This window comes from Streptomyces sp. NPDC002588, from assembly GCF_040295925.1.
Taxonomy (GTDB): domain Bacteria; phylum Actinomycetota; class Actinomycetes; order Streptomycetales; family Streptomycetaceae; genus Streptomyces.
The window spans coordinates 1-57671 of the sequence record NZ_JBEOWF010000055.1 but is presented as its reverse complement, the minus strand read 5'-3'; the positions used below and the strand labels follow the sequence as shown (position 1 = coordinate 57671).

Below are 57671 nucleotides of genomic sequence, written 5' to 3'. Positions count from 1 at the left end.
GACGGCGTGGCCCCGAAGGCACCGTCCGGGCGGGGCGAACGGTCGTGGTGGCTCGGCCAGTTGGTGGAGGCGGCGCCGCTCACCGCCTGGCCGGCGCGGCTGGGGGGTCGTACACCGGAGCAGATCGTCGCGCTCCCGGTGGCCGACGACTGGCTGGGCGAGCTGCACGCGGCGTGGTGCCGGGCCGCCGCACGGCAGCGGAACCCCGCCTGGTCACGGGCGCTGCTCGGGCCGCCGTCGGCGCCCGGCGCGGGCGGCCCCGGCGCGGTCTCCCTCGCCGAGCGGGCCAGACTGCTGGGCACCCTGCCGGCGGGCGAGCGGGCCGAGTGGGTGGCGGGTTTCATCGCGGCGCACGGCCTGTCGGAGGCCTTCCAGCTGCTCGGCGTGTGCGGGGTGCCCTGGGCGCTGCCGCTCGGCCGGGCCGTCGTGGACGCGCTCAACATCGCGCGGGACGCCGGCAGTTACCCCTGGAGCTTCAGCGGGGTGATGGGGCTGGCCGAACGCTGCCTCGACCCGTCGGAGGCCTCCCGTCTGGACGCCCTGCTGGCCGTACCCGACGAACCGGAGGACGCCTCGCCGGGCGCCGGGGGCTACTGGGCGGAGGCGTTCCAGCGGCTGGGGACGACGCTGCGGTTGCGGGCGGTGATGACACAGGAGCTGGGGGAGATACCGGTGACCGGCTCTACGCCCCCGCCGGCTGCGTGACATTGGCCTTGACCCAGTCCACGATCGAGGCGGTGGTCGCCCCCGGGGTGAAGACCTCCGCGACCCCCTTGGCCTTCAGGGTCGCGATGTCCCCCTCGGGGATGATCCCGCCGCCGAAGACCAGGATGTCGGCCGCGTCCCGTTCCTCGAGGAGTTCGATCACCGCGGCGAAGAGCGTGTTGTGCGCGCCGGAGAGGATGGACAGTCCGATCGCGTCGGCGTCCTCCTGGATCGCCGTGTCGACGATCTGCTCGGGGGTCTGGTGGAGCCCGGTGTAGATGACCTCCACGCCGGCGTCGCGCAGCGCCCGGGCGATCACCTTGGCGCCGCGGTCGTGGCCGTCGAGTCCCGGCTTGGCCACCACCACGCGGATCGGGCCGGCTGCCACACCCATCACTGCCTCCCTGAAGCGGGCTCCCCGGAAGGGTTCCCTGAAGCGGGCGCCCGGAAGCGGGCCTGCTGCGGCGGGTTCCCGAAAGCGGCTACGTCCATCGTCGCCGGAGCGGGCACCCTGTGCCACATATCCGAAAAGTGAACGAACGTTATCGCCGACATCCTCCAACCGGCAGTTTCATGGCCCGGACCGAGGGGGAAATCACATGATGGGACAGAAACGGGAGCCGCAAAGAGGTCGCCGTACCGCCGCGCCGCAGGCCGCGCGCCGCGGCGGTACGGCGCATCGGCGTAGGCGCGGCGGGCGCCCGGGGCCAACGGCCCCTCCGCCGCCCGGGCCGATCTCCTTCGCCGCGACTTCCACGAGGGCACACGGGGGACGAAGACGTCCCCAGCGTGCCGACAGGAGGTCGGCGATGCGGGTCACCAGGGTGCTGCAGCCCTTTCTTCCGCTGTGTCAGCGTCTGCTGCCGGGCCTGCCGAGCCTGCCAGGTCTGCCGGCCAGGCTGGCCGGACTCTCCACCGCCCTCCTGAAGGCCACCGTCCTGGACCTCGCGATCCTCGCCGGTCACCTGCTGCTCTACCCCTCCGGCATCACGCAGGAGCGCCGCCTCCCGGCCCTCCCCCCGGCAGAAAAAGACGCCATCGGCGAAAATGGCACCGAGTGCCCAGCCCAGCTGCCCACCCAGGCCCTGCCCCCGGTCGTCCTGCTGCACGGCTTCATCGACAACCGCTCCGTCTTCGTCCTGCTGCGCCGCAGCCTCGCCCAGCACGGCAGGCACCGCGTGGAGTCGCTCAACTACTCCCCTCTGACCTGCGACATCCGTACGGCGGCCGAGCTGCTCGGGAAGCACATAGAGGAGATCTGCGCGCGCACCGGCAGCAGCCGGGTCGACGTGGTCGGGCACAGCCTCGGCGGCCTGATAGCCCGCTACTACGTACAGCGGCTGGGCGGTGACGTCCGGGTCCGCACGCTGGTCACGCTGGGCACCCCGCACTCCGGCACCCGCGTGGCGCCACTGGCCAACGCCCACCCGATCGTGCGCCAGATGCGCCCCGGCTCGGAGGTGCTCGAGGAACTGTCCCGCCCCGCGCCCGGCTGCCGTACGCGCTTCGTCAGCTTCTGGAGCGACCTCGACCACCTGATGGTCCCGCTGGAGACGGCCTGCATCGACCACCCCGACCTGCTTGCGCAGAACGTCCGGGTGACCGGCATCGGCCACCTCGCCCTGCCCGTCCATCCGGCGGTCGCGACCGGCATACGGCAGGCCCTGGACACCTTGGACGCCCCGGAAACGGCGACCGCGGCCGCCGCGCACCCGGGCGGACTCACGGTCGCCTGACCCGAATCCCGAAAATCGAACGCATTTCGAACGTAGGGCCAAACCCGCGCCCGCCGTCCCCCGAAACACGGCCGAATGCCCGTTTCCTTCGAGCGCGAAACCTGCGGAAGATTGTCGCGCCCGCATACCGCCGGGTACAGTCGCCGCACTGCTCTGGCAGCCCCTGTAGTCGAGGCGAGAGAGAAGTTGGTGAACGACCGTCACCCGTCGGGGACCATGACCCCGGCTCCGGCTTCCGACGCCGACTCCGCGCCCTACGCGTCGTACGGCACCCAGGAAGCCCACTACGACGGCTACACCTCGTACCCCGCCTACGACACCGTCGTCCACGGCAGCGGCGACTTCGCGGCCGACCCCCTCTTCGGCAGCCTCCCCGGCGACGGCACCGGCACGCACACGACCACCGGCGCGTACGACGACACGCAGTGGAGCACCGGCGCCCACGCGACCACGCTGGACACCGGCGGTCACCAGTTCCACGACACGGGCGGCCACCACACCCTGAACCACGACCCGTACGCGGCCCAGCACCACGCCGTCTACGACTCGGGTGCCTACGACACGACCGGCTGGCCGACCGACCAACAGCAGTACCTGTCGGCCGTCCCGTCCCAGCCCGGCGCGCCCGACACCAGCGGCCACTGGGACGCGAACGCCTGGCTGCAGCCCGACCAGTCCGGCGGGCCGGCCGACCGGACCCAGCACTGGGAATGGGGCACGCAGGCCTTCGACACCGGCGCCTACGACGCCACCCAGTGGAACTCCGACGGCGGCGAGACCGGCTCCGCGTCCGACGAGTACGGGCAGTCGGCCGAGATCCCCTTCGACCAGCAGGCCGCCGCAGCCTTCGAGACCGTCGGACCCGACGAACAGCCGGGCGACGGCGGCGAGCCGGCCGCCACCGGTGAGCTCGCGGCCGTGGACCTGCCCCTGCTGGACGGCCAGGAGGAGGTCCCCCCGGCCCCCACCCGCGCCGCCGCCCGGGCCGCGAACCGTTCCCGCCGCCGTACGCCCGCCAGGCGCTCCGCGCTGCTGACCGTGGCCGTGCCCTCCGCGTGCGTGATGGGCGTCGCCGGGATCGCCGCAGCTTCCGTCGGCACCCTGACCGGCGGCGACAGCGACAAGGACACGACGGCATCCGCCTCGGACGCGCAGGCGGTGAAACCGTCAGCCGCCAACAACAAGCTGGACTCCCAGCTCGACACCCTCAGCGCCGAGGCCGACGACTTCGCCGACCGGGCCAGCCGGACGCAGGAGCGCATCGACCTCAAGGCACAGCAGGAGGCCGAGCAGAAGAAGGCGGCGGCGGAGGCGGCCCGCAAGGAACGGCTGCGCCCCAAGTACGCCCTCCCGGTCGCCCAGCGCGGACTGAGCGCCTACTTCGGCCAGGCCGGCGTCAACTGGATGTCCCAGCACACCGGCATCGACTTCCCCGTGTCGTACGGCACGACGGTGATGGCGGCGACCGACGGCACCGTACGGACACAGTGGAACAGCGCCTACGGCAACATGCTGATATTGACGGCGAAGGACGGCACGGAGACCTGGTACTGCCACCTCTCCAGCTACCGCGTCGCCTCCGGCACGACGGTGAAGGCCGGCGAGCCGGTGGCGTACTCCGGGAACTCCGGCAACTCCACCGGCCCGCATCTGCACTTCGAGGTCCGGCCGGCCGGCGGCTCGCCGATAGACCCGCTGCCGTGGCTGCGCAGCCACGGGCTCGACCCGACGTGACCCGGCCCGCCTCGCCCTGAGCCCCCGCCCTCGAAGCGGGGGCTCACTTCATGCGGTCACAGCCTTCATGCGGTCACAGTTTCTCCACCGGCGCGTACCGCAGCAGCAGCCGCTTCGGCTTGGTGTCGCCGAAGTCGATCGTCGCTTCCGCGTTCGCCCCCGTGCCGTTCACTCCGACGACCGTGCCGAGCCCGAACTGGTCGTGGGTGACGCGGTCGCCGACGGCGAGTGAGACCACCGGCTTCTCCGCCGTCGCCCGGCGGGTCGCGAAACCCGAGGCACCGGCCGCCGAGGAGCGCGAACGGGAGGACGAGAGCGACGCCGCCACCCCGGAGACGGGACCGGAGGACACCGGCGCGGTCGCCCCGGTCCGCTTCCAGTCCACATGCGTCGCCGGGATCTCCTCCAGGAACCGGGAGGGCGGGTTGTACGACGGCTGCCCCCAGGCGCTGCGCAGCGACGACCGGGTGAGATACAGCCGCTCACGCGCGCGGGTGATGCCGACGTACGCGAGCCGGCGCTCCTCCTCCAGTTCCTTCGTCTGGCCGAGGGCGCGCATGTGCGGAAAGACGCCGTCCTCCATGCCGGTGAGGAAGACGACCGGGAACTCCAGGCCCTTGGCGGTGTGCAGGGTCATCAGGGTGATGACTCCGGAGCCTTCCTCGTCCTCGTCGGGGATCTGGTCTGAGTCGGCGACGAGCGCGACCCGCTCCAGGAAGGCGGCCAGTCCGGCCGGCGTCTCGTCCTCCCCGGTCTCCTGCTCGAACTCCAGGGCCACGGCGGCGAGTTCCTGGAGGTTCTCGATCCGGGTCTCGTCCTGCGGGTCGGTGGAGGCCTGCAACTCGGCGAGGTAGCCGGTGCGTTCGAGCACCGCCTCCAGGACCGTCGCCGGACCCGCACCCGACTCGACGATCGTGCGCAGCTCCTCCATCAGCACGTTGAACCGCTTCACGGCGTTGGTGGACCGCGCGGCCATGCCGTACGCCTCGTCGACCCGCTTGAGCGCCTGCGGGAAGCTGATCTTCTCCCGCTGGGAGAGGGCGTCGATCATCGCCTCGGCCCGCTCGCCGATGCCGCGCTTGGGCACGTTGAGGATCCGGCGCAGCGGGACGGAGTCCTCCGGGTTGGCGAGGACACGCAGGTAGGCCAGGACGTCCCGGACCTCCTTGCGCTCGTAGAAGCGGACTCCGCCGACGACCTTGTAGGGCAGGCCGACCCGGATGAAGACCTCTTCGAAGACACGGGACTGGGCGTTGGTGCGGTAGAAGACGGCGACGTCACCGGCCTTCGCGTCACCCGCGTCGGTCAGTCGGTCTATCTCGTCGGCGACGAACTGCGCCTCGTCATGCTCGGTGTCGGCGACGTAGCCGGTGATGCGGGCGCCCGCGCCCGCGTTGGTCCACAGGTTCTTGGGGCGGCGCGACTCGTTGCGCTCGATGACCGCGTTGGCGGCCGACAGGATCGTCTGCGTGGAGCGGTAGTTCTGCTCCAGGAGGATCGTCGTCGCGTCCGGGTAGTCCTCCTCGAACTGGAGGATGTTGCGGATCGTCGCACCCCGGAAGGCGTAGATCGACTGGTCGGCGTCACCCACGACACACAGCTCGGCCGGCGTCACGTCGTACTCGCTCGGCGGTACGTCGACGGGGTGCTCGGCGGTGCCGACCAGCTCCCTGACCAGGGCGTACTGGGCGTGGTTGGTGTCCTGGTACTCGTCGACCATGACATGGCGGAAGCGGCGGCGGTAGTGCTCGGCGACGTCAGGGAAGGCACGCAGCAGGTTGACCGTCGTCATGATCAGGTCGTCGAAGTCGAGGGCGTTCGCCTCGCGCAGCCGTGACTGGTACATGGCGTAGGCCTGGGCGAGGGTCTTCTCGAAGCCGTCGGTGGCCTGTGCGGCGAAGTCCTCCTCGTCGATCAGCTCGTTCTTCAGGTTGCTGATCTTGGCGCTGAAGGACTTGGGCGGGTAGCGCTTGGGGTCGAGGTCCAGGTCGCGGCAGACCAGGGCCATCAGGCGCTTGGAGTCCGCGGCGTCGTAGATCGAGAAGGAGGACGTGAAGCCGAGCTTCTTCGACTCGCGCCTGAGGATCCGCACGCACGCGCTGTGGAAGGTCATCACCCACATCGCGTTCGCCCGCGGGCCCACGAGCTGCTCGACGCGCTCCTTCATCTCGCCCGCGGCCTTGTTGGTGAAGGTGATCGCGAGGATCTGGCCGGGGTGGACATGGCGCTCGGCGAGCAGGTGGGCGATGCGGTGGGTGAGCACGCGGGTCTTGCCGGAGCCGGCGCCGGCGACGATGAGCAGGGGGGTGCCGGCGTGGACGACGGCCGCGCGCTGGTTGTCGTTGAGCCCCTCGAGGAGCGCCGCCGCGTCGACCACCGGGCGGGGGGCGCCGTCGCGGTAGTAGGCGTCCCGGTCGCCGGCGTCCGGGTGGTGGGCGGTCCCGCCGGGAGGCACGTCGAACTTCCCGCCGAACAGATCGTCCGGAACCGGCTCCGGTCCGTGATCGTCCTCGGGCGGCGGCGGGGGTTCCTCCTCATGGGCACGGGGGCCCTGGAGGTCCGCCAGGAAGCTGTCGTCAAAGAGGCTGCTCATCGCTCTCCGAGTCTAGGGTGCCCCACCGACAACGCGCCGCCCTCCCCGGAACATCCCCGCTCTCACCTTCCGGGGCGGAGATATCACAGCACGTGATCTCGCGTGCGGTCTTCGCTCAAGGTCACGAAAATGTATCGGGCATATCGCCCATCAACCTTCACAGAGGCCACACCAGTTGGCTACCGTGCCGGGCAGGCCAAACGGATCCCCACCGGCGAACCTCGCCGGGCCGCACGGCCTCCGCCGAGTCCGGTGCGCCCCCTGTGCGGCAGCCGGAGCCGGGGACCCACCGAACCTCTGGGGTGAATCGGCCCGACTCCCCTCCCGGGAAGGGCCGTAGGGCGCCCTTCCGAACCATCCGCCCGAACCCGACAGCTAACCCGGTAGGCGGATGATGGAAGGAGTCGCCTCCCTTGGCGTCGCAGCACCGCAAGCCGCGCTTCCCCGGCACCCGCGTGGCAGGCATCCGCACGCCCGCCCTCGCCACCGCCGCCCTCACGTCCGTGGCCCTGCTCTCCCAGTCGGCGAACGCCGCCCCGGCCGACGACGGCAAGCCGAGCCTGGAGGAGGTGGAGAAGAAGGTCGACGACCTCTACCGCCAGGCGGAGTCGGCGACCGAGAAGTACAACGCCGCCAAGGAGAAGACGACCAAGGAACGGGGGCGGGTCGACGGCCTCCTCGACGACGTCGCCCGGCGCACCCAGAAGCTCAACGCGGCGCGGGAGGAACTGGGTTCCTTCGCCGCCGCCCAGTACCGCACCGGCGCCTCCGCACCCGACACGGCGACCTTCCTGCTCGCGGACTCCCCGCAGGACTACTTCGACCAGACGCAGCTGATGAGCCGCCTGACCGACCGCCAGAAGGGCGCGGTCGACGACTACGTCACCGAGCAGTCGGCGACGATGAGGAAGCGGCAGGAGGCCGCCGAGAGCCTCGCCGCGCTCACCGACACGCAGAGCGACCTGAAGGCCGCAAAGACGGCCGTCCAGACGAAGCTGAGCGAGGCACGCGAGCTGCTGTCCCGGCTGACCGCCGAGGAGAAGGCGCGGCTGGCGGCGATCGAGAAGGAGAAGCAGGAGGCGGCCGCGCGCAAGGCGGCGGAGCTGGCCCGGCAGCAGGCCGCCGAACAGGCCGCCAAGGAGCAGGAGAGCGCCGCCTCCTCGGACACGTCCGCGTCGTCCTCCTCGTCCTCCGCCGACTCCTCGTCGTACACCACCAAGGCCGAGAAGGCGCTCGCCTTCGCCCGCGCGCAGATCGGCAAGCCGTACGTCTGGGGCGCGACCGGCCCCGACTCCTACGACTGCTCCGGTCTCACCCAGGCCGCCTGGAAGGCCGCGGGTGTCTCCCTCCCGCGCACCACCTACGACCAGGTGAACGCCGGCACCACCGTCTCCCTCGCCGACGCCCGCCCCGGTGACCTGGTCTTCTTCTACGACGACGTCAGCCACGTCGGCATCTACATAGGCAACGGCATGATGATCCACGCCCCGAAGCCGGGCGCGTACGTCCGCGAGGAGTCGATCTACTACGACGGCGAGTCGGGCATCTACAGCGTGGTCCGCCCGGCGTGACGCATGCGCGCGTGCACCACATGGACTGACGCACGCGCGCGTGCCCCCACTCAAGCCGCTCGGCACTAGTGCCGCGGCACTAGCATCGGCCCCATGTCCGCCTCCTCCCCCCTGCGCGCCTGGTGGGCGCGGTGTGCGCCGGCGGCCGGGGCCGCCGTGATGGCCACCGGCATCCTGTCGGTCGGACTGCACCTCGCGGGCTACGAGGCGCTGTCGCGCGTCACGCTGGCGCTGACCGTCGCCGCCTGGCTGGCGCTGGCCGCGGACTTCGCCGTACGGCTGGTGCGGGAGCGCGAACGGTGGCGGGCCGAGGCGGGCACGCCGGGGGCACTGACCGCCGTCGCCGCCACGGCCGTGCTCGGGACCCGTGTGTCGGAACTCGGCCGGCAGCCCCTGGCCGCTGTCTCACTGGCGCTGGCGGCGCTGCTGTGGCCGGTGCTGATGGGGCGCGTCTTGCGGCACTGGGAGCGGCGGATGCCCGGGGCGGTGTTCCTGTGCTGTGTGGCCACGCAGGCGCTCGCCGTGCTGGGGGCGACCCTGGCGGCGGCGGAGACGGCGGCCTGGCTCGCGCACACCGCCCTCGTGCTGTTCTGGCTGGGGCTGGTGCTCTACGCGCTGATGCTGTTCCGGTTCGACTGGCGGCAGATCGCCGAGGGCGCCGGGGATCAGTGGGTGGCGGGCGGGGCGCTCGCCATCTCGGCGCTCGCGGGCGCGAGACTCGTCGCGGCCGACGGCGGCACGCTGTACCTGTGGAACGCCGACGACCGGGGCGCGCTGCGCACGGTGACCGTGACGCTGCTGGTGCTCGCCCTGGGCTGGTACGCGGTCCTGCTCGCCGCCGAGGTCCGGTGGCCGCGGCCGCGCCACGACGTGCGGCGCTGGGCGACGGTGTTCCCGATGGGGATGACGGCGGCGGCCATGCTGTCCGTCGCCGACGCCCTCGGCGTCACCTGGCCGGAAGGGGCCGGGAAGGTGCTGCTGTGGATCGCCGTGGCGGCGTGGCTGGCCGCCTGCGTGGCCGCGTCGGCCACCGCCCGCGCGGCCCTCAGGTCCACAGGACCGCGATGAAGATGTTGGCCACGGTCAGCGCCCCGACCAGCCCGAACAGCGGCTTCTCCACCGTCTCGTCGTCGCGCTTCACATAGACCAGGCCGAGGATCACGATCAGCAGCGCCAGCTTCACGCCGATCTTGATGTTGTTGACGGGCTGGTCGTCCGCCTGGTTGAGGCCGACCAGGATCACGCCGGTGACCAGCATGGTCGCCGCGCCGTGCAGCATCGCAGGGACGAAGCGGGCCGTGCCCTGGCCCATCGCCTTCATCTGCGTGAGGAAGCCGCCCAGCAGCGCGGCGATGCCGATGATGTGCAGGCCGACGAAAAGGTGGATGAGTACGTCCATGAGCCCGGATGCTAATCATCGGGGCATCGGCACCCGACACCGGCCCTCCGGACACCGCCCCGCCACCGCTGACGGGGCATGCATGGGCGTCCCATAGCAGCCCGTCGCACCGAGGTGCCCGGGAAGCGCCGCATCGGTCAGCGCACCACGCGAATCCGACACCCCCGGCCCGGCTTCCTCGGCAGATACGGTCACCCGGCGGTCCGCTCGTGTCATTTCCGCACATCACGTTACCAACCTGACACCGACGGGCCTAGCGTCCTCCCCCAGGTGACCGGCTCCCCACCGCCGCCCGGGCCAGGGGCGGCAGTCGGCCACCACCGCCGAGAAGGTCCGGCGGCGCGCTCCGCTCCCCCTGTGCGGGCCGCCGCCGGACACGTCAGCCGCTCCCCTCGGTCGTCCGTCCGCTCCCCCGCGACGGCCGATGGGACCATCTGACAGCCGTGGCCCCGTCCGACGACCGTCGTACGACCACCGCGGCCGGGGCGGTCGTACGAAAGGACATGCACTCCCACGTGGCAGCGCACCGCAAGCCCCGTCAGCGCTCGCTCGGCGGCCGGACGGCCCGTACCGCGTTCACCCTCGCTCTCGCGGGCGCGGCGACGGCGACGGCCTTCGACGGGACCGGGCAGGCCGAGCCGAAGCTGACCACGGCGCAGGTCAAGGCCAAGGTGGACAAGCTGTACCAGGACGCGGAGGCGGCCACCGAGAAGTACAACGGCGCGCAGGAGAAGGCCACGGCCGCCGAACAGCGCCTCAGAACGCTGCGGGACGAGGCCGCCCGCAAGGAGGACAAGCTCAACTCGGCGCGCGAGGCGCTGGGTTCGATGGCCGCGGCGCAGTACCGCGACGGCGGCCTCGACCCGGCCGTACAACTCGCCCTGTCCGACGACCCCGACCGGTACCTCGACGGCGCCGCCTTCGCCGAACGCGCCGGCGACCGGCAGTCCGCCGCCGTCTCCCGCGTCCGCCACCAGCTGCGCGAGATCGAGCAACTGCGCGGCGCCGCACGCGTCGAACTCTCCTCCCTCAAGGCCCGCCAGACGGAACTGAAGACCCACAAGAAGACCATCACCGACAAGCTCGAGTCGGCCCGCCGGCTGCTGTCCCGGCTGACGGCCCCGGAACGCGCCCGCGTCGAGGCGGCCACGGGCGGCGGCGGTACGACCGAACGCGCCTCGCGCGCCTCAAGGGGCTCGACCGGCGCCCGCGACAGCCTCCAGGCGCCCGGTACGGCCCCCGCGGCTCCCGCCAACTCCCGTGCGGCCGCCGCCGTGTCCTTCGCCTACTCCAAGCTCGGCAGCCCCTACGTGTGGGGCGCCACCGGCCCCGACGCATTCGACTGCTCGGGCCTCGTCCTGGCCGCCTACCGCTCCGCCGGAATCTCCCTGCCCCGCACGACCTACGCCCAGATCGGCGCCGGCCGGCGGGTCTCCCGCTCCCAACTCCTCCCCGGCGACCTGGTGTTCTTCTACTCAGGCATCACCCATGTCGGCCTCTACATCGGCAACGGCCAGATGATCCACGCCCCGAACCCCTCGGCACCGGTACGCATCGCCCCGATCGACGAGATGCCCTTCGCGGGGGCGACGCGGGTGGTGTGAGAGCAGGTGGTCCGAGCCCAGGAGTCCCGGTGGCCCCTGGCCCGTCACACGAGCCGGCGTGCCGTCGCCCACCGCGTCAGCTCATGACGGTTGGACAGCTGGAGCTTGCGGAGCACCGCCGAGACATGGGACTCGACCGTCTTCACCGAGATGAACAGCTGCTTGGCGATCTCCTTGTAGGCATAGCCACGGGCGATGAGGCGCAGCACCTCGCGCTCGCGCTGGGTGAGACGGTCGAGGTCCTCGTCGACCGGCGGGGCGTCGGTGGAGGCGAAGGCGTCCAGGACGAACCCGGCGAGCCGGGGCGAGAAGACGGCGTCGCCCTCCTGCACCCGGAAGATCGAGTCGACCAGGTCCGTGCCCGTGATGGTCTTGGTGACATAGCCGCGGGCGCCGCCGCGGATCACCCCGATCACATCCTCCGCCGCGTCCGAGACGGACAGTGCGAGGAAACGCACCGGCTGCTCGGCGTCGGCCATCAACGGGGCGCAGCGGCGCAGCACTTCGACCCCGCCGCCACCGGGCAGGTGGACGTCCAGAAGGACCACCTCGGGCCGGGTCGCCGTGATGACGGTGACCGCCTGGTCGACGTCCGCGGCCTCACCGACGACCTCGACGCCGGTCTGCTCGGTCTGGCCGATCTCCGCCTGCACCCCCGTACGGAACATGCGGTGGTCGTCGACGAGGACCACGCGCACATGCCGCCCAGCCGTGCCTTTCCCGGAGCTCTTCTCAGGCTCGGCGGCTTCCGCCGCTCCCGCCCCCGCGTTCGTCTCGGTCGGGTCGCTCATGACGTTTTCTCCGCCCTCTCCATCTCCAGCTCGACCTCGGTGCCGCCGCCGGGGACAGCCCGCAGCCGCGCCGTGCCGCCGTTGCGCTCCATGCGGCCGATGATCGATTCTCTGACGCCCATGCGGTCGGCGGGTATCGAGTCGAGATCGAAGCCGGGGCCACGGTCCCGGACGGACACGAAGACCGTCCTGCCCTCGACTTCGGCGTAGACCTGCACGGCGCCGCCCTCGCCACCGTACTTGGCTGCGTTCACCATCGCCTCGCGCGCGGCCTGCATCTGTGCGCCCACCCGTTCGTCGAGCGGGCAGTCGCCCACGACCACGACCTCGATGGGGACGCCGTGGTTGTCCTCGACCTCGGCGGCGCTGCGCCGGACCGCGTCGGCGACCGTGGCCGGCTCGTCCTCCTCGTCCTTGCCGGTGCCCTCCGGCTTGTAGAGCCAGGTGCGCAGGTCACGCTCCTGGGCACGGGCGAGACGGCGTACCTCGCCCGCGTTCTCCGCGTTGCGCTGGATCAGGGTCAGGGTGTGCAGCACGGAGTCATGGACATGGGCGGCGACCTCGGCGCGCTCCTGGGCCCGGATGCGCATCAGACGCTCCTCGGAGAGGTCCTGGGTCATGCGGACCAGATAGGGCCCGGCGAGGAGTGTGATGCCCACGAGGACGGCGAGCGCCGCCTGCAGGACCGAGCCGAGGTGGGCGGCGGAGCCCTGCAGGACGAAGATGCCGGAGACCCCGGCGGTGACCAGGAGGACACCGGCTCCGGCGCGCAGGAGCGTGAGCGTGCGGCGCCTGCGGCCGACCTCGACCCAGCGGGCCCGCCGTGCGTTGTCCGCCTGGCGCCAGACCAGGGCGACACCCGCCCCGACGAGGACGGCGGGCACCAGATACGCCTTGGCTCCGCTGCCCAGATTCACGTTGCCCACGAAGACCATGGCGACGACGACCATGAGGAGCAGGGCGACGATCTGGCCCCTGTCCGGTCTGCGGGTGACGAGTCTGCGGCGGCCGTCGGGCGCGGTCTCCGTGGTGACGAGTGACGGTGGTTTCTGTCCGCCGACACCGCCGACGCCGAGCGGCACGAAGAACCAGAAGGCCGCGTACAACAGGGCGCCGAGGCCGTCTGCCATGAACAGGCCGACGAAGACGAGCCGCACCCATACGACGGGCAGCCCGAGATGCCCGGCGAGCCCCCGCGCCACGCCACCGAGCCAGCGTCCGTCGCTACTGCGGTAGAGCTTGCGCGGCGGCCGCGGTTCGACGAGTGGCGCTGCTGCGGCTTCCGGCATGCCAACGATGGTCACACGGCGGATGGGCCCGGGCATCAGGGTTCGCCCCGGAGACGCCCCTGATCTTCGGCCCCCGCGCAGGTCGAACGCCTCCCGGGCCCCGGCTCAGGGCCGATATCAGGGTCCGACCAGGGTCGTACCGACTGCCGCCGGGGCCGTCCGGCCGCCACCATGGACTCATGACAGATCACCAGCACGCCGCGGACGCCGTGCCCGACGGGGGCACCGCGCCCGACGCGGCCGCCCCGTCCTCCGGCGCCCGGGGCGCCGCAGGTGAAGAGCCTCGCGCGCACGGGCGTGCGGGCGCGCACCCGCACGGAGAACAGGGAGAGGAGCAGGACCGCGGCGAGGGACACGGAGGGCAGGGCGGAGGGCGGCAAGAAGGAGGCCGGGGCCTGGCGGGGGCGGGCGGGCGAGAGGACGCGCCGCTCACGGCCGAGGACACCCCCGACGGGTTCCGGCGCGACCGCCGGCACAAGACGCTCGCCGGGGTGTGCGCGGGTCTGGGCCGACAGTGCGACATGGACCCGGTGATCTTCCGGATCACGCTCGCCGTGCTCTCCGCGACCGGCGGCATCGGTCTCATCTTCTACGGCTTCGCCTGGCTCCTCGTCCCGTACTCCGACGAGGAACAGAACGAGATGCGCAAGCTGCTGACCGGCCGGGTCGACGGCCAGGCCCTCGCGGCCGTGCTCTTCGCGCTGGTCGGCTGCGGGGTCTTCCTGTCGATGCTGAACAACGGCAGTGTGCTGACCTTCGCCGTCGTCGTCTCCCTCCTCCTCGCCGGCGCCGGGTACTGGTCGCGGCACCGGGACTCCTCCGACCCCGACCCGCTGGCCGCGCAGGCCGTCGCCGACGCCCCGCCGGAAGCACAGGCGCCGCCGGTCCCGGCCGCCTACCCCTCGTGGTGGCGCGACCCCATAGTCAAGGACGGCACCCACTACGGAGGGACGGGCTATCTGTGGGGTCCGGGGGACCCCCGCGACCGGGACATCTCGGCGGCGATCAACGTCGGCCTGGGCGACCGCGGGAGAGACCGCGCGGAGATACGCGTCCCGCCGCGCCGCTCCCCCGCACCGCGCGGCCCTCGATGGACGGGCGGCTGGGTCTTTCTGCTCGCCGCGCTCATGTGCGGCGTCGTCACCCGGCTCACCTGGGACGACCACCCGCTCGGCACCAGTCTGCAGGCCGGCCTTGCGGCCGCGCTCATCGTGCTGGGCGCGGGCATCGCGGTCAGCTCCTTCCTCGGGCGCACCGGGCCCGGGTCGGTGTTCCTGGCGATCGTCACGGCGGGTCTGCTGGCCGGTTCGGCGGTCCTGCCGAAGGACGTCGGCACCCACTGGATCGACACGACCTGGCAGCCCACGACAGCGGCGCAGGTACGGGACGGGTACGACCTCGGCACGGGTGCCGGCACGCTGGACCTCTCCGGGCTGGACCTGGCCGAAGGACAGAGGGTGAGCACCAACGCCGAGGTGGGGGTGGGCCGGCTGCGGGTGATCGTGCCCCCGGACATACGGGTCAGGCTGACCGTCGACGTGGGGCTGGGTGACATCCGGTTGCCGGGCGAGGACAAGGAGGACGTGGACGTGGAACCGGGCAAGCACAGGTCGGTGACCCTGGCGCCGGTGTCGGGCACCAAGGACGCCGGGACGCTCGACCTCGACCTCCAGGTCGGAATGGGCCAGGCGGAGGTGACCCGTGCTGCGGCATGAGTTCCAGCCCGGCAGGCTGGTCGCCGGTGCCTGCTTCACCCTCGCGGGTGTCATCTACGCGGGCGACGCGGGAGGCCTCTGGGAGACGCCCTGGTTCGTGATCATCCCGGTGGTCGTGGCCGGCCTCTGTCTGGCCGGGGCGACGGGTGCGGTCACCCGGTCCATACGCAGACGCCGCGGGCCGGGCCGCGGCGCCCCCACCGCCGTCGAGGGTGCGGACAGACCCGTCTGAGCCACGGCCCAGGCCGTCGCCCGTCGTCGCCGCGGGTCCGCCGTCACCGCGGCTGCACCCTCACTCAGGGGGCTATTCCAGGGCGCCCCTGCGCTGGCGGCGCCGGCTACGCCAGGCGGAGTCCAGGGAGAGATAGGGGGCGCCCGCGAGGACGAAGGGGAGCCAGGCCATCAGGTAGATCAGGTCGTTGCCGTAGTAGTACGGGTCCGAGGCCCAGCTCACCGTCAGCCAGAGAGAAAGGGAGATCAGCGCGCCGCCGAGGGCTGCGAGGCGGGTGAGGAGGCCCAGCAGGGCACCGATGCCGACGGCGAGTTCACCGAGCGCGATGGCGTAGCCGAAGCCGACCGGGTTCTTCAGTGCCAGGTCGACCAGCGCGGGGATGGCGGAGGAGTCACGGACGGCACGCATGGTGTCGCCGATCGAACCGGCGCCGCCGTCCTTCATGAAGGCACTGTCGGTGAGCTTGTCGAGGCCTGCGTAGATGAAGGTGACGCTGAGAAAGATACGCAGGGGAAGGAGGGCGTACTTGGTGGCGGTGTCCCGCCAGCCCCGGCCGCCGCCGTCGAGATAAGGGGGATAGGTGTCCGTCCGCATGCCATGACTCATCGCCCGTGCCGCCTCTCGCCCTGAGTGGTGGGACCCCTCAACAGACCATACGTACGAAATGCGGGGTGTGCTCAACTGTTTGCACGAGCTCCGCGATCCTTCGGTTCACTCCGTACGCCCTGTTCACTGCGGCTGCCGGTTGCCGGCGTACCGGCACAGCCGAAGCCTCGGTCAGCCGGCCAGTCAACTGACTCAGCCAGTCAGCCAGTCAGCCGGTCGAAGAGTCAGAGCCCGGGCGTTGCCATGGCCGATCCTCGCTGTCAGTCGGTGATGTCGATTTCGTAGCGGTTGGTTTCCACGCCCGCTGCGGTGACGACCTGGACCTCCACCCGGCCGGGTTCCACGTCGGCGGGGACGGGGACGGTGAGGACGGCGTCGGTGGGGTTGTCGAAGCCGCCGGTGACCGGGACGAGGGGGACATGGACGTGGACCGGGCCGATACGGACGACCATGCGGGAGAGCCAGTCTGCGTTCTGGGCGCCGGGCGGGACGAAACCGGCGCCGCGGATCTCGATGTCGTCGCCGGTGCGGATGGGGGCGTCGAGGTCGCCGGCCTCGCGGGAGCGGACGATGGAGAGGATCACGGGGCGGCCGCCCTCGGCGTACTTGCCGGCGAGGTAGGTCGCGGCGGAGATCAGGACGACGACGGCCAGCCCCCAGGGCAGGTCGGGGAGCTGGTCGGGGCGGCGGGCGAGGCGGACCGCGGCGAAGGCCAGGGCGACGGCGCTGATCACGACGTACTGGATGTCGGCGAAGGTGCCGCGGCCGGAGTCGTCGGTGAGGAGGTCGGCCGCCCGAGGCCGGTGGGCGCGCACCTTCTGGAGGCGCTGGCCCAGGACACGCAGGCCGACCACCCGGCGGACCAGGACGGCGATGCCGCAGACCACCGCGAGAACGGTGACCACGCCGGCCCCGCGGGCGAGGTCGAGGCCGGAGAGCAGGGCGTCGCGTTCGGTGTGGCCGGAGGCGGCGGCGAGCCGGCCGGCCAGGACGAGCACCGCGTAGGCGACGAGGAGGACCCAGGCGGCGGCCACCGCGCGGGAGGTGGAGAGGCGGTTGTCCTCGCCGATGACGGGAGCGAGCGCGCCGCCGCGGGCGCGATGGAACCAGGAGGCGGTGGTGAGGGCGCCGGCCACGACGAGGGCGGCGAGGAGTCCGGCGGTGCGGGCCGAGGTCCAGCCCGCGCCGATCGCGGTCAGGGACTGGCCCAGGAGGAGGACGACGACGGTGCCCCAGACCGTGACGGCCGTGCGCAGCCAGAGGCGGGAGAGCCAGGCCTCGCCCTCGGCGCGGGCGCGTTCGGCGACGAGTTCCGCGGACTGGGCGAGTTCCTCGGAGACCCACTGCCGGGAGGCCGAGGCGGAGTGCGCGACGGCGGCCGGGAGACCCTGTCCGGCGGCGAACTCGTCGCGTTTGAGCAGGAACGCGGCGACGGCGCGCCGGTGTCCCTCGCGGGCGCCGTGCGGGCAGTCCCCGCAGGCGCAGCCGCCGTCGTGTGCGCCTGTTCCCATACCCGGGTTCGCTCCCTGTCTCGCCTCCTGCACCGCCACGTCCGACGCCCGCCTTCCCCGTGACCCGAACGGGCGGCAGTCCCGGAATGACCCGATTTGGACCCCCGGCGCCGCCCTGCTGACAACTCCCCCGTGATGACAGCGAATTGTGCCTTACCGCATATCGTCCGGGTTCGGCAGGTCTGGTCAGGGCGGGTGAAGGAGGCGGGGGCCGTGTTGACCCTGCTGCGAGAATTTGCGTATGGCCGAGATCATCCAGCGTGACGGGACCTGGGCCTTCGACGGCACGACGGTCCGGATCACGCCGGGGCTGCACCGCTCCGTGCCGCTGTTCCGACAGACGTACGGGGAGATCGCCGTGCCGCTGGAGGCGGTCGCGGGGATCTTCTACGAGCCGGAGCGCAGGCGGGGGCGGCTGCGGATGCGGCTGCGGGAGGGCGCGGATCCGCTGTTGCAGGCGACGGGCGGGCGGCTGCCCGAGGCTGCGGATCCCTATCGGCTGGCGGTGGACGTGGACCGGTCGGGGGTCGCCGAGTACGTGGCGGAGGAGATCCGGCACGCACTGTTGCTCGACCAGGTTCCCAAGGAGCCCACGAAGGCGTATCTGTTGCCGGGGCCGCCGGTTCCGGTGTCGGTGCGTTCCTCGGACGGGACGGTCTCGTTCGACGGTACGCAGGTGCGGATCGACTGGGCGGACACCTCGGACCGGGTGAAGCGGGCGACGGGGCCGCGGATCATCGCCATGGGTGATCTCGTGCAGGTGGAGTGGCTGCCGAACTCCGGGTACGAGGACGGCTTTCTGCGGTTCGTGACGCGGGAGACGGTGTTCTCGAAGCTGCCGGCGGAGAAGGACCCGTACGCGCTGGACCTGTGGGGCAGTGTGCGCCGGGATCTGCTGACCGCGCTGGTGGCGACCGCGGTGACCGCGCGGCTGCCGCACCCCTCCGTGCAGGTGGACGCCGAGGGGCCTCGGCGCCCGCACCGGCCCGCGGTGTCCGTCCCGGCGCAGGCCGACCACCACGACATACTGCTGCGGCGGCTGCGCGAGCTGGGCGAACTGCACCGGGACGGGGTGCTCACGGAGGAGGAGTTCTCGATGACGAAGGCCGTGATACTGCGCGGCTTCCAGGAGCCGGTTTAGCTCAGCAGGTCGGGTTCGCTTCGGCTGATGTCCTGCCACAGGGGCTGGTAGTTGATCCATGCCACCAGGTCGCCGCCGAGTTGTTCGCGGGTGGCGACCGCCGCCCGGTGGTCGATCAGGAGGGGGCGGCCGGCCGCGCGGGCGGTGAGCTGGACCTGACTGGAGCGTTCCATGGAGAGGAACCACCAGGCCGCCGCGTCGACTGAGTCACCGACGGTGAGCAGTCCGTGGTTGCGCAGCACGAGCGCCTTGCGGGAGCCGAGGGCGTTCGCGATGCGCCGGCCCTCCTCGGCGTCGACGGCGACGCCGGTGTAGGCGTCGTAGAGGGCGTGGTCCTCGTAGAAGGCGCAGCTCTCCTGGCTGATCGGGTCGAGGAGTTCGCCGAGGGCGGCCAGGGCCCGGCCGTGCACGGAGTGGCAGTGGGCGACGGCGACGACGTCGGGGCGGGCCGCGTGGACCTGGGCGTGGACGGTGAAGGCGGCCTGGTTGACGTGGTAGCGGCCCTCGACGACCTGCCCGTCGGAGTTGGCGAGAACCAGATCACTGACGGTGATGTGCTTGAACGGCATCCCGAACGGGTTGACCCAGAAGCAGTCGCTGAACTCGGGGTCACGCGCGGTGATGTGGCCGGACACCCCGTCCTCGAAGCCGAGCCGCCCGAAGATCCGTACCGCGCCCGCCAGGCGTTCCTTGCGGTGCCGGCGCTCGTCCTCGACCGAGTCGTGCATCGGCGGCATGGCGAACTGCAGCCGGTCGGTGGGCAGCGGGGCAGGCGGCGTGGGCCCGGGCATCGGTCCTCCAGCACTGGTGGGTGTACGGGCGGAAGTTACCGTCGGTCAGCGCAGGAGAACAGGCTTGTTATGTAAAGATGACGTGCGGCGCCGGAACGCGACACAAAACACGCCAGTGGGTGTCCGGTATCGGGGTCACACTCGGGGCATGGCATCGAACTGGGCGGCGTTCGCCGCGGCGGAACCGGAGCTCGCGAAGACCGCGGAGGAGCGTTTCGGCGCCTTCACGCATCACGTCCTGGCGACCCTCCGTCGGGACGGTTCTCCGCGCACCTCGGGCATCGAGGTGCGGTTCCTCTCCGGAGAGCTGTGGCTCGGCATGATGCCGGGCTCGCTCAAGGCGCTGGACCTGCGGCGCGACCCGCGGTTCGCCCTCCAGGTCAACCCGGGCGACGGCACCGGGATGGGCGGTGGTGACGTGCGGATCGCCGGGCGGGCGGTCGAGGTCGACGATCCGCGGGTCAAGGGCGCCTACGTGAAAGAGGTGGAACCGCCGGAGCCGTTCCACCTCTTCCGTACCGAGCTGACGGAGGTCGTGCGGACCTCTGTGGAGGACGAGACGTATCTCGTCGTCCAGGTCTGGAAGCCCGGTGAGCCCGTACGCGTCATCAAGCGCAGGTAGCCGTCGACGCAGCCGGTCGAGCGGCGGCTACTCCCACTCGATCGTGCCCGGCGGCTTGGAGGTCACGTCGAGGACGACGCGGTTGACGTCACGCACCTCGTTGGTGATCCGGGTGGAGATCTTCGCGAGGACGTCGTAGGGCAGGCGCGACCAGTCGGCCGTCATGGCGTCCTCGGAGGAGACCGGGCGCAGGACGATCGGGTGGCCGTAGGTGCGGCCGTCGCCCTGGACGCCGACGCTGCGGACGTCCGCGAGCAGGACGACCGGGCACTGCCAGATCTCGCGGTCGAGTCCGGCGGCCGTCAGCTCCTCGCGGGCGATGGCGTCGGCGTCGCGGAGCAGGTCGAGCCGCTCCTTGGTGACCTCGCCGACGATGCGGATGCCCAGTCCCGGCCCGGGGAAGGGCTGGCGCTGGACGATCTCCTCCGGCAGGCCGAGCTCCTGGCCGACCATCCGGACCTCGTCCTTGAAGAGCTTGCGCAGCGGCTCGATCAGCTTGAACTCGAGGTCCTCGGGGAGGCCGCCCACGTTGTGGTGGGACTTGATGTTGGCGGTGCCGGTGCCGCCCCCGGACTCCACGACGTCGGGGTACAGGGTCCCCTGGACGAGGAACTCCACCGCCGGACCCTCGTCGGCGATGATCTCGGCCTGGGCCTGCTCGAAGACACGGATGAACTCGCGGCCGATGATCTTCCGCTTCTCCTCGGGGTCGGAGACACCCTTGAGGGCGGTGAGGAAGCGCTCCTCGGCATCGACGACGACCAGCTTCACGCCGGTCGCGGCCACGAAGTCCTTCTCGACCTGCTCGGTCTCGCCCTTGCGCATCAGGCCGTGGTCGACGTACACGCAGGTCAGCTGGTCGCCGATGGCCCGTGCCACGAGGGCGGCCGCCACCGCGGAGTCCACGCCGCCGGACAGGCCGCAGATCGCACGCCTGTCCCCGACCTGCTCGCGGATGGCGGCGACCTGCTCCTCGATGACGTTCCCGGTGGTCCAGTTCGGCTGGAGACCCGCGCCGCGGTAGAGGAAGTGCTCCAGGACCTGCTGGCCGTGGGTGGAGTGCATGACCTCGGGGTGGTACTGGACGCCGTAGAGCTTCTTCTCGTCGTCCTCGAAGGCGGCGACCGGGACGACGTCCGTGGACGCGGTGACGGAGAAGCCCTCGGGGGCGGCGGAGCAGGCGTCGCCGTGCGACATCCAGACGGCCTGTTCGGCGGGGGTGCCCTCGAAGAGGGTGGAGGACGCCTTCGACACGTGCAGGTCCGTACGGCCGTACTCGCGGGCGCCGGTGTTGTCGACCGTGCCGCCGAGGGTCTGTGCCATCAGCTGGAAGCCGTAGCACATGCCGAAGACCGGGACGCCGGCCTCGAAGATCTCACGGTCGAGGCGGGGTGCACCCTCCTCGTACACGGACGAGGGGCCGCCGGAGAGGATGATCGCCGCCGGGTTCTTGGCGAGGATCTCCGCGACCGGCATGGTGCTCGGCACGATCTCGCTGTATACCCGGGCCTCGCGGACTCGACGGGCGATGAGCTGGGCGTACTGCGCGCCGAAGTCGACGACCAGAACGGTGTCGGGGGTGGCGGCAGCGGGAGTCGCTGGTGACACGGGAGCCTTCCGGCGGTGGGGCGGGGGTCTGTGTTTGCCGCCGATTCTACCGAGGCGGCCGTCCGGGTGGCCCCGCTCCGTCCTGTGGCATACTCGGCCCCATGCTCACGCACCCGGCCTTCCTCTTTACCTATGGCACCCGGCCCACCGGCTGCCATGGTCGTGCTGCTTGAGCAACTGACGAGCGACTTCCCCAGGCGCCCCGGGCCGACAAGGTCCGGGGCGCCTGGCGTTCGTCCGGACCCTGCCGCTCCGGGGCACGCCTCCTACCCGATCAGGAGCCCCCATGACCGCCCTCGACGTGACCGGCGCCCGTACCTCCGAGGCCGCCGACGTGATCTCCGGTGCCCGTGAGCGCATCGACGCCCTCGACGACCGGATCATCGGTCTGATCCAGGAACGGATGGCCGTGTCCGCCGTCATCCAGGAGGCCCGGATCACCTCCGGCGGCCGGCGGGTGAACCTCTCCCGCGAGATGGAGGTCCTCGGCCACTACAGCGACGCGCTGGGCAGGCCGGGTACGGCTCTGGCGATGACGCTGCTGGAGCTGTGCCGGGGTCGCATCTGAGTTCGGGACGCCTCTCACCCGTACGGCGCGTGACCGCCGTCGGCGGGTTTCGTTGGTCCCGGTGTCCGTTCCAGCCAGGGGCGGGCCCGGAGAACCACGCGTGGCTCACTGGAGCGATGAGGCGGACGGATCGTGCCGTGCGTCGTGGGACCTCGCTCCAGGAAAGTGACCGGACGGCAGGGGACAGCAGCCCGGTCACCCAAGAGAACGGCCGGCCTCGGGGACGCCCGGGGCCGACCGGCGGAAAATGCAAAAATGCACGAGGCTGGGTCAAACGGTTGCGGGCGCCGCGTTCATCCAGCACGATGCGTAGAAAGCCCCAGCACTCCAAGTCCCCTCTCGGGCAGCCGTATTGCGCGCATTGTCCCGCTCGACTGCCAGAGGTATAGACCATTGAGCGGCGCAACCCCCCGGCGCCGCTTCCCAGGCACCGGCGCTGCCCTGACGCCGGTGCTGACGGTAAGAAGGGCCCCGCGGATCCGTCCCGCGGGGCCCTTCTTCTTTTCTCGCGCATCCCTCGCGCATCCCTCGCGCATTCCTTGTTCGCGCACGGCTCACAAGCCCCGGGAAGTTGTGACGCAGATCACATAAGAATCCTGTGAGGGCAGAACAACTCTTCACAGGGTTCGCGGGTCACACCTACCGAAACAAGGGTCACAACCCGCGCCCCACATTCGCGGAAGACCTCCCCCAAACCCACCGTCTTCCGAGGTCTTCATGAAGCTTCCCCGCACTCTGGTCACCGCGGCGGCGACGGCCGCCCTGGTGCCGCTCGCCCTGCTGTCCGCGCACACCGCGTTCGCGGAGGAGACCGGGTCGCCGTCGGCCGACACTTCGGAGTCCCAGAGTTCGTCCCCCTCGACGTCCGAGTCGGAGAGCACGGGGGCGTCCGCCTCCTCGTCGGACACCTCGTCGCCCTCGGCCGCGGGGTCGCAGAGCGCGAGCGGCTCGGCGTCGTCGTCCGCCTCGTCGTCCGCCTCGTCCTCGGCCTCGTCCTCCGCCTCGTCGTCCTCGAGTGCCTCGGCCAGTGCGAGCGAGGACCCGTTCGACCCGGTCACCGACTGCAAGTCGATGGACTGGGACGACACGATCAGCGCCACGATCGACGGACTGCCGAGCAAGATCGTCGCCGGTTCCGGCTGGCATGACTTCAAGTACGTCGTCGCGAACGACTCCGACGCCGATCTGAAGAACGTGTACATGGCCACGCTGATGGAGTACGACGACGACACCGACGCGTTCCTGTCCGACGGTCTCGCCGTCATCCAGGTCAAGGAAGACGGCAAGTGGACCAACGCCTACCAGGACTCCTTCGACGACGGGGACGGCGGCACGGTCAACATCAGCAGCTCGTTCGTGGCGCTGCTCGACGAGCTCAAGCAGGGTGACTCCGCGACCTTCGACCTCCGGGTGAAGGTCAAGGCGTCGGCGCCGGCCGGCTCCTCGATCGCGCTCAGCGAGGCCGTCTACGCGGGCGAGGACGGCGGCTGCCACGTCACCGGTGACGTGTACGACGTCAGCATCCTCGCCGCGGGCAGCAACGCGACAGGCTCCGGCGACGCGAAGCCGAACGGCGACAAGCCCACCGGCGGCCCCAAGCCGCAGGGCAGCGCCAAGCCGATCAGCGGCAGCCTCGCCTCGACCGGCTCCGACTCCTCGCTCCCGATGATCGGCCTGATCGGCGGGGTCACCGTCGTCGCCGGTGCGGGCGCGGTGTTCGCGGCCCGGCGCCGCAAGACCGGCGCGCATGCGTAACACCTGAGGACCAGCGAAAGGGACCTGCGCTCGGAGGGGGGCACAGGTCCCTTTCGCTTGCCCTCTGCGCTCGTCCGTCCCCTTGCCCCTTGCCCCTTCGCCTGCGCAGCGGGCTACCGGGCTACTTCTTCGGCGGCACCGTCGGCGTCCCCAGGAACGGCAGCCGCAGCGCGCCGAACGCGTCCGCCGGGACCCCGGGCTCGCGCGGCTCCACCGGCTTCAGCCGCTCGTACGCCGCTCCCTGCGCCGGACGCGGGTCCGCCTCGCCCTTGTTCGGCCAGTACGACATCGCGCGCTCGGCCTGGGCGGTGATGGTGAGCGACGGGTTCACGCCCAGGTTCGCGGAGACGGCGGCGCCGTCGACGACGGAGATGCCGGGGTGGCCGTAGAGGCGGTGGTACGGGTCGATGACGCCGCTCTCGCGGGAGTCCCCGATGGGGCAGCCGCCGAGGAAGTGGGCGGTGAGCGGGGTGCCCATCAGCTCGCCCACGTTGGAACCGGCGAAGCCGTTGATGTCGGCCGCGATCGCCGTGGCGGCCTCCGAGGCGGCCCTGATCTGCTTGGGGTTGGGGGCCCCGTGGCCCTGGCGGGCGGTGAGCAGGCCCTTGCCGACGCCGTCCGTCTTCAGGTACGTCGTCAGCGAGTTGTCCAGCGACTGCATCACCAGGCCGATGATGGTCCGCTCCGACCAGCGTCGGTTGGAGAGCGAGCGCAGCACCAGAAGGGGGTGGCGGGCGGCGTTCGCCAGCCAGCCCGCCACTCTCGACGAGCCCTCCGCGTACGGCACCTGGAGGATCGACAGACCGCCCATCGAGTTGGAGCCCTTGCCGTAGCGGACGGGCTCGATATGGGTGTCGGCGTCCGGGTGGACGGAGGACGTGATGGCGACGCCACGCGTGAAGTCGGCCTTCGCCAGGCCGGTCGCCCTGCGGTAGCGGCGGTCGTCGGTCTGGGCGCCGACCAGGGCCTCCGAGTTGGTGCGGGTCAGCTCGCCGAGCCGGTCGGAGAGGTGGGGGAGCCGACCGCTCGACTTCATGCGGTGCAGCAGGGTCTGGGTGCCGTAGGTGCCGGCGGCGAGGACGACGCGGCGGGCCTTGAAGATCCGGCCCTTCGACCTGCGGCGGTCGTCGGTCGGCAGGGTGGCGACCGCGTAGCCGCCCCGCGAGTCGTCCGTGACCCACACCGCCGTCGTCATGGGGTGCACCACCGCGCCCGCCTTCTCGGCGAGGTAAAGGTAGTTCTCGTTGAGGGTGTTCTTCGCGCCGTGCCGGCAGCCGGTCATGCACTCGCCGCACTCGGTACAGGCGTTGCGGGCGGGACCCGCGCCACCGAAGTAGGGGTCCGCGACCTCTTCACCGGGCGCCGCCTTCGCCTCCCCCTCGGCGTCCTTGCCGTCGCCGAAGAACACACCGACCGGCGCCATGTGGAAGGTGTCGCCGACGCCCATCCGCTGGGCCGCCGCCTTCAGATGGACGTCGGAGGGAGTCATGGTCGGGTTGAGCCGTACGCCGAGCATGCGGCGCGCCTGGTCGTAGTACGGCTTCAGCTCCTCCTCCCAGTCGGTGATGTCCCGCCACTGGGGGTCGTCGAAGAAGGCCTTCGGCGGGACGTAGAGGGTGTTGGCGTAGTTGAGGGAACCGCCGCCGACGCCCGCGCCGGCCAACACCATGACGTTGCCGAGGAGATGGATACGCTGAATGCCGTAGAGGCCGAGCCTGGGGGCCCAGAGGTAGTTCTTCAGGTCCCAGGAGTTCTTGGGGAGGGTGGCGCGGGTGAAACGGCGGCCCGCCTCCAGGACACCCACCCTGTAGCCCTTCTCGGTCAGGCGCAGGGCGGTCACGGAGCCGCCGAAGCCGGATCCGACGACGAGGACGTCGTAGTCGTAGGCGTCGGAGTCGTGGACGTCCGAGTCGTGGGCGTCGGAGTCGTAGGTGTCCTGGGGCACGTGCTCTCCTCGTCGAGAACGGGTGGACTGAGGACCAGGGCCCTGGCTGCATTGCCTGGCGCAGCCGGAATTGCCTAGCGCAGCCGGAGTGCCTTCATCACGCGCAGGCTGGTGCTCATGAACGCCGCGTACTTCTCGTCGTCCATCCCCAGGGCCGGGGCCATCGGCAGCAGACGCTGCTGGGCCACCGTCTGGGCCTCCGTGTACTTGAGGATGCCCTCGGAGCCGTGGCGGCGGCCGAGGCCGGAGTCCTTCATGCCGCCCATCGGGGACTGGACGCTGCCGTAGGCGGGGGCGTAGCCCTCGTTGACGTTGACCGTGCCGGTGCGCAGGCGGGCGGCGACCTCGCGGCCGCGGCGGCCGTCCTTCGTCCAGACGGAGGAGTTGAGGCCGTAGGACGTGGAGTTGGCGAGGGCGATCGCCTCCTCCTCGGTCTTGAAGCGGTAGACCGAGACGACCGGGCCGAAGGTCTCCTCGCCGCACACGGACATCGGTTCGGTGACGCCGTCGAGGATGGTCGGCTCGTAGAAGTAGGGGCCGATGTCGGGGCGGGCGGTGCCGCCCGCGACGACCCTCGCGCCCTTGGCGACGGCCTCCTCGACATGGCGGGTCACGGTCTCCAGCTGTCGCGGGCCGACCAGGGAGCCCATGTCGGCGCCGTAGGCGAGGGAGTTGCCGAGGCGCATGCCCTTGGTGCGGGTGACGAAGCGGTCGAGGAAGGCGTCCGCCACCGACTCGTGGACGTACAACCGCTCGATGGAGATGCAGAGTTGTCCGGCGGAGGAGAAGCAGGCACGGATCGCGCCGGCCGCCGCCTTCTCGATGTCGGCGTCCTCCAGGACCAGCATGGCGTTCTTGCCGCCGAGTTCGAGGGACACCCCGACCAGGCGGGCCGCCGCACCTTGCGCGACCTCGCGCCCCGTGCGGGTGGAGCCGGTGAAGGAGACGTAGTCGGCGTGGCGGACGACCTCGGGGCCGACGACGGGGCCCTCGCCCAGGACGACCTGGAAGACGTCGGCGGGCAGGCCGGCCTCGACGAGCAGGTCGCGGGCCCACAGCGCGGTCAGGCAGGTCTCGGTGTCCGGCTTCATGACGACCGCGTTGCCCGCGACGAACGCGGGGAGCGCGTCGCCGACGGACAGCTCCAGCGGGTAGTTCCAGGGGGCGATCTGGCCGACGACACCGCGCGGGTGGCGCAGCTCGGTGACCTTCGTGAGGGTCGGCATGGCGCCGGCGTGACGCTTCGGCCTGAGGTAGGCGGCGGCCCGGCGGCCGTAGTGGCGGGCGGCCACGGCGACGGCCTGCACCTCCTCGTGGGCGTGCAGCCGCGCCTTGCCGGTCTCCAGCTGGATCAGGTCGAGGACCTCGGCCTGGCGGGCCAGGACCAGGTCGTGGAAGCGCAGCAGGACGGCGGCGCGCTCGCGGACGGGCGTGCGCGCCCACACCGCCTGCGCGGCACGGGCCGCCTCGAAGGCCTTGAGGACGTCCTCGGGGGTGGACTCGGGCAGGTCGGCGAGCTTCTCGCCGGTGAACGGCGTGTGGTTCGCGGTACGGCCGGAGCCCACGACGCCCTTGGTGAGCTGGGCGACGAGCTGGGGGGTGACCACGTCGGCGGCGGTGCGGACGCCGGCGGGGGCGGGAGCGAGGGGGTTGGTGCCGGCGGGGGTGGTCTTGGTACCGGTCGTTTCCGGGGCCTGCGAGTCCGTCATGAGCCGCAGGGTATGCCGCGAGGGGAACTTTGGGTACCCGCCGGTAACGGGATTCACGGACCGCACACACGACGCCAGTGTTCACTGGCAACGAACCCGCTGATCAGGGCGTTGTGTCCGGGGCCGCCCGGTCACCGGCCGGCAGCCCGGTGATCGCCGTACCGCCGGTCTGCTCCAGGCCGGCGGCACCGGGCCAGGCGCCGGTGCCGAGCAGCGCGGTGAGGACGGCGAGGGAGAGGGTGCGGGGGCCGAGGATGCGGCGTATCAGGGAGGGCTCCGGACCGGCGGGCGGCACCGGTGCGGCCGGGGCGGACACCTGGGGCGGTGCTGTGCGTCGGAGCGGCTCCGGCTCGGTGACCGGGTGCGGCGCCGGCCCGCCCTGCCTCTGCGCTCCCTCCCCCGCCACCGTCTCCAGCCGCGCGGCGACCTCCGCGGCCTCCGGGCGCTGTTCCGGGGTGTGGGAGAGGAGTCCGGATATGAGGGGGCCCAATGGCCCCGCGCTCGGCGCCTCCGGCGTCGTACGGCGCAGTGGCGGGCGGCCCTCCACGGCGGCGTGCAGCAGGGCGCCGAGGGACCACAGGTCGGAGGCGGGTCCGGCGCCGCGGCCGGACATGCGCTCGGGGGCGACGAACTCCGGCGGCCCGGTGAACCCACCGCCCGCGGCGAGCGCCTCCTCCCCCTCCCCCTGGGGGTGGGCGATCCCGAAGTCGGTGAGGACGACGCGGACGCTGTCGCGTTCGAGCAGGACGTTCGTGGGCTTCACATCGCGGTGGACGATGCCGACCGCGTGCGCGGCGCGCAGCGCGCCCAGCACGGCGAGTCCGATCCGCGCGGCCTCGGCCGGATCGAGGGGCCCGCGGGCGAGCACCTCGTCGAGGGACTCGCCGCGGATCAGTTCCATGACGATCCAGGGCAGTCCGCCCTCGACGTCGGTCCCCTCCACCACCACGTCGTGGATGGTGACGGCGGACGGATGGTCGACCCGGGCCGCGGCGCGGGCCTCCCGGTGGAGGCGGTGGGCGGCCCTGCGGTACTCCTCGTCCTCCGGCTCACCGGGCAACCGGGGCTGCTTCACGGCGACCTGGCGGTCCGCGAGTTCGTCGTGGGCCCGCCAGACGGTGCCGGTCCCGCCGGAGCCGATACGTTCCAGCAGCCGGTAACGGCCGCCGACCGTACGGCTCTTGGCACCTCCGCTGTCACCGTCGTCGCTCATCCCTCATGACTACCTTGCGGGGCGCCCGCTTGTCGACGCGGCGCCGGCGGTGTGACGCGGAAGCCCGGCCGGCGGTTGAGGTTCCCGGGGACTTCACACGTATCCCCTGACGACCGAGCTCCGCCTCCCACCAGGAGAACGTGACGATGTCCGATCCCACCGTCTCGGTGATCATCGCCGCCTACAACGCGATGCCCTACCTGACGAACTGCGTCACGTCCGTGGCCGAACAGAGCATCGGCGCGGAGCGGCTGGAGATCATCGTCGTGGACGACGGCTCCACCGACGGCACCCGCAAGGAGCTCGACCGGCTGGCCGAGGACCATCCGGGCCTGCTGCGCGTCTTCCACCAGGAGAACTCGGGCGGCCCCTCGGCGCCCCGCAACAGAGGACTGGACCACGCCCGGGGCGAGTTCGTGTTCTTCCTGGACGCCGACGACCATCTGGGCCCCGAGGCCCTGGAGCGCATGGTGGCGATGGCCGAGGAGAACGGCACGGACGTCGTCCTCGGCAAGGTGGTCGGCGTCGGCGGGCGCGGCGCGCCCACGTCCATGTTCCGGAGCAACCAGCCGAGGACGGACGTCTTCTCCTCGCGGGTGTACTGGACGCTCAACCCGATGAAACTGTTCCGCCGGTCCCTGCTGGACCGGCTCGGCCTGCGTTTCCCGACGGACCTGAGCATCGGTGAGGACCAGCTCTTCGTGGGCCCCGCCTACCTCCACGCCGACGGCATCTCGGTCCTCGCGGACTACGACTGCCTGTACTGGGTGGAGCGGGAGGACTTCGGGAACATCACGATCCGCACCGGCGGCACCGAGCCCCGGCTGACGTTCCTGCCGCGCGTGGTCGACATGCTCCTCGAGAGCGTGCCGGCCGGACCCGGCCGCGACCATCTGGCGCACCGCCATCTGACCGTCGAGGTGCAGCAGTTGCTCGACCATCTGCCGGCCGAGCCGCGCGCCCGGCAGGAGAAGGCCCTCGCCCGGCTCACCGACATCCTCGCCCCGCTGTGGCACGAGGGCATGAACGACCGGCTTCCGGCCCTGGCGCGGCTGCGCCTCCATCTCGTCCGGCACGGCATGGTCGACGAACTGCTGGAACTCCTGGCGTACGAACGGGAGTCGGCGCGGAGCAAGGCCCCCGTCCCGCTGCTCGTGGACGGCGGACGCGCCTACGCCCGCCACCCGTTCCTGCGCGACCCGCTCCGGGCGGTTCCCGACGAGGTCTACGACGTCACGGACACGTTGAGCGTCCGCCACCACGTCGAACGGGCCGAACTGCGCGGCACGACACTGCATCTGTCGGGCTACGGCTACCTGCACCAGGTGGCGACCCTGGACGTCGGCACGGAGCTCCTGCTGCGTGAGCGCGACAGCGGGGTGGAGCACCGGCTGCCGGTCACGCACACCGCCACCCCCGGGCTCAGGGAGGACGAGGACGGCGTCGTCTACGACCGGGCCGGTTTCACGGCCGCCGTGGACATCGGTACCGCGGCCGGCGGCGAGCCGCTCGGGGACGGGCTGTGGGACATCTCCCTCGTCGTCGGAGCGCAGGGCCTGTCCCGTGCCGTGCGTATCGGCAGCAAGCGGGACCGGCGGCTGAGCGGCCGGGCCGAGACCCGGTTGGTGACGACGGCCGGGAGTCTGCGCGCCGTGACCCTCTACACCACCAAGCCGTACGGCAATTACACCCTCGACCTGGGCGAACGCAAGCACAAGGTCACCTCGCGGGTGACCGTGGCCTCGGTCCGCTGGTCGGCGAGCCGTCCGACGGAGCTGGTGATCACGGGGCGGACCAGGCTGACGGGATGTCCCGAGGCCGGTCTGACGGCGGTCCTCACGGGGTCCGACGGCACCACGCGGACCCTCCCCGCCGTCCGCACCCCGTTCACCGACCTGTTCACGGTACGGCTGCCGGCCCCCGAACTGCCCGAGGGCACCTGGACCGGGCAGCTCCGGCTCGCCGACTGGACCGTCCCCCTCCCCGCGCTGCCGAAGAAGCTCCCCGCGGCCAAGTGGCACCGGCACGGGCGGCCCTGGTTCGCGAAGCGGGCGGCGGCGCCTGGGGACGGCGGGACGTTCGGGCTGGAGGTGGCGAGGACCCGGCTGCTGAGGGCGGCCACGGACCGCCTGCGCCGCGCGGCGTAGCCCTCCCGCGCCGGCCCTCTCAGTCCTTGTCCAGGGCCAGGTTCGCCATCGCCGTACGGGCCACCTCCTGGCCGCGCCGGGTGAAGTCGCCCTTGCCGGGGTAGCCGATCATGAGCTTGTACATGTCGCCGGTACTGGACTTGTAGTACAGGATCCTGAGTTCGCGCGGGCTCGGGTCCTGGCTGTCGTCGGTGGTGTAGAAGACCGTGTTCGCGGCGGCGTCCCGGCCGTGGAACGTCTCGTCGTCGTCGGGCCTCGACCGCACTCCCTTCGGCATGTCGAGCTCGTAGCTGCCGGAGGCCTTGAAGTCCTGGTCGTCGGCGTACATCTCGGCGGTCGCGGAGGCCTTGATCTCCTTGGCCGTGTCCTCCGCCTTCCGCGTCACCAGCAGGACGACCGAGATCGCGCCGCTCGGGTCGGAGTAGGACACCCAGTGGCTCTTGTCCCGCTCCGGGTCGGGAATCTCGCGGACGTAGCTGCCGGGCACCGCGAGCGTCGCGGTGACGTCCTTCTCGTGGTGTTTCCTCCAGCCGTCCGGCAGCGGCCCGGCGAACGGGTCGGCGAGCACCAGGTACGCCGTCACCGCGGCCGCGACGACCACGGCCGACAGCCCGATCCACGCCGTACGGCCGAACCGGCGTCGCACGGCCGGCGTGCCGGCGCCCGTCACCGCCTGCGTCGGCTGCGGCGCCGGAGCCGGCTGCGGCGCGGGCGGGTTCGCGGCGGCCTCCAGCAGCGCCCGCACCCGCGCGGGGCCGGGGCGGCGCGCGGGGTCCTTGTCCAGCAGCCCGCCCACGACCTCGGCGAGCGGGCCCTGCGCGGCGGCGGGCGCGGCGGGCGTGGCGTTGACGACGGACTGGAGGGTGGCCGGCGTGTTGCTGCGGCGGAACGGTGACACGCCCTCGGTCGCCGCGTAGAGCACCACCCCGAGGGACCACAGGTCGGACGCCGGTCCCGGGCGCCGGCCCAGCACCCGCTCGGGGGCGATGTACTCCGGCGAGCCGACGAAACCGCCGGTGTCGGTCAGATTGGTCTCGCCCTCGATCTGGGCGATGCCGAAGTCGGTGAGGACGATCCGGTCGTGGCGGCCGAGGAGGATGTTGTCCGGCTTCACGTCCCGGTGCAGGATGCCCTCCGCGTGCGCGGCCTCGAGCGCGCCCAGTACCTCCAGGCCGACCCGCGCGGCCTCCCGCGGGCCGAGCGTGCCCTCCTGGAGGGCGCTGCCCAGCGACCGGCCGTGGACCAGCTCCATCACGATCCACGGCTGTCCGTCGACGACGGCGACGTCGTGCACGCCCACGACCGCAGGATGGTCCAGCCGGGCCGCCGCCCGCGCCTCGCGCCGCATCCGCTCGAACGCGGTGGCCCGTTCACGTTCGGGAAGGTGGTCCGGCACACGGGGTTCCTTGACGGCGACCTCGCGGTCCATCGCCTCGTCCTTGGCCCGCCACACCGTGCCCATCCCGCCGTGCCCGAGCTTGGCCAGCAGCCGGTAGCGGCCCGCGATCAGCCGCCCGACGCCCGGCTCCGGCGCCTCCGCCCCGGCCTGCGGAGGTACGGCCGCCCGCGGGTTCGGCGGTTGCAGAACATAACTCGTGGTCTCATCGGACTCGTGGCCGACACCCCCGTCGTGACTCATGGGTCCATCCATATCGCGCCAGGCAGGCCGGTATCCACCAGAGAAGTGCAACTACCCTGTCACGAACGTGTCGACGGCGACGTCGAAGTACTCCCGTGCCTCCCGCACCTTGCCGACCGGAGCCGACACCCACACGTCGTACATCCGGCCGCTCTCCTCCCAGCACAGGTCGTAGGTGTGCCGGGGGCCCTCCGCCGCGCTGAAGCCGTTCCAGGTGAACTCCCAGAAGGCGGCGGGGTGCCCGGCGTGCGTGGTGTCGGTGACCGTGCCGTCGTGGTAGCCGGGGTTGGTGTCCGGACCGTTCGCCGCCGCGCTCCGCATCACGGCCGACGGGCCGCCGGGCTCCGGGGCGACGATCTTGATGCCGAGCCGGAAGGTCTGCCCCGGTGACATGTAGAAGACCCGCTCCCCCTGCGGTACGCGCGTGAAGTCGTCCGGCACGGCGAGCGAGAACCCGGCGGGGTCGACGGCCGTGCGATAGCCGGAGGGGGCGGGGGCGTGGTCGGCCGAGGCGGGGTCGGCGGTGCGGCTGGCCGGGAGCGAGGAGGGGGCGGGCGTACCCGGCGCCGTCGCCCTGGGCGAGCCGCTCCCCGAGGACGACCCCGAGGACGACCCGGGCGTCGCCCCCGGCCCCGCCCCGGACGACGGTCCCGACGTCACGCTCGTCGACAGGCGGGTCGTGGGGGTCGTAGGGGCACCGCCCCCGCCGCCGTCCCGGTTCACCAGCAGCGCCGCCGCCGACACGCCGGCCCCGGCCATCGCAGCGACCAGCAGCCCGGCGATCAGCACGCCCCGCGTGGAGCGCTCCCGCGCCGCCTGGGCGGACTCGTCTTCCGGGTCGGACCGTGCGAACCGACCGGGCCGGGCGGGAAGCGCCGGCTGCCGCAGCGGTACGTCGGCCTGGGTCGGCGTGTACCCGGAGGTGACCGGCGGCGGGGTGCGCCCGGTGTCACGGAAGGCACTCAGCATCCGCTCCGCCTCCGCCGCGCCCAGCCGCCGTTCCGGATCCCGCTCGAGCAGCCCCCGCACGACGGGCAGCAGCGGCCCGGCCTGCGGGGGCGTGTTGATCTCGGCGAAGACCACGGCGTGCAGGATGCCGCCCAACGAGTCGCGGCGGAACGGGGACTCGCCGCTCAGCGCGGTGCACAGCAGAGCACCCAGCGACCACAGGTCGGACTCGGGGCCGGTGTGGGCGCCGGACATCCGCTCCGGGGCGGTGTACTCGGGCGAGCCCACGAACGAACCCGTCTCGGTGAGTGTGGTGGCGCCCGCGACCTGCGCGATGCCGAAGTCGGTGAGGACGACCCGGTCGCCGGCGCCCTCGAGCAGGACGTTCGCGGGCTTGATGTCCCGGTGCAGGACCCCGGCGGCGTGTGCCGCGCGCAGGGCGCCGAGCAGGGCGATGCCGATCCGGGCCACCTCGTCCGGGGCGAGCGGGCCGTGCTCGGCGATCCGGTCGGCGAGGGACCCGCCCTCGATCAGCTCCATGACGATGTAGGGGCGTTCGCCGTCCTCGACGACGTCGTGCACGACGATGATGTGCGGGTGGCTCAGCTGGGCGACGGCGCGGGCCTCCCGCAGGGTCCGGTCGCGCCGGCCGCGCGCCTCCTCCTCGGAGAGCGTGTCGTCCTGGGTCAGCTCCTTGACCGCGACACGCCGTCCGAGCAGTTCGTCCGTGGCGCACCACACCACGCCCATGCCGCCACGCCCGAGCCGCGTCTGAAGCCGGTAGCGGTCGGCGATGACCCGGACGGCTTCCCCCTCGGTCCCCATGGGCCCATCATGCCCCACCGGATGGCCCGGCTCCGGGTCGCCGACCGGCCAACCCCCCGTCAGGAGGCGTCGGGTTCCCGCCAGCTCTGCAGCACGGATGTGAACTGTTTGGCGGTCGTCGTCCAGTCCTTCGCGGGCGACGACATGTAGATGACGTACTCCGTGCCGTCGCGCGCGATGTACGTCTCCTCGATCGCCCGGCGCGGCCCGGGGAAGCCGTCCTTCGCGAGCGCGGTCCAGGTGTACTCCCACTCGGAGCCCGGGCGGTCGCGGTAGACGTTCTGTTCCAGGGTGACCGTCCGGTAGTCGACCAGCCGGTGGAGCTGGATCTCCAGATCCTTCTGGTGGTCGTACGGGACGGCGTAATCGGGGCTCTTGTCGATGGCGATGCGTACGAAGTGCAGGCCGCCGTCGGGCGAGTAGTCGACTTGCTGGAGGTCCCCGTCGTTCTGGAAGACGCTCCGCTCCCAGGTCTTGTCGGGGAGCGACAGCCCGAAGCCCAGCTCGTCGGATATCGGCACCCAGGACTCGGGGCCGGTGCCCTGTTCGACGGGCGTGTCGGTGGCACTGGGGCTCGCGCTCGGCGAGGCCGGGCCGGAGGCGGAGGAGGAGGGGGAGCCGGCGGTCTGCCGGCCCTCGTCCCACTTCTGCAGTGCCACCGCCGTGGCCCCGCCGACCAGCGCGGCGACGACGACCGCGAGCACGAGCGTGCGCAGGCGACGGCGGCGCGGAGGCGCCTGTCGGCCGACCGGGCCGACCGGGCCGATGGCGGTCGGGCCGGTGGGGCCGACGGGACCGGCGGCCCCCGGCACGGGCGCCGATCCCGCGGGCGCCATGGGCGCGCCGTACCCCGCTGGTACTCCGGGTCCTACGGGTGGTACTCCGGGTCCTACGGGTCCTACGGGTCCTACGGGTGCGCCGGCTCCCGTGGACGCCCCGGGAGGGTACGCCGTACCCGTACCCCCGGCGTACGAGACCCCCGTGCCCCCGGTGACCCCATTGCCCCCGGTGACCCCGGTCCCGCTCGTCCCCCCGTTCGTTCCGCCGAACTGGGTCGGGACGTAAGCCTGTGCCCCGCTCGGGCGGCGGCCCTCGGCCGCCTCGGCGAGGAGGTGCTCGGCCTCGGCGGTTCCCGGGCGGGTGGCGGGGTCCTTGCGCAGCAGGGCGGTGACGACGGGGCCGAGCGGGCCGGCGTACCGCAGGTCGGCGGCCTCCTCCTCGACGACGGCCTGCATGGTGGTCAGCGGCGAGGTGCGCCGGAACGGCGAGCGCCCCTCCACCGCCGTGTACAGCGTCGCGCCGAGCGCCCACAGGTCGGAGGACGGGCCGGGGTCCTGGCCCCGCACCCGCTCGGGCGCGAGGTAGTCCACGGAGCCGACGACCTCACCGGTCCGCGTGATCGTCGTGTCGCCCTCGATCTGGGCGATGCCGAAGTCGGTGAGCAGGACCCGGCCGTCGTGCGAGAGGAGCACGTTGCCTGGCTTGACGTCACGGTGCAGGACCCCGGCGGAGTGCGCGGCGCGCAGGGCGCGCAGCAGCCACAGGCCGATCCGGGCCGCCTCGGCGGGCTCGATGCGCCCTTCGTCCCTGACCGCGTCGGCCAGCGAACGCCCCTCGACCAGCTCCATCACGATCCACGGCCGGCCGTCGTGCTCCAGCACGTCGTGCACGGTGACCACGGCGGAGTGGTTGATCCGTGCGGCCGCGCGCGCCTCCGCCCGGGTCCGGGCGAGCAGGATCGCCCGGTCGCCCTCCGACACGTAGAGCGCGGCGGTCAGTTCCTTGATGGCGACCGCCCGGTGCAGCAACTCGTCGTGGGCGCGCCATACCCGGCCCATGCCACCACTGCCGATGGAGTCGGCGAGCCGGTAGCGGCCCGCGAGGAGCAGGCCCTGCATCTGATTCACGTTGCCCCGCAATGCTCTTGACAGGGTCAGCGTAAAGAACCGGGCCGCGTCCGGGAAACAAGGGGGGTCCCAAGGTGACAGCACTGTGACGCTTGTCGTTCTGTGTGGTGCGTGTTGTCAGCCGGTGTACTGGTAGGTAGCCGTCGCCTGCTCGTACAGCCGGGTGACCTCGTCGCGTTCGGCCTCGGGGCCGCGGACCTGTACGACGTGGTAGCGGCCGGCGATGAGGATCGCCAGGTTGCGGACGTACAGCTCGCGTCCGCTGTCGGTCCAGGTGAACTGGCCCTCCGCCATGGTCCGGGTGCCCACCGTCGTCGTGCGCAGCCCGGAGGCCGTCGCCCAGCTGGAGTCGCGGTACGGCTCCAGCTCGCGCTCCTTCTCCCGCTGGTAGCTCATCGGGTCACTGCCGTTCGCGGCCGCGCTGTCCCGCCCGGGTACGACGATCAGCTCGAAGTCGCCGTGCGAGTAGACGACCTGGCCGCTCCCGTTCTTCGGTGTGCGGTCCCAGCCGTCGGCAACGGCGATCCGGAAGCCGGCGTCGTCCTTGCGCAGGGTGAAGCCGTCGGCGACCTCGGTGCCGGAGCCGGTCTGCGGCTCGGTGGTCTCCGCGCCCGCGGAGGCGTCCGGCGAGGTCTGGTCGGGCCGGGGCTCGCTGCTCCCCTCGGGCGCCTGGTTGCCGCCCGGCGCGGTGGCCGTCGCGGTGGCACCGGTCGGCTGAGTTGCGCCCGAGCCCGCCGCGTCGTCCTCGCCGGCCTTGGGCAAGAACAGCACGGCGTACGCGACGGCTCCGGCCAGCAGCAGAAGTATCAGCACCAGCAGCGTGCGGCCCAGGCTGCGCGGCGAACCCGTCTCCTGGCGGCCCCGTTTGTGCCGTCCGTGCGTCGCGGGCAGCCCGGCCCGCCGTCGGCGCACCAGTTCGCCCTTGCGGCGCACGATCGGCAGCCGGCGGGGGTCGGTGGGCGGCGCGGCGACGACGTACGTCCCGGCCTCCGGCTCCGGCGCGGACCGCACCAGCGAGCGCAGCCAGCCGCGCAGTTCCTCGAAGTCGAGGCGCTCGGTGGGGTCCTGGCGCAGCAGCGACTCCACGACCGGCCGCAGGGGTCCGCACTCCTCGGCGAAGGCCGGCGGTTCGGCGCACACCAGCTGCACCAGCTCCGCCGTCGACTCCTCCGGGTAGGGCGCGTGTCCCTGTACGGCCCGGAAGAGCAGCGCGCCGAGCGCCCACAGGTCGGTCGCGGGACCGATCGGCGCGGCCAGCTGCCAGTTCTCGTGCACCGGGCCGGCCTGTTCGGGCGCCCAGCGCTCGGTGACGGGGCCGACGACCGCCATCCGTGTCTGGCGGGCCCGCTCGGCGGCGAGTGCGGTGGCGGGCCCGCGACGGGCGGGGCGGCCGGGTGTCCCGGCGGCGACGAGGTCGTCCCAACGGGCCCCGGACCGCGGTTCGCCCTCGCCCGCCCCGGCCGGCTGGGACGGCAGGGGCGTGTGTCCTTGCGGGACCGGGAGGGACGGATGGTGCTGCGCGCCGGCGGAGAAGGGGTTCGGTGCGGGTGCGCCCCGCACGCCGTAGGGGTCGGCGATCTGTCCGGGCGGCCCTGCCGAGGGGGCCGCGGGAGACGGGCCGTACCCGGACGGTGTCACGGTCGTGCCGTCGCCCTCGGCCGGGGTGCGGGCGCCGGGCAGGGCCGCGCGGCCGTTCTGCGCCTCCTGCACCCGGGCGGCCGCGCGGGCGCCCGCCCGGTACGCGGCGATGGCCCCGGCGCGCGCGGCGCGGATGTCCTCCCCGGTCGTCTCGACGGCCGCCCGGCGCGCCACCGCGCCCGGCCCGTCGCCCCCGCCCCCGGCGCCGGTCACCGGCTCACCGGCCGGCTCCGGCAGTCTCCCCGCCGCCCGCGCCTCGATGGCGGCCCGCCGCGCGGCCTCGGGGTCGGCGGCGACGCCCGCCCCGGGCGCCCCCGCCCCGGGCGCGCCGGGCCCGGTGACGGCGGTTCCCGCGGGCGGCACGGGAGCCGTGGGCGGCGGTGTCTCCGTCTCGTCGACCGGCACCGGGTCGTATCCGCAGAGCGCCTCTTCCGCCGCGCCGACCGCGAGGCCGGTCAGCATGATCCGTCCGTCGTCGCAGACGAGGACGGTACGCGCGGTGATGTTGCGGTGCACCCAGCCGTGCGCGTGCAGCACCCGCAGGGCCGTGAGCACGTCGGAGGCGACCTCGGCGGCCCGGTACGGCGTGAGCGGCTTCTCGGCGAGCAGCGCGGCGAGCGGCCGCGCGGCCACGAGTTCACTCACTATCCACAGCGAGCCGCCCTCGGCGAACACGTCGAAGACCTGGTCGAGCCGCGGATGGTCGGGAATGCTCGCGGCGGCCTGCGCCGCCTCGACGGCTCGCCGTACGACGGGATCGGCGGGCCGCCGGGTGCTCCCGCCCGACCGCGCGCCGGGCACCCGCCCGGCACCGAAGCGGTCACGCGCGGTGAACCCCTCGGGCAGCCCTTCCGCGTCGAGCACCTCCGCCTCGACGACCTCGGGCAACGGCACCTGCCGTACCAGGACTTCCTGTCCGCTGTAGGTGTCGAAGGCCCGGCTCTCGGTGAGTTCGTACTCGTCGGAGGGCGGCAGCGGCAGGCGGTAGCGGTCGGCGAGTACCCGTCCCGCATAGTCGTCCACGTTGCCTCCCCCGGCCTTCCGGTCGGTCAAATCCGTTCGTTCCGCGAGCCGTTCCAGCCGTATCCGGCCATGGAGCTGGATGCGTACGGTCCGCAAGCACTCACGATACGTGCCTGAGGCAACTCGCAAAGCGGGGATGCAACATCTCGCGCCCGTACGGCTCCCGCTACTTCTTGGGCGTGAAGGTCTCCGTCAGCGTCTTCCAGGTGCTCGCGCGCAGTTCGCTGCCCCAGGAGGCGGCCGGCGCCGTGTACATCAGCGCGTAGCCCTGGCTGCCGCTCACCACGAACCCGCGGTCGATGGTGCGGTACGCGGTCCCGCCGTCCGTGTAGGTGAACTCCCAGTCGGCCGTGTTCCAGCCGCGGTAGTTCACCGCGGCTATTCGGATCTTCTGGTACTGAGAGCGCGTCATGTAGCGCTCCTGGTTCTTCCAGTCGGCGACGGGGTCGCTCTTGGGCGTGGTCGTCCAGGCGATCAGCAGCTTCTGTCGGCCGGGCCCGGTGAACCGGTCCCCCGCCGAGCTCGACGTCTGGAACTTCCAGCCGGCGGGCAGCCCGATCGAGTACCCCTGACCGCCCTTGTACGTCGTCGTCGCCTCGTCGGCCGCACCGGTGGCGGAGCCGGTGCCGCCGGTGGTGGAGGTGTTGTCGCCCGAGCCGCTGCCGGAGGCCGTGGCCTGCGAGGTCGCCCCGTCCGTACGGGTGCCGCCGCCGGTGTCCTCCTTGGTGTCGGCGCTCGCGCCGGCACTCGCGTCGGCACCGGGGGTGCTGCCGGCGACGGTCCTGGACCCGCCGCTTCCCGAGCCGCCCGCCTTCTCGTCGTCCCCACCGCCGAGGATGAGGGCCAGGATCGTGCCGAGCACCGCGAGCACGACCACCACGGCGATGATCACCAGGGTCCGCTTGGGCACCACGTCGGTCAGCGGCGCCCTGGGCACGGGCCGCGGCGGCAGGTCCGGCGGGGTCATCACGGGCCACCCGGAGCTCCGCCCGCCGGTCGTCCCGCCCGCGGCGGCACCGGCACCCGAACCGGCCCTGGACGACGCCGTGGACGCGGAAGCGGATGCCGAAGCAGGACTCGAGGTGGACGCGGAAACGGAGGGCGACGCGGTCGTGGTCGTGGTCGTGGGCTTGGTCCGGGCCGGGGCCGGGACGGGGGCCATCTTCTTGGTGGCGGGCGCGGCCGCCCGCGCCTCCTCCGTCCCCGCGGATCCGGAAGCCGGCGCGGAACTCCCCGGCCTGGTACGGGAAACGGCCGCCGTGGTGGCGGCACCGGCCGCGACGGCGGCCTTCTTGCGCACGGAACGCAGCGCCCCGCGCAGCCTCTCGCCCGCCTCCCCGGCCGAACTCCCCTTGCCGTCGGGGCCGTCCGGCTGCACCGGGAGGGGCACGACCGTCGTCGCGTCCGCCGGCTCGGCCTCCTTCGGGTCGGGCGCGTGGATCACGGTGTTGAGTTTCGCCCGCGCACCTGCGTCGTCGAGCCGCCGCTCGGGGTCCTTGGTGAGGAGGCCGTAGATGACGTCCCTCAGCGGGCCGGCGTTCTTCGGCTCCTCCAGCGGCTCGGTCATCACCGCGGTGAGGGTCGCGATCGCGGAACCCTTGTCGTAGGGCGGCGAGCCCTCCACCGACGCGTACAGCAGACCGCCGAGCGACCACAGGTCGGCCGCCGGCCCCGGCTTGTGCCCGCGGGCCCGCTCCGGGGAGATGTAGGAGGGGGCGCCGACGAGCATGCCGGTGGAGGTGATGGACGGGTCGCCCTCGACCTGGGCGATGCCGAAGTCGGTGAGCACGACCCGGCCGTCCTCGGAGATCAGCACGTTGGACGGCTTCACGTCCCGGTGCAGGATCCCCTCGCGGTGCGCCGAGCGCAGCACGTCGAGGATCGCGAGACCGACCTCGGCCGCGCGTTTCGGCTCCAGCACGCCGTCCTCACGGATGACCTCGGCGAGCGACTTGCCCTCGACGAGCTCCATCACGATCCACGGCCGGTCGTCCTCCTCGACCACGTCGAAGACCGTCACCGCGCTGTTGTTGCGGATCCTGGCGATGGCCTTGGCCTCGCGCAGGGTCCGGGTGATCAGCCGGCGTTTCTCGTCGTCGTCGATGTTCCCCGGGAACCGCAGCTCCTTGACGGCGACCGTGCGCCCGAGGGTCTCGTCCTCGGCGCGCCACACCGTCCCCATGCCACCGCGGCCGAGTACGCCTCCCAGCCGGTACCGCCCGGCGAGGAGACGTGCGCTCTTGTCCTGACGGGTTTCCCCCGCCCGCTCCGCCTCCGACATGCGTCCCCTCATGCAACCCGCCCTGAAAGAGCCTCCATTGTCCCTCACCCGACAAGTGCCCGACGCCCAGGGTGCCTCTGAGCGCCTCCGGAGCGCACCCAGGGACCGGGGCATTCCGGCCAGAAGGTGCGGCGGAGACCGGCCAGAGCCCGGGAAGACGGCCCTTTCTCCCCGTCAACAACGGGGAGAACCGGTGCAATTCAGGACGCCACGGAGGCCTCGACGAGTGCATCGGCAACTGCCGCTGCAAGTGCCTCGAGGAGTGCCTCAGAGCGGCACGATGTCCGGCGCCCCGAGGCGCGCCGCGTCCGCCGTCAGGTCGTCCGGCTGGAGTTGCGACTCCCGCTCGGCCTCCACCCGCTTCTCGTAGTGCTCGACCTCGCGCTCGATCTGGTCCTTGTCCCAGCCCAGCACCGGCGCCATCAGCTCGGCCGCCTCCCGGGCGCTGCGCGTGCCGCGGTCGAAGGTCTCGATGGAGATGCGGGTGCGCCGGGTCAGCGCGTCGTCCAGGTGGCGGGCTCCCTCGTGGGAGGCGGCGTACACGATCTCGGCGCGCAGATAGTCGTCGGCTGCCTGGAGCGGTTCACCGAGCGAGGGGTCCGAGGCGATGAGGTCGAGGATCTCCTCGGTCATCGCCCCGAAGCGGTTGAGGAGGTGCTCCACCCGCACCACGTGCAGCCCGCTGCGCGCCGCGATCCGCGCCCGGGCGTTCCACAGCGCCCGGTAGCCCTCCGCGCCCAGCAGCGGCACGTCCTCGGTGATGCACTCGGCGACCCGCATGTCGAGCCCGTGCACGGCCTCGTCGACCGCGTCCTTGGCCATCACCCGGTACGTCGTGTACTTGCCGCCCGCCACGACCACCAGGCCGGGCACGGGATGGGCCACGGTGTGTTCGCGCGACAGTTTGCTGGTGGCGTCCGACTCGCCGGCCAGCAGCGGCCGCAGCCCGGCGTACACGCCCTCGACGTCGTCGCGGGTCAGGGGGACCCGAAGTACCGAGTTCACATGCTCCAGCACGTAGTCGATGTCCGCGCTGGAGGCGGCCGGATGGGCCTTGTCGAGGTCCCAGTCGGTGTCGGTGGTGCCGACGATCCAGTGCCGGCCCCAGGGGATGACGAACAGCACGGACTTCTCGGTGCGCAGGATCAGGCCGGTGGAGGAGCTGATGCGGTCACGGGGGACGACGAGGTGGACGCCCTTGGAGGCGCGGACGTGGAACTGGCCGCGCTCGCCCACCATGCCCTGGGTGTCGTCGGTCCACACGCCGGTGGCGTTGACGATCTGCCGGGCACGGATCTCGTACTCGCCGCCGCCCTCGACGTCCTGCACGCGCGCGCCGACGACCCGCTCGCCCTCGCGCAGGAAGGACGTCACCCGGGCCCGGTTGGCCGCCCTCGCGCCGTAGGACACGGCGGTGCGCACCAGGGTGGCGACGAAGCGGGCGTCGTCCATCTGGGCGTCGTAGTACTGCAGGGCGCCGATCAGGGCGTCCCTCCTCAAGGCCGGGGCCACCCGCAGGGCGTGACGGCGGCTCAGATGGCGGTGCACGGGCAGGCCCCGCCCGTGCCCGCGGGCCATGGACATCGCGTCGTAGAGCGCGACGCCCGAACCGGCGTACAGCCGCTCCCAGCCCTTGTGCTGGAGCGGGTACAGGAACGGCACCGGCTTCACGAGATGCGGGGCGAGCCGCTCCAGGAGCAGGCCGCGCTCCTTCAGCGCCTCGCGGACGAGGGCGAAGTCGAGCATCTCCAGATAGCGCAGGCCGCCGTGGATGAGCTTGCTGGATCTGCTCGACGTGCCCGACGCCCAGTCGCGTGCCTCGACGAGGCCGGTGGACAGGCCGCGGGTCACGGCGTCGAGGGCGGTGCCCGCGCCGACCACACCGCCTCCCACGACCAGCACGTCCAGCTCGCGCTCGGCCATGGCCGCCAGTGACTCGGCTCGCTGCGCCGGGCCCAGTGTCGCTGTCCTCACCGCTGCCTCCCGCTGTGCGTCGCGCCGGCCGCACCGTGAGGCGAGGCCCGCTCCGTTCCCCCTGCCCAAAATTCTGACCGGGATGGCCGACATCAGCCACCACTCGCCCCCAGCCTGTGGACAACTCTCACGGAACCGGAGCGGTCGGGCCGGAAAACCCTGATCAACACAACCGATCAATCCCGCATAACGGTCATATTTACTCCTAGTCTGACATTGCGCTCGCCCGTCCTGTCCACAGGGCTTGCGTACCTGTCCCGCTTCGGTTACTGGGAAGGACGGCCCACGCCATGCCCGCAGATCTCGCCGTCATCGGACTCGGCCCGCTCGGCCTGCCCCTGGCCCAGGCCGCCGTGGCCGCCGGCATCCCCACCCTGGGCTACCGCACCGGCCCCGAGGCGGGCTCCCTGAGCCCCGCCGAACTGCGCCGGATGCTCTCGGGGGGCTTCCGGCCCGCCACCGACCCCGCCGAGCTGGGCCGGGTGCGCACCGCCGTCATCTGCGCCCCCACCCCGCGCGGCGTGGACGGCGGACTCGACCTCGGCCAGGTGGAGGCCGCCGCCCGCACGCTCGGCGCGCACCTGCGCCCGCACACCACCGTCCTCCTGGAGTCGCCGGTCTACCCCGGTTCGACGGAGGACTTCCTGCGGCCGATCCTGGAGGAGGAGTCCGGTCTGCGCGCGGGCCGCGACTTCCACCTCGCGTACTCCCCCAGCCGGGTCGACCCCGGCGGCCGCGCCTTCACCCCGGCCACCACCCCTAAGGTCATCGGCGGCCTCACGCCCGCGTGCACCGAGTCGGCCGCCGCCTTCTACGGCCGGCTGACCGAGAAGGTCGTACGCGCGCGTGGCCTCCGGGAAGCCGAGACCGTGCAGCTCCTGGAGACCAACTTCCGGCACGTCAACATGGCCCTCGTCAACGAGATGGCGGTCCTCTGCCACGACCTGCGTGTCGACCTGTGGGACGTCATCCGCTGCGCCGAGACCAAGCCCTTCGGCTTCCACGCCTTCCGCCCCGGCCCCGGCGTCGGCGGCCACTCCGTCCCCCTGGACCGCACCGGCCACCTCGGCGGCCCCCTGCGCATGGTCGAGCTGGCCCAGCAGGTCAACGGCCGTATGCCCCGCTACGTCGTCCAGCGCGCCGCCGCCCTCCTGAACGAACACGGCAAGTCCGCCCGCGGCGCCCGCATCCTGCTCCTCGGTGTCACCTACAAGGCCGACCTCGCCGACCGGCAGAACACCCCCGCGCGCGAGATCGCGATCCGTCTGATGGAGCTCGGCGCCGCCGTCAGCTACCACGACCCGCACGTCCCGTCCTGGAGCGTCCTGGACCGCCCGGTCCCCCGCGCCGACTCCTTCTACGAGGCCGCCGCCGATGCCGACCTCACGATCCTCCTCCAGCAGCACCGCACGTACGACCTCCAGGGCCTGTCGGTGAAGGCCCAGCTGCTGCTGGACACCCGGGGTGCCACACCCACGGGGGCGGCGTATCGGTTGTGAAGGGGGGCGCGTGGGGTCGCCGACCCCTGCGGTTGGTGGCACTCGGCCCTCTGCCCCAGTACGGTGGCAACAGGTGGAGCCCACCGCAGCGGGTACTGCGGCGGGCTCCTGGATGGATCACGGAGTGTCCGCCCCTAGTGTGTGTGGGGGCGGCCGCTCACCATCCGAAAAGGGTGGAGCCCACCGCAGTATGGGCACTGCGGCAGGCTCCTGGATGGATCACGGAGTGTCCGCCCCTAGGTTGTGTGGGGGCGGCCGCTCACCATCCGAAAAGTCGCAAGATCCACCTCCTCTTGAACTGGACCATCCGAAGACGGATCCGGTCCCAGCGGGTGGGCTTGCGATGGCGTCCCACGGGCGCCCCCACCCCGCACCACACGCCCCAGACCCGCCCGGGCACACGAAAGGGGCCGGTCACTCACCCCCGTGAGCGACCGGCCCCTTCCCGCGTCCTGCGGCCTACCGCCGGTGCACCGAGTCCGCCACCGTCACCTCGACCCGCTGGAACTCCTTCAGGTCGCTGTAGCCGGTCGTGGCCATCGCGCGGCGCAGCGCGCCGAAGAGGTTCATGGAGCCGTCGGGCGTGTGCGACGGGCCCGTGAGGACCTCCTCGATGGTGCCGACCGTGCCCAGGTCGACCTTCTTGCCGCGCGGCAGCTCCTCGTTGACCGCCTCCATGCCCCAGTGGTGGCCCCGGCCCGGCGCGTCGGTGGCGCGGGCGAGCGGGGAGCCCATCATCACCGAGTCGGCTCCGCAGGCGATCGCCTTCGGCAGGTCGCCGGACCAGCCGACGCCGCCGTCCGCGATGACGTGGACGTACCGGCCGCCGGACTCGTCCATGTAGTCGCGGCGGGCGGCGGCCACGTCGGCGACCGCCGTCGCCATCGGGACCTGGATGCCCAGCACGTTGCGCGTGGTGTGCGCGGCGCCGCCGCCGAAGCCGACCAGGACGCCCGCCGCGCCGGTGCGCATCAGGTGCAGGGCGGCCGTGTAGGTGGCGCAGCCGCCGACGATCACCGGGACGTCGAGCTCGTAGATGAACTGCTTCAGGTTCAGCGGTTCGTGCGCACCCGAGACGTGCTCCGCCGAGACCGTCGTCCCGCGGATCACGAAGATGTCCACGCCCGCGTCGACCACGGCCTTGGAGAACTGGGCCGTGCGCTGCGGGGAGAGCGCGGCGGCCGTGACCACGCCGGAGTCGCGCACCTCCTTGATGCGCTGGCCGATCAGCTCCTCGCGGATGGGGGCGGCGTAGATCTCCTGGAGGCGGCGGGTCGCGGTGTCCGCGTCGAGGTCGGCGATCTCGTCGAGCAGCGGCTGCGGGTCGTCGTACCGCGTCCACAGGCCTTCGAGGTTCAGCACGCCGAGGCCGCCGAGCTCGCCGATGCGGATCGCGGTGGCCGGGGAGACGACCGAGTCCATGGGGGCGGCCAGGAAGGGCAGCTCGAAGCGGTAGGCGTCGATCTGCCAGGCGATCGAGACCTCCTTCGGGTCGCGCGTACGACGGCTGGGGACGACGGCGATGTCGTCGAAGGCGTACGCCCGGCGGCCGCGCTTGCCGCGCCCGATCTCGATCTCAGTCACGTGTGTGGCCTTTCCCTGATGCGTTCCAGCGTCTTCCAGTATCGCCGACGGGCACGACAAGGGCGGCCCCGGAGTTCCGGGACCGCCCTCGGGAAGCCCGCGCGACTACTGCCTGCTGTAGTTCGGCGCCTCGACCGTCATCTGGATGTCGTGCGGGTGGCTCTCCTTGAGGCCCGCGGAGGTGATCCGGACGAAGCGGCCCTTGGTCTCCATCTCCTCGATGGTGGCGGCGCCGACATAGCCCATGGTCTGGCGCAGACCGCCGACGAGCTGGTGCAGCACGTTGGCGAGGGGGCCGCGGTAGGGCACCTGGCCCTCGATGCCCTCGGGCACGAGCTTGTCGTCGGCCGCGACCTCCGCCTGGAAGTAGCGGTCCTTGGAGTACGACTTCGCCTGGCCGCGGGACTGCATGGCGCCGAGGGAGCCCATGCCGCGGTACGACTTGAACTGCTTGCCGTTGATGAACTGCAGCTCGCCCGGGGACTCCTCACAGCCCGCGAGGAGGCTGCCCAGCATCACCGTGTCGGCGCCGGCGGCGAGCGCCTTGCCGATGTCGCCGGAGTACTGCAGACCGCCGTCGCCGATCAGCGGGATGCCCGCCGGGCGGGCGGCGAGGGAGGCCTCGTAGATGGCGGTGACCTGCGGGACGCCGATGCCGGCGACGACGCGGGTGGTACAGATCGAGCCCGGTCCGACACCGACCTTGATGCCGTCGACACCGGCGTCGATCAGGGCCTGGGCGCCGTCACGGGTGGCGACGTTGCCGCCGATGACGTCGATGCCGACGCTGGACTTGATCTTCGCCATCCAGCTGAGGGCGTTGCTGTTGTGGCCGTGCGAGGTGTCGACGACCAGGAAGTCCACCCCGGCCTCGGCGAGGGCCTGGGCGCGCTCGAGCGCCTCGGGGCTGGCGCCGACGGCGGCGCCGACGATCAGCCGGCCCTCGGCGTCCTTGGCGGCCCGGGGGTACTGCTCGGCCTTGACGAAGTCCTTGACCGTGATGAGGCCCTTGAGGACACCCGCCTCGTCGACCAGCGGAAGCTTCTCGATCTTGTGGCGGCGCAGCAGCTCCATGGCTTCCGTGCCGGAGATGCCGACATGGCCGGTGACCAGCGGCATCGGCGTCATGACCTCGCGCACCCGGCGCGAGCGGTCGCTCTCGAAGGCCATGTCGCGGTTGGTGACGATGCCGAGGAGCTTCTTGTCCCCGTCGACGACCGGGACGCCGCTGATGCGGAACTTGGCGCACAGCGCGTCGGCCTCGGCGAGCGTGGCGTCGGGGTGCACGGTGATGGGGTCGGTGACCATGCCGGACTCGGAGCGCTTCACCAGGTCGACCTGGTTGACCTGGTCCTCGACGGAGAGGTTGCGGTGCAGCACGCCGACGCCGCCCTGGCGGGCCATCGCGATGGCCATGCGGGACTCGGTCACCTTGTCCATGGCCGCCGACAGCAGCGGGATGTTGACCCGGACATTGCGGGAGATGCGGGACGAGGTGTCGACCGCGTTCGGGAGCACCTCGGATGCGCCCGGCAGCAGCAGCACGTCGTCGTAGGTGAGCCCGAGGGTCGCGAATTTGGCGGGCACTCCGTCGACGTTGGCAGTCATGACACCTTCCCCAAATGGCCTTGATCGGTGCGGATGTCCATGCTAACGGGAAGCGCACCTCCCGAATTCCACGCTCAGATTCCACGGTCCGACGTCACTCCGGACTTCGTATGTTCGTACGGAATTCGCGGAGAACGTGTTCACCGAAGGGCCGTTGCCGGGCTCGTCACCGCGCCCCTTACTGCTCGGCGAGCGCCCGCAGCCTGCTCAGCGCCCGGTGCTGGGCCACCCGGACCGCTCCGGGTGACATTCCCAACATCTGGCCGGTCTCCTCGGCGGTGAGGCCCACCGCGATGCGCAGCAGAAGCAGTTCCCGTTGGTTCTCGGGCAGGTTGGCCAGCAGTTTCTTGGCCCACTCGGCGTCGCTGCTGAGCAGGGCGCGCTCCTCGGGGCCGAGGGAGTCGTCCGGGCGCTCCGGCATCTCGTCGGACGGGACCGCCGTGGAGCCGGGATGGCGCATGGCGGCGCGCTGGAGGTCGGCGACCTTGTGGGCGGCGATGGCGAAGACGAAGGCCTCGAAGGGCCTGCCCGTGTCCCGGTAGCGGGGCAGGGCGAGCAGGACCGCGACGCAGACCTCCTGGGCGAGGTCCTCCACGAAGTGGCGCGCGTCGCCGGGGAGCCGGGACAGCCGGGTGCGGCAGTAGCGCAGCGCCAGCGGGTGGACGTGGGCGAGCAGGTCGTGGGTGGCCTGCTCGTCGCCGTCGACCGCGCGATGGACGAGTCCCCCGATCGTCCCCACGGCAGTGACCGCCTCGTCGTCGCGCATCGGTCCATGGTGCACCGCGGCCGAACGGTCCGCCTCGCCGTGCCCGTCGTTGTGCACCGAAGCGTTATGAGCAGGTGCGCCGGAACTCATCCCCTGCGCCCTCCCCTTCCGCTCGACCGAATCGTCCCCGAGAGACTCCACATCTCAAGGATGCGGCATCCGCGACGAAACGAGCAGCGAAGGCCGGACAGGTCCGTGCGCCGACCCCGTCCGCCGCCTGGCGGACGGGGCTCTCCCCCGGACTTCCGACTCCGCCTGATCCCCCGCCTGAGCAGGGCGGTTCCCTCATACCCCCGCTCCTCTTCACTGGCCGGACGACGACCGGCCGACGCCCCCGAAACCGGCCCGATCCGTCGGGCGGTTCAGCACCTGTCCGGGGGACGGGCCCGGGCCCCGGCCCCCAGGGCACGGGCCGCCACGCCACGGACGGACTTCGCGGTGCCGGGCGCGGCCGGGCCCCATCCAGTGCTGTGACCGGACCTTGCCGAGCCGAGCCGACAGGGACGGGCCCTCGCCGGCCGGCTTCGCGCACAGGCGCGGCTCCTAACGGACCAGTCCCCAGCGGAAGCCGAGGGCCACCGCGTGGGCGCGGTCCGAGGCGCCGAGCTTCTTGAACAGGCGCCGGGCGTGCGTCTTCACCGTGTCCTCGGAGAGGAACAGCTCACGGCCGATCTCCGCGTTGGAGCGGCCGTGGCTCATGCCTTCGAGGACCTGGATCTCACGCGCGGTGAGCGTGGGCGCGGCGCCCATCTCGGCGGAGCGCAGCCGGCGGGGGGCCAGCCGCCAGGTCGGGTCGGCGAGCGCCTGCGTGACGGTCGCGCGCAGTTCCGCCCGCGAGGCGTCCTTGTGCAGATAACCGCGGGCACCGGCGGCGACCGCGAGGGCGACGCCGTCCAGGTCCTCGGCGACGGTGAGCATGATGATGCGGGCACCGGGGTCGGCGGACAGCAGCCGCCGTACGGTCTCGACGCCGCCCAGTCCGGGCATGCGCACGTCCATCAGGATGAGGTCCGAGCGGTCGGCGCCCCAGCGGCGGAGGACTTCCTCGCCGTTGGCCGCCGTCGTCACGCGCTCGACGCCGGGCACGGTCGCGACCGCGCGGCGGAGCGCCTCTCGGGCAAGCGGGGAGTCGTCGCAGACGAGGACGGAAGTCATGGCCGCCCTCCGCAGCTGATGCGCGTCACCTTGTGCCTCCAGGCTGGTACGAAATCGTCACCTGTGCGGTCGACCGTCTCGGACGCCTGCCCGAGCGTTTGTGTTTTCAACCGCCACCGCACTCTCAACGACGGTCACTCGAAAGAGTTACGGGGCTGCGTGCATTCTTCGGCACTCTACGTGAGGGTGCGGACACGGTGGAGGCAGCCGCGCGGACCCTCAATCTTTCATCACAACCGGTGCCCCATTTAGCCCCATTTCTTCCCTTTAGCTGGTGTCTGAGGCTAGATTCGCAATGAGTCATATTTTCATCTCCTTAGATCGTAGTTGTACGGTCGTGGACACCGTATCCGCTCAGAACGGCTACAAGGGGTCACACAATGGCAGATTTCTCCCGCCTTCCCGGACCGAACGCGGACCTGTGGGACTGGCAGCTGCTGGCCGCCTGCCGCGGCGTGGACAGTTCGCTCTTCTTCCATCCGGAGGGTGAGCGCGGGGCGGCTCGGAGCGCTCGAGAGAACTCGGCCAAGGAGGTCTGCATGAGGTGCCCGGTCCGCGCGCAGTGCGCGGCTCACGCGCTGGCGGTGCGCGAACCGTACGGCGTGTGGGGCGGGTTGACCGAGGACGAGCGCGAGGAGCTCATGGGCCGGGCGCGCAACCGCCTGGTGACGGCGTCGTCGGGAGCGAGAGACGCCGCTTCGAACACATGAAGGAACGTTTCTGCACACAACGGCGGGCACGCGTGCGTACCCGCCGTTCTCACATGCTCCGCAGCTCTCCCTTGGCCCGCCCCGCCCGCCCGAGCTGCTCCAGCGTCGCCGCCACCGCCGGCACCTGCGCCAGGTCGGGGAGCGTGAGCGCGACGATCTCCCGCCGCACCGCCGGCTCCAGGGTCACCGCGCGCGCTCCGCGGGGCCGTACGGACTCGATGGCGAGCCGGGGCAGGACGGCCACGCCGAGCCCCGCGCCCACCAGGCCGACGACCGCCGGGTAGTCGTCGGTGGCGAAGTCGATACGGGGCGTGAAGCCCGCGCGCTCGCACACCTCGACGAGCTGGCCGCGGCAGCGCGGACACCCCGCGATCCACGACTCGTCGGCGAGTTCGCCGATGGCGACGGACCCCGACGACCCGGCCCGCGCGAGCCGGTGCCGCTCCGGCACGAGGGCGACCAGCCGGTCCGTGAGCAGCGGCCGTACGACCAGGTCGTCCCACTCCTCGGCGCCCCCGGAGCCCGGCACGCGCGCGTAGCGGAAGGCGAGCGCGACGTCGCAGTCGCCGGCCCGCAGCGCCTCCACGGACTCGGGCGGTTCGGCCTCCTCCAGGGAGACCCTCGTGCCGGGGTGCTCGGCGCGCAGGGCGGCGAGAGCGGTCGGAACCAGGGTGGAACTGCCGCTGGGGAAGGAGACCAGACGGACCCGGCCGGCCCGCAGGCCCGCGATGGCGGCGACCTCCTCCTCGGCGGCGGTGAGGCCGGAGAGGATGCCGGCCGCGTGCCGTACGAGGGCCTCGCCGGCCTGGGTCAGGCGCATCTCGCGGCCGCTGCGGACCAGCAGGGGCGTGCCGACGGAGGCCTCCAGGGCCTTCATCTGCTGGCTGACGGCCGGCTGGGTACAGCCCAGTTCACGCCCGGCGGCCGAGAAGGAGCCGGTGGCGGCCACGGCACGCAGCACACGGAGATGACGGGCCTCGATCATCCCCCGAGCATAAGGTCGACTTGGGTACGACGCCGAAAATCGCGTCGACACTTTGACGTCAGGTCCCTTACCGTGCCGCCATGAGGCTTCTGTCAGTCAACCTGGGCAGCCCGAAGAGCGTGCCCTACACCGACCACTCCCAGGGCCTGACCGGTATCGACAAGCGGCCGGTCGAAGGGCCGGTGCGGATCTCGGCGCCCGGCCCGAAGGGCGCGGGCGGCAGCGGGCTGGCCGGGGACACGGTCTGCGAACTGCGCCACCACGGCGGGGACGACCAGGCGGTGTACGCCTTCGCCCGCGAGGACCTCGACGACTGGGAGCGCGAGCTGGGGCGCACGCTGGCTCCCGGCTCGTTCGGCGAGAACCTCACCACCACCGGCCTCGAGGTGTCCGGGGCGCGGATCGGCGAGCGCTGGCGGATCGGGTCCGACGTGGTGCTGGAGGTGACCTCGGGGCGGATACCGTGCCTCACCTTCCAGGGTCACCTGGGCGAGCGGCGGTGGGTCAAGCGGTTCACGGCGAAGGCGGCGACGGGCGCGTACCTGCGGGTGATCGCACCGGGTGAGGTCCGCGCGGGCGACGCGATCGAGATCGTCCACGTGCCGGAGCACGAGGTGACGGCCCGGATGCAGTTCCAGGCGGTCACCACGCACCGCGAACTGCTGCCCCGGCTGCTCGCGGCGGGCGAGGCGCTGCACCCGGAGGCACTGGCGGCGGCCCGGCGGTACGTGGCGCAGCACGGGGGCTGAAACCGCCCTCCGGGGGCGGGTACGGCGCTGAGCTGCTGTCACGGCGACGGTGCGCACATGGTCTTCACCTTCGGGAGGCCGGGTGCGCAGACCGGACGCGCTCGGTCCGGGTCACTAACCTTGCGCCATGACAACGGCTCTCATCACGGGTTCGACCGCGGGCATCGGCGCCGCGTTCGCCCGCAGACTGGCGGCGGACGGGCATGACCTCGTCCTCGTCGCCCGCGACACCGAGCGGCTGCGCGAGCAGGCGACCGAGTTGCACGACCGGCACGGCATCGAGGCGGAGGTGCTCACCGCCGACCTGGCCACGGACGACGGCATCGAGGCGGTGGCCGCGCGGCTGGGCGACCGCAAGAACCCCGTGGACCTGCTGGTCAACAACGCGGGCTTCGGCAACAAGGGCCGCTATCTCGACGTGCCGATGGCGGACGAGCTGAAGATGCTCAGGGTGCACTGCGAGGCGGTGCTGCGGCTGACGTCCGCGGCGGTCACGGTGATGCGGGACCGCGGCCGCGGCGGGGTCGTCAACGTGGCCTCGGTGGCGGCGTTCCTGCCGCGCGGGACGTACGGGGCGTCGAAGGCCTGGGTCGTGCAGTTCACGCAGGGCGCGGCGAGGGACCTGGCCGGCAGCGGCGTCCGCCTGATGGCGCTCTGCCCGGGCTTCGTGCGCACGGAGTTCCACGAGCGGGCCGGGATGGGGACCGACAGCATCCCCGGCTGGATGTGGCTGGACGCGGACAAAGTGGTCGCGGCGGCCCTGGCGGACCTGGCGCGCGGGAAGTCGCTGTCGATCCCCGATCCGCGGTACAAGGCGCTCATGGGGCTGGCGAAGGTGACACCGCGCTCGCTGCTGGGCGGGATCAGCTCGCGGACCGGCCGGAAGTACGGACCTCGATAGGAGCACGCGGGGGCCCGGCCGCAGGGGAACGGGCCTCGGCGGCTCCAAGCAGGTGACGTCGGCGCTCCGGTGGGAAAATGGGGGTGTCAGATACACCGGACCCAGGGGGCCGGAGGCGGCGTCATGACATTCGTACAGCTCATCGACTGCAGGACCAGTCGGTTCGACGAGATGGACCGGCTGATGGACACGTGGGTCGAACAGACCAGGGGAAAGCGGACGGCGACGCACGCGGTGGTCGGCAAGGACCGCTCGGACGGATCGCACTTCATCGAGATCGTGGAGTTCCCGTCGTACGAGGAGGCGATGCGGAACTCGAACCTGCCGGAGACCGACAAGGTCTTCCGTGAGCTGGTCGCCCTGTGCGACGAGATGCCGACGTTCACGGACCTGGACGTCGTACGGGACGAGCAGCTGTACACGACGACCGCGCGGCGGTTCTTCGAGACGGTGGCCATCCGGGGTGACCTGCCGCCGCTGGACTCGCTGATCGCCGAGGACTACCACGACCACGATCCCGCCAACGAGCAGGACACCATGGGGATGGACGCGATACGCCGCGAGGTCGGGATGTGGCGGGCCGGCTTCGACTTCGCCTTCGACGTCGAGGACCAGATCGCCCAGGACGACCGGGTGTGCAACCGGTGGACCTGGCGCGGGACCCACCGGGGCGAGTTCATGGGGATCGCCCCCACCGGCAGGGATGTCGCCATGACCGGGACGACCGTGTTCCGCTTCGACGAGGACGGCAAGATCGCCGAGGCCTGGTGGCAGTACGACCGGCTCGGGCTGATGGCACAGCTGGGAGCGCTGGACGGACTGGAGCGCTGAGGCCCCGACGTCGAAGAACACCCGCACAGGACCGCCCGCGAAGGGAGAAGCCCCCGTTCCGCGACGGAACGGGGGCTTCTTCGCGCCGGGTGTCGTCATCGGCCGCGGTCGTCCGGCGGACCGCCGCTACACCACGGGCGGACCCTGCCAACTGAAGGCACCCCATCCGGCCACCGCCGCGATCAACCACAGCAGCAGCGCCAGGGAAATACGGAGTTGCAGGTGCCGCCCGGCCTTGACGACCAGTCCGGCTCGGTCGAGCCGGAAGTCCCAGGCCGGAGCTTCGCCGTTGTCGCCGCCGTCGCTACCGCCGAACTCCTGCGTGGCCATCTGCCGTTCCTCTCCTCGCGTCCTTCCTCCACCATAACACCACTTAAGTCAATGACCACCTAGGTAGAGAAGAGCCGGGCGGGCACCGCCGCGGACACCGCGGCGGACATCTCTTGAGTCGAGAACCAGCTAAGTGCTTGACAAGTTAGGTAGAGTTAGAGGTATGAGTGGACTCCGAATGACCATGCAGACCCAGCTGGTCCTCAAAGAGCTGCTCCAGAACCCGACGCAGCCTCAGTACGGGCTGACGGTCGGCCAGGCGGTGGGGCTGCAGAGTGGAACCATCCATCCCATCCTGGCCCGACTCGAACGAGCGGGAATACTGGAGAGCTCCTGGGAGGACCCCGACGAGCACGCCGCAGCCACTCCCCCTCGGCCCCGGCGTCGCTACTACCGCTTCACCACCGACGGTGCCGAACAGGCCCGACTCGCCCTGGCCCGCGCCTACAAGAGCAAGCCCTCCGGGACCACCAGTGCGGCGATCCCCGCCACGGACTCCTGATCGGAACCTCCCTTCATGGTGATCATCCTCGCCACCGCCCTGTCCCTCGTGATCGCACTGCTCACGGCCCTGATGGCCCTGGTCGTGCTGACCCTGAAACGCGGAGGGGAATCGACAGCGAGAACCACGGGCCGGCTGCTCGGCCTGCTGCCCGTACGACTGAGCCGCTTCTTCGCCCGGGTGGGCAGACTGGTCATACACGCCTCGCGGCCGCGATCCGGTGCCGCTTCGCTCAACCGGGTCGGCGCGAGGCTGCACATCATCGGGATGGTCCTCCCCAAGGGGGACCAGTGGCGGATCGAAGAGATGATGGAGCACCGCAACACGCTCCGGACGCAAGCGGGGCGCGTACCGCGTTTCCACTACGTGCGCCTCTTCCTGGGAGCGTGCGGGATCCGCTGGGAGGAACGGAGGGACCCCAAGCGGCAGGTCGACTGAGACCCCCCAGGCCGATCCGGGCGAAACCCGTGCAAGGCGAAGCAAGACCCCCACCGTGGTGTGTGGGGGTCTTTGCCTGTTCCCGGGGACCTCTTCCGCCGGACGCCGGAGAGGTCCCTCGAATGTGTTCGCACCCGCCGCCACCTACCTCGCGGCCGTGGACATGTCATTCGGCTACTGGCTGACAGCCCTTGGCATAATGGCTACAGCCGACAGCTATGAGTTGATAGGGCATGTCACAAGAAGTTCAGGGTACGTGCACAGAGGAAGGAGCGGCGATGACACCGTCCATTGATCCCAGTCTCAACCGGCGCAAGCTGCGCATCGCGCTGCGCAAGGCACGCGAGGCGGCCGGACTGCGGCAGCGCGAGGCGGCCGAGCGGGTGGAATGGTCACTGTCGAAACTGATTCGCATCGAGACCGGTGCGGTCAGTATCTCGGTCAGCGACCTGCGTGCACTGATGGAGGTCTACGGAATCACCGACCGCGCGGTGACCGATGAACTGGAGGAAGCGGCCCGGGGAAGCAAGGGACCGAGCTGGTGGTCGAGCTTCCACGATGTCCTCACCCCCCAGTTCGCCCAGTACCTGGGGTACGAGACCGCCGCCGTCCGGCTGCACACCTACCACCCCATCGTGATCCCCGGTCATCTGCAGACCCGCGAGTACGCGAACGCGCTCCTCGCCCCCCGTGACCTCGACCCCGAGCGGATGCGGCGTGTCGTCGAACTGAGGATGATGCGCCAGGGACGGATGTTCGACGGCGAGGAACGGCTCAGCTCCGTGTTCGTCCTCGACGAGGCCGCCGTGCGACGCCAGATCGGAGGGCCCACGGTTCTGGCGGGACAGCTCCAGCAACTGCTGGACCTCGGCGCCCGGCCCGACACGACGATCCGGGTGCTGCCCTTCGAGGCCGGCGCCCACTACAGCACTCTCGGCAGTTTCGTCCTGCTCGGCTTCACGGACGACAAGGACCTGCTGTACCTGGAGCACGCCGCCGGCAGCATGACGGGCGGAGAGGACCTGGAGCTGCTGGAGCGCTACCAGCGGTGCTTCGGGCAGATCACGGACCTGGCGCTGGACGAGTCCGGCTCGCTCGACCTGATCAGCCGCGTCAAGCGGGACCTCGGCATGGGCTAGGCCCACAACACCAACCGCCAGCGGTGGAACCAGGGGGAGGATCGACGTGGCCAGGTCAGTGTGGCGGCAGCGCCTGCGCAAGCCGGCGCTCACCAACGGACGCGAGGGGGACAAGCCCGACTTCACCGACGACGAGTCCAAGGACCGGGCCGACCTGGACGCACCGCCCCTGAAGGACCACGCTCAGGGCACGGACCCGCATGCGCCGGACCAGTCCGACAACGAGATGTACATCGGCTTCCTGGTCGTGGTCGCACTGCCCTTCATAGCGAGCGTCGTGTTTCTGGCGATCCATGCCGACCGGGGGTCGCTGGACCTGCCCTGGGGGCATGTCGCCACGATCGTGTTCGGCCTGCTGCTGGCCGTCTGCCTGACCGGCTTCAGCTGGTGGGCGGCGAACGCATGGCGGCACCGGAAAGACGGCTCTACCGAGAAGCACCCGCCCGCGGAGCGGCAAGACGATCAGGACTCGATGGAGAAGCAGTGACGGACTGACTGCCACGCCACAGGCCGGCACTCACCGAGACGGCGACGAGTACCGCCATCCACAGCGCTCTCTTGACCACGACACTCTCCACGAGCAGGGACGCGGCAGCGGCCGTGGTCGTGGCCACGGCACCGACGACGAGCAGGAAAGCCGCGGCGCCTCCCACGCCCGAGGGCCGACCACTCGCATGCTGCGCTGAAGACGTTTCGATGTCCATAACGGCCCCGCACCTCCTGCCGACGACCTGTAAGAAAGTCATGAGTCCTTCAGCTCTCCCCGTAGAGCGCGGAGGAAGTCGGTCCAGGCGACACCGGTGAAGTGCACCACGGCCGTGACACGTGTCTTGGAGTCGCGCGCGAGCACATGCCCCGCCCGCAGCGCGATCTCCACGCACTCCGTCTCATTGCCACAAGCGCTGCTTCTACGCCATAAGGGTTTCCCCTCATGAACCACCGCAGTCCCCCCGTATCCCCCCGAGCTGCCCGGATGGCGCTCCTAGATGGTAGTGGACGGCCGTCCGCCCCCGCAGACGAGTACCCAAAACCACAGGGTGAACAATCGCCCGCAGTACCCACCACACTACAAAGAGCTACCCTGCGTTAAGGCTAGGGGAAGCCGGTCTCCACACGCCATACGGAATCCGGCCCAATCACCGCCAGATCACAGCCGGGTCACGACTGCGCAGGACGCACCGAGGCCCGGGAACAGGCCGAGCAGCTCGCCAGGACGCTGGCCGCGCTCGCCGCGCTGGGCGACGGACCGACGCT

47 protein-coding genes and 1 riboswitch (1 of these 48 running past the window's edge) are annotated in these 57671 nt (G+C 71.7%); of the genes, 22 read left to right on the top strand and 25 right to left on the bottom strand.

The genetic code is table 11. The features are described from left to right. Positions 1-705 carry the end of a DUF5691 domain-containing protein gene (locus ABT057_RS42085; protein WP_352349340.1) on the top strand. The gene continues 948 nt to the left of window position 1, outside the view, so 705 of the gene's 1653 nt are visible here — the last part of the coding sequence; its start codon lies off the left edge, out of view; it ends in the stop codon at positions 703-705. Here the strand turns inward: ABT057_RS42085 and icmB are convergent. Further along, entirely contained in the window at positions 683-1099 is a 417-nt protein-coding gene (gene icmB / locus ABT057_RS42080) for a coenzyme B12-dependent isobutyryl CoA mutase small subunit (RefSeq protein WP_352349338.1), read from the bottom strand. The genes ABT057_RS42085 and icmB overlap by 23 nt on opposite strands. Positions 1100-1514: 415 nt before the next feature. Here icmB and ABT057_RS42075 point away from each other — a divergent pair, with 415 nt between their 5' ends. Further along, positions 1515-2441, top strand: a complete 927-nt coding sequence (locus ABT057_RS42075) for a lipase family alpha/beta hydrolase (protein ID WP_352349336.1) — start codon at positions 1515-1517, stop codon at positions 2439-2441. A 189-nt stretch (positions 2442-2630) separates the two neighbouring features. Continuing rightward, a complete protein-coding gene (locus tag ABT057_RS42070; protein ID WP_352349334.1) occupies positions 2631-4175 on the top strand; it encodes a M23 family metallopeptidase in 1545 nt (514 codons plus the stop codon). A 73-nt stretch (positions 4176-4248) separates the two neighbouring features. Here ABT057_RS42070 and pcrA read toward each other — a convergent pair whose 3' ends face one another. After that, complete coding sequence (gene pcrA, locus ABT057_RS42065; protein WP_352349332.1) at positions 4249-6768, bottom strand: DNA helicase PcrA; 2520 nt, start codon at positions 6766-6768, stop codon at positions 4249-4251. Positions 6769-6999: 231 nt separating this feature from the next. Beyond that, a riboswitch (cyclic di-AMP (ydaO/yuaA leader) is annotated at positions 7000-7173 on the top strand. An 8-nt stretch (positions 7174-7181) separates the two neighbouring features. Here pcrA and ABT057_RS42060 point away from each other — a divergent pair. Then, entirely contained in the window at positions 7182-8339 is a 1158-nt protein-coding gene (locus tag ABT057_RS42060; protein ID WP_352349330.1) for a C40 family peptidase, read from the top strand. A gap of 93 nt (positions 8340-8432) precedes the next feature. Next, the gene (locus ABT057_RS42055; RefSeq protein WP_352349328.1) at positions 8433-9407 is read left to right on the top strand and encodes a tellurite resistance/C4-dicarboxylate transporter family protein; all 975 of its coding nucleotides are present in this window, start codon (positions 8433-8435) and stop codon (positions 9405-9407) included. Here the strand turns inward: ABT057_RS42055 and ABT057_RS42050 are convergent. Then, on the bottom strand, positions 9385-9738 hold the full coding sequence (locus ABT057_RS42050) for a hypothetical protein (protein WP_352349326.1): 354 nt from the start codon (positions 9736-9738) through the stop codon (positions 9385-9387). The genes ABT057_RS42055 and ABT057_RS42050 overlap by 23 nt on opposite strands. Before the next feature lie 515 nt (positions 9739-10253). Here ABT057_RS42050 and ABT057_RS42045 point away from each other — a divergent pair. Then, on the top strand, positions 10254-11342 hold the full coding sequence (locus ABT057_RS42045) for a C40 family peptidase (protein ID WP_352349377.1): 1089 nt from the start codon (positions 10254-10256) through the stop codon (positions 11340-11342). A 44-nt stretch (positions 11343-11386) separates the two neighbouring features. Here ABT057_RS42045 and ABT057_RS42040 read toward each other — a convergent pair whose 3' ends face one another. After that, entirely contained in the window at positions 11387-12133 is a 747-nt protein-coding gene (locus tag ABT057_RS42040; protein WP_352349324.1) for a LuxR C-terminal-related transcriptional regulator, read from the bottom strand. Continuing rightward, on the bottom strand, positions 12130-13458 hold the full coding sequence (locus tag ABT057_RS42035) for an ATP-binding protein (protein WP_502974053.1): 1329 nt from the start codon (positions 13456-13458) through the stop codon (positions 12130-12132). Before ABT057_RS42035 ends, ABT057_RS42040 begins: the two co-directional genes overlap by 4 nt. 143 nt (positions 13459-13601) lie before the next feature. Between ABT057_RS42035 and ABT057_RS42030 the strand changes: the two genes are divergently transcribed. Together ABT057_RS42030 and ABT057_RS42025 are read left to right on the top strand one after the other, a co-directional pair. Next, positions 13602-15137 carry a PspC domain-containing protein gene (locus ABT057_RS42030; RefSeq protein WP_352349320.1) on the top strand — a complete coding sequence of 512 codons (1536 nt, stop codon included), beginning with the start codon at positions 13602-13604 and terminating at the stop codon, positions 15135-15137. Next, positions 15124-15369: a hypothetical protein gene (locus tag ABT057_RS42025; protein ID WP_352349318.1), complete on the top strand. Its 246-nt coding sequence runs from the start codon at positions 15124-15126 to the stop codon at positions 15367-15369. The genes ABT057_RS42030 and ABT057_RS42025 overlap by 14 nt, the downstream gene beginning before the upstream one ends. Before the next feature lie 72 nt (positions 15370-15441). Here the strand turns inward: ABT057_RS42025 and ABT057_RS42020 are convergent, their stop codons facing one another. Both ABT057_RS42020 and ABT057_RS42015 read right to left on the bottom strand, forming a co-directional pair. Beyond that, a complete protein-coding gene (locus ABT057_RS42020) occupies positions 15442-15963 on the bottom strand; it encodes a DoxX family protein (RefSeq protein ID WP_352349316.1) in 522 nt (173 codons plus the stop codon). Positions 15964-16235: 272 nt separating this feature from the next. After that, positions 16236-17525 (bottom strand): hypothetical protein, encoded by a 1290-nt coding sequence (locus ABT057_RS42015; RefSeq protein ID WP_352349314.1) that lies wholly within the window; start codon positions 17523-17525, stop codon positions 16236-16238. 202 nt (positions 17526-17727) lie between these two features. Here ABT057_RS42015 and ABT057_RS42010 point away from each other — a divergent pair, with 202 nt between their 5' ends. Further along, complete coding sequence (locus tag ABT057_RS42010; protein WP_352349312.1) at positions 17728-18627, top strand: DUF4429 domain-containing protein; 900 nt, start codon at positions 17728-17730, stop codon at positions 18625-18627. Here ABT057_RS42010 and ABT057_RS42005 read toward each other — a convergent pair. Further along, a complete protein-coding gene (locus tag ABT057_RS42005; RefSeq protein WP_352349310.1) occupies positions 18624-19418 on the bottom strand; it encodes a class II aldolase/adducin family protein in 795 nt (264 codons plus the stop codon). The genes ABT057_RS42010 and ABT057_RS42005 overlap by 4 nt on opposite strands. 148 nt (positions 19419-19566) lie before the next feature. Between ABT057_RS42005 and ABT057_RS42000 the strand changes: the two genes are divergently transcribed. Next, positions 19567-20040 (top strand): pyridoxamine 5'-phosphate oxidase family protein, encoded by a 474-nt coding sequence (locus ABT057_RS42000; RefSeq protein WP_352349308.1) that lies wholly within the window; start codon positions 19567-19569, stop codon positions 20038-20040. A gap of 27 nt (positions 20041-20067) precedes the next feature. Here the strand turns inward: ABT057_RS42000 and guaA are convergent, their stop codons facing one another. Continuing rightward, positions 20068-21648 (bottom strand): glutamine-hydrolyzing GMP synthase, encoded by a 1581-nt coding sequence (gene guaA / locus ABT057_RS41995; protein WP_352349306.1) that lies wholly within the window; start codon positions 21646-21648, stop codon positions 20068-20070. Between the two features lie 244 nt (positions 21649-21892). Here guaA and ABT057_RS41990 point away from each other — a divergent pair, with 244 nt between their 5' ends. Together ABT057_RS41990 and ABT057_RS41985 are read left to right on the top strand one after the other, a co-directional pair. After that, on the top strand, positions 21893-22216 hold the full coding sequence (locus ABT057_RS41990) for a chorismate mutase (RefSeq protein WP_352349375.1): 324 nt from the start codon (positions 21893-21895) through the stop codon (positions 22214-22216). Between the two features lie 717 nt (positions 22217-22933). After that, on the top strand, positions 22934-23971 hold the full coding sequence (locus ABT057_RS41985) for an LPXTG cell wall anchor domain-containing protein (protein ID WP_352349304.1): 1038 nt from the start codon (positions 22934-22936) through the stop codon (positions 23969-23971). 121 nt (positions 23972-24092) lie between these two features. Here the strand turns inward: ABT057_RS41985 and ABT057_RS41980 are convergent, their stop codons facing one another. From ABT057_RS41980 to ABT057_RS41970, 3 genes are all read right to left on the bottom strand, one after another. Next, positions 24093-25916, bottom strand: coding sequence for a GMC family oxidoreductase N-terminal domain-containing protein (locus ABT057_RS41980; protein WP_352349302.1), 1824 nt, complete (start codon positions 25914-25916; stop codon positions 24093-24095). A 74-nt stretch (positions 25917-25990) separates the two neighbouring features. Further along, positions 25991-27625, bottom strand: a complete 1635-nt coding sequence (locus ABT057_RS41975; RefSeq protein ID WP_352349300.1) for a succinic semialdehyde dehydrogenase — start codon at positions 27623-27625, stop codon at positions 25991-25993. Between the two features lie 103 nt (positions 27626-27728). Next, on the bottom strand, positions 27729-28838 hold the full coding sequence (locus ABT057_RS41970) for a serine/threonine-protein kinase (RefSeq protein ID WP_502974052.1): 1110 nt from the start codon (positions 28836-28838) through the stop codon (positions 27729-27731). Positions 28839-28984: 146 nt separating this feature from the next. On the opposite strand from ABT057_RS41970, the gene ABT057_RS41965 reads away from it, so the two are divergent. Continuing rightward, on the top strand, positions 28985-30985 hold the full coding sequence (locus ABT057_RS41965; RefSeq protein WP_352349298.1) for a glycosyltransferase: 2001 nt from the start codon (positions 28985-28987) through the stop codon (positions 30983-30985). A gap of 19 nt (positions 30986-31004) precedes the next feature. On the opposite strand, the gene ABT057_RS41960 is transcribed toward ABT057_RS41965, so the two are convergent. The 6 genes from ABT057_RS41960 to ABT057_RS41935 all read right to left on the bottom strand — a co-directional run bounded on the left by ABT057_RS41960 (position 31005) and on the right by ABT057_RS41935 (position 43220). Continuing rightward, a complete protein-coding gene (locus ABT057_RS41960) occupies positions 31005-32624 on the bottom strand; it encodes a serine/threonine-protein kinase (protein ID WP_352349296.1) in 1620 nt (539 codons plus the stop codon). Positions 32625-32675: 51 nt separating this feature from the next. After that, a complete protein-coding gene (locus tag ABT057_RS41955; protein WP_352349294.1) occupies positions 32676-34397 on the bottom strand; it encodes a serine/threonine-protein kinase in 1722 nt (573 codons plus the stop codon). A gap of 59 nt (positions 34398-34456) precedes the next feature. Beyond that, positions 34457-36295 carry a serine/threonine-protein kinase gene (locus ABT057_RS41950; protein ID WP_352349292.1) on the bottom strand — a complete coding sequence of 613 codons (1839 nt, stop codon included), beginning with the start codon at positions 36293-36295 and terminating at the stop codon, positions 34457-34459. 126 nt (positions 36296-36421) lie between these two features. Further along, positions 36422-38965 carry a serine/threonine kinase C-terminal domain-containing protein gene (locus ABT057_RS41945; protein ID WP_352349290.1) on the bottom strand — a complete coding sequence of 848 codons (2544 nt, stop codon included), beginning with the start codon at positions 38963-38965 and terminating at the stop codon, positions 36422-36424. Between the two features lie 166 nt (positions 38966-39131). Continuing rightward, positions 39132-41246 (bottom strand): serine/threonine-protein kinase, encoded by a 2115-nt coding sequence (locus tag ABT057_RS41940; RefSeq protein ID WP_352349373.1) that lies wholly within the window; start codon positions 41244-41246, stop codon positions 39132-39134. A gap of 267 nt (positions 41247-41513) precedes the next feature. Continuing rightward, positions 41514-43220 (bottom strand): glycerol-3-phosphate dehydrogenase/oxidase, encoded by a 1707-nt coding sequence (locus ABT057_RS41935; RefSeq protein ID WP_352349288.1) that lies wholly within the window; start codon positions 43218-43220, stop codon positions 41514-41516. A gap of 290 nt (positions 43221-43510) precedes the next feature. Between ABT057_RS41935 and ABT057_RS41930 the strand changes: the two genes are divergently transcribed. Next, positions 43511-44719, top strand: a complete 1209-nt coding sequence (locus ABT057_RS41930; protein WP_352349286.1) for a nucleotide sugar dehydrogenase — start codon at positions 43511-43513, stop codon at positions 44717-44719. Between the two features lie 459 nt (positions 44720-45178). Here ABT057_RS41930 and ABT057_RS41925 read toward each other — a convergent pair whose 3' ends face one another. From ABT057_RS41925 to ABT057_RS41910, 4 genes are all read right to left on the bottom strand, one after another. Beyond that, entirely contained in the window at positions 45179-46303 is a 1125-nt protein-coding gene (locus ABT057_RS41925) for a GuaB3 family IMP dehydrogenase-related protein (RefSeq protein ID WP_352349284.1), read from the bottom strand. A gap of 105 nt (positions 46304-46408) precedes the next feature. Continuing rightward, the gene (gene guaB, locus ABT057_RS41920; protein WP_352349282.1) at positions 46409-47911 is read right to left on the bottom strand and encodes an IMP dehydrogenase; all 1503 of its coding nucleotides are present in this window, start codon (positions 47909-47911) and stop codon (positions 46409-46411) included. A 178-nt stretch (positions 47912-48089) separates the two neighbouring features. Next, positions 48090-48677 (bottom strand): sigma-70 family RNA polymerase sigma factor, encoded by a 588-nt coding sequence (locus ABT057_RS41915; RefSeq protein ID WP_352349280.1) that lies wholly within the window; start codon positions 48675-48677, stop codon positions 48090-48092. A 543-nt stretch (positions 48678-49220) separates the two neighbouring features. Then, complete coding sequence (locus ABT057_RS41910) at positions 49221-49832, bottom strand: response regulator transcription factor (protein ID WP_003948568.1); 612 nt, start codon at positions 49830-49832, stop codon at positions 49221-49223. A gap of 380 nt (positions 49833-50212) precedes the next feature. On the opposite strand from ABT057_RS41910, the gene ABT057_RS41905 reads away from it, so the two are divergent. Beyond that, positions 50213-50542 (top strand): WhiB family transcriptional regulator, encoded by a 330-nt coding sequence (locus ABT057_RS41905; protein ID WP_093777510.1) that lies wholly within the window; start codon positions 50213-50215, stop codon positions 50540-50542. Positions 50543-50591: 49 nt separating this feature from the next. On the opposite strand, the gene ABT057_RS41900 is transcribed toward ABT057_RS41905, so the two are convergent. Beyond that, positions 50592-51527, bottom strand: coding sequence for a LysR family transcriptional regulator (locus ABT057_RS41900; protein WP_352349278.1), 936 nt, complete (start codon positions 51525-51527; stop codon positions 50592-50594). An 80-nt stretch (positions 51528-51607) separates the two neighbouring features. On the opposite strand from ABT057_RS41900, the gene ABT057_RS41895 reads away from it, so the two are divergent. From ABT057_RS41895 to ABT057_RS41885, 3 genes are all read left to right on the top strand, one after another. Further along, positions 51608-52276 carry an MOSC domain-containing protein gene (locus tag ABT057_RS41895; RefSeq protein WP_352349276.1) on the top strand — a complete coding sequence of 223 codons (669 nt, stop codon included), beginning with the start codon at positions 51608-51610 and terminating at the stop codon, positions 52274-52276. 127 nt (positions 52277-52403) lie between these two features. Further along, positions 52404-53177: an SDR family NAD(P)-dependent oxidoreductase gene (locus tag ABT057_RS41890; RefSeq protein WP_352349274.1), complete on the top strand. Its 774-nt coding sequence runs from the start codon at positions 52404-52406 to the stop codon at positions 53175-53177. A 123-nt stretch (positions 53178-53300) separates the two neighbouring features. Next, a complete protein-coding gene (locus ABT057_RS41885; RefSeq protein WP_352349272.1) occupies positions 53301-54008 on the top strand; it encodes an ester cyclase in 708 nt (235 codons plus the stop codon). Positions 54009-54134: 126 nt separating this feature from the next. On the opposite strand, the gene ABT057_RS41880 is transcribed toward ABT057_RS41885, so the two are convergent. Continuing rightward, positions 54135-54338 carry a hypothetical protein gene (locus ABT057_RS41880; protein WP_352349270.1) on the bottom strand — a complete coding sequence of 68 codons (204 nt, stop codon included), beginning with the start codon at positions 54336-54338 and terminating at the stop codon, positions 54135-54137. A 163-nt stretch (positions 54339-54501) separates the two neighbouring features. Here ABT057_RS41880 and ABT057_RS41875 point away from each other — a divergent pair, with 163 nt between their 5' ends. The 4 genes from ABT057_RS41875 to ABT057_RS41860 all read left to right on the top strand — a co-directional run bounded on the left by ABT057_RS41875 (position 54502) and on the right by ABT057_RS41860 (position 56904). Next, positions 54502-54840 (top strand): PadR family transcriptional regulator, encoded by a 339-nt coding sequence (locus ABT057_RS41875; protein ID WP_352349268.1) that lies wholly within the window; start codon positions 54502-54504, stop codon positions 54838-54840. Positions 54841-54855: 15 nt separating this feature from the next. Next, positions 54856-55278, top strand: a complete 423-nt coding sequence (locus ABT057_RS41870) for a hypothetical protein (RefSeq protein WP_352349266.1) — start codon at positions 54856-54858, stop codon at positions 55276-55278. Positions 55279-55556: 278 nt separating this feature from the next. Continuing rightward, positions 55557-56417: a helix-turn-helix domain-containing protein gene (locus ABT057_RS41865; protein ID WP_352349264.1), complete on the top strand. Its 861-nt coding sequence runs from the start codon at positions 55557-55559 to the stop codon at positions 56415-56417. A gap of 46 nt (positions 56418-56463) precedes the next feature. Beyond that, on the top strand, positions 56464-56904 hold the full coding sequence (locus tag ABT057_RS41860) for a hypothetical protein (RefSeq protein WP_352349262.1): 441 nt from the start codon (positions 56464-56466) through the stop codon (positions 56902-56904). A 255-nt stretch (positions 56905-57159) separates the two neighbouring features. Here the strand turns inward: ABT057_RS41860 and ABT057_RS41855 are convergent, their stop codons facing one another. Beyond that, positions 57160-57294, bottom strand: a complete 135-nt coding sequence (locus ABT057_RS41855; protein WP_352349260.1) for a DUF397 domain-containing protein — start codon at positions 57292-57294, stop codon at positions 57160-57162. Between the last annotated feature and the right edge of the window lie 377 nt (positions 57295-57671).

Coding starts and splice junctions, on each gene's coding strand:
- ABT057_RS41870 (WP_352349266.1), top strand. CDS start 54,856: ATGGTGATCATCCTCGCCACCGCCCTGTCCCTCGTGATCGCACTGCTC.
- ABT057_RS41950 (WP_352349292.1), bottom strand. CDS start 36,295: ATGCAGGGCCTGCTCCTCGCGGGCCGCTACCGGCTCGCCGACTCCATC.
- ABT057_RS42055 (WP_352349328.1), top strand. CDS start 8,433: ATGTCCGCCTCCTCCCCCCTGCGCGCCTGGTGGGCGCGGTGTGCGCCG.
- ABT057_RS42020 (WP_352349316.1), bottom strand. CDS start 15,963: ATGCGGACGGACACCTATCCCCCTTATCTCGACGGCGGCGGCCGGGGC.
- ABT057_RS41970 (WP_502974052.1), bottom strand. CDS start 28,838: ATGAGCGACGACGGTGACAGCGGAGGTGCCAAGAGCCGTACGGTCGGC.
- guaB (WP_352349282.1), bottom strand. CDS start 47,911: ATGACTGCCAACGTCGACGGAGTGCCCGCCAAATTCGCGACCCTCGGG.
- ABT057_RS41905 (WP_093777510.1), top strand. CDS start 50,213: ATGGCAGATTTCTCCCGCCTTCCCGGACCGAACGCGGACCTGTGGGAC.
- ABT057_RS42075 (WP_352349336.1), top strand. CDS start 1,515: ATGCGGGTCACCAGGGTGCTGCAGCCCTTTCTTCCGCTGTGTCAGCGT.
- ABT057_RS41965 (WP_352349298.1), top strand. CDS start 28,985: ATGTCCGATCCCACCGTCTCGGTGATCATCGCCGCCTACAACGCGATG.
- ABT057_RS41975 (WP_352349300.1), bottom strand. CDS start 27,625: ATGACGGACTCGCAGGCCCCGGAAACGACCGGTACCAAGACCACCCCC.
- ABT057_RS41915 (WP_352349280.1), bottom strand. CDS start 48,677: ATGCGCGACGACGAGGCGGTCACTGCCGTGGGGACGATCGGGGGACTC.
- ABT057_RS42000 (WP_352349308.1), top strand. CDS start 19,567: ATGGCATCGAACTGGGCGGCGTTCGCCGCGGCGGAACCGGAGCTCGCG.
- ABT057_RS41895 (WP_352349276.1), top strand. CDS start 51,608: ATGAGGCTTCTGTCAGTCAACCTGGGCAGCCCGAAGAGCGTGCCCTAC.
- ABT057_RS42005 (WP_352349310.1), bottom strand. CDS start 19,418: ATGCCCGGGCCCACGCCGCCTGCCCCGCTGCCCACCGACCGGCTGCAG.
- ABT057_RS41960 (WP_352349296.1), bottom strand. CDS start 32,624: ATGAGTCACGACGGGGGTGTCGGCCACGAGTCCGATGAGACCACGAGT.
- ABT057_RS41875 (WP_352349268.1), top strand. CDS start 54,502: ATGAGTGGACTCCGAATGACCATGCAGACCCAGCTGGTCCTCAAAGAG.
- ABT057_RS42040 (WP_352349324.1), bottom strand. CDS start 12,133: ATGAGCGACCCGACCGAGACGAACGCGGGGGCGGGAGCGGCGGAAGCC.
- ABT057_RS42030 (WP_352349320.1), top strand. CDS start 13,602: ATGACAGATCACCAGCACGCCGCGGACGCCGTGCCCGACGGGGGCACC.
- ABT057_RS42035 (WP_502974053.1), bottom strand. CDS start 13,458: ATGCCCGGGCCCATCCGCCGTGTGACCATCGTTGGCATGCCGGAAGCC.
- ABT057_RS41930 (WP_352349286.1), top strand. CDS start 43,511: ATGCCCGCAGATCTCGCCGTCATCGGACTCGGCCCGCTCGGCCTGCCC.
- ABT057_RS41890 (WP_352349274.1), top strand. CDS start 52,404: ATGACAACGGCTCTCATCACGGGTTCGACCGCGGGCATCGGCGCCGCG.
- ABT057_RS41900 (WP_352349278.1), bottom strand. CDS start 51,527: ATGATCGAGGCCCGTCATCTCCGTGTGCTGCGTGCCGTGGCCGCCACC.
- ABT057_RS41940 (WP_352349373.1), bottom strand. CDS start 41,246: ATGTCGGAGGCGGAGCGGGCGGGGGAAACCCGTCAGGACAAGAGCGCA.
- pcrA (WP_352349332.1), bottom strand. CDS start 6,768: ATGAGCAGCCTCTTTGACGACAGCTTCCTGGCGGACCTCCAGGGCCCC.
- ABT057_RS41880 (WP_352349270.1), bottom strand. CDS start 54,338: ATGGCCACGCAGGAGTTCGGCGGTAGCGACGGCGGCGACAACGGCGAA.
- ABT057_RS41955 (WP_352349294.1), bottom strand. CDS start 34,397: ATGGGGACCGAGGGGGAAGCCGTCCGGGTCATCGCCGACCGCTACCGG.
- ABT057_RS41985 (WP_352349304.1), top strand. CDS start 22,934: ATGAAGCTTCCCCGCACTCTGGTCACCGCGGCGGCGACGGCCGCCCTG.
- ABT057_RS41865 (WP_352349264.1), top strand. CDS start 55,557: ATGACACCGTCCATTGATCCCAGTCTCAACCGGCGCAAGCTGCGCATC.
- icmB (WP_352349338.1), bottom strand. CDS start 1,099: ATGGGTGTGGCAGCCGGCCCGATCCGCGTGGTGGTGGCCAAGCCGGGA.
- ABT057_RS42010 (WP_352349312.1), top strand. CDS start 17,728: ATGGCCGAGATCATCCAGCGTGACGGGACCTGGGCCTTCGACGGCACG.
- ABT057_RS42050 (WP_352349326.1), bottom strand. CDS start 9,738: ATGGACGTACTCATCCACCTTTTCGTCGGCCTGCACATCATCGGCATC.
- ABT057_RS41885 (WP_352349272.1), top strand. CDS start 53,301: ATGACATTCGTACAGCTCATCGACTGCAGGACCAGTCGGTTCGACGAG.
- ABT057_RS41910 (WP_003948568.1), bottom strand. CDS start 49,832: ATGACTTCCGTCCTCGTCTGCGACGACTCCCCGCTTGCCCGAGAGGCG.